General features: G+C 65.7%; 50 protein-coding genes, 1 tRNA gene, 1 CRISPR repeat array and 2 riboswitches (1 of these 54 only partly in view). Of the genes, 16 read left to right on the top strand and 35 right to left on the bottom strand.

Going from position 1 to position 56,669, the window contains the following annotated elements; translation table 11 throughout:
* Nucleotides 1-37: 37 nt before the first annotated feature.
* Entirely contained in the window at nt 38-1,729 is a 1,692-nt protein-coding gene (locus tag RRU_RS15825; protein ID WP_011390812.1) for an acyl-CoA dehydrogenase family protein, read from the bottom strand.
* Nucleotides 1,730-1,826: 97 nt separating this feature from the next.
* Nucleotides 1,827-3,110 (bottom strand): crotonyl-CoA carboxylase/reductase, encoded by a 1,284-nt coding sequence (gene ccrA / locus RRU_RS15820; RefSeq protein ID WP_011390811.1) that lies wholly within the window; start codon nt 3,108-3,110, stop codon nt 1,827-1,829.
* Between the two features lie 218 nt (nt 3,111-3,328).
* Here ccrA and RRU_RS15815 point away from each other — a divergent pair, with 218 nt between their 5' ends.
* Complete coding sequence (locus RRU_RS15815) at nt 3,329-5,344, top strand: protein meaA (RefSeq protein ID WP_011390810.1); 2,016 nt, start codon at nt 3,329-3,331, stop codon at nt 5,342-5,344.
* A gap of 101 nt (nt 5,345-5,445) precedes the next feature.
* Nucleotides 5,446-6,366 (top strand): hypothetical protein, encoded by a 921-nt coding sequence (locus RRU_RS15810; protein WP_011390809.1) that lies wholly within the window; start codon nt 5,446-5,448, stop codon nt 6,364-6,366.
* A gap of 79 nt (nt 6,367-6,445) precedes the next feature.
* A CRISPR array of direct repeats spans nt 6,446-7,321; the repeat unit is 37 nt; unit sequence GTTTCAGTCCCCTCGATAGCGGGGCAAGGGCTGCGAG.
* A gap of 371 nt (nt 7,322-7,692) precedes the next feature.
* Here RRU_RS15810 and RRU_RS15805 read toward each other — a convergent pair.
* Nucleotides 7,693-7,908 (bottom strand): hypothetical protein, encoded by a 216-nt coding sequence (locus RRU_RS15805; protein WP_011390808.1) that lies wholly within the window; start codon nt 7,906-7,908, stop codon nt 7,693-7,695.
* Nucleotides 7,909-8,064: 156 nt separating this feature from the next.
* Nucleotides 8,065-8,643, bottom strand: coding sequence for a YqgE/AlgH family protein (locus tag RRU_RS15800; protein ID WP_042440210.1), 579 nt, complete (start codon nt 8,641-8,643; stop codon nt 8,065-8,067).
* A gap of 152 nt (nt 8,644-8,795) precedes the next feature.
* On the opposite strand from RRU_RS15800, the gene RRU_RS15795 reads away from it, so the two are divergent.
* From RRU_RS15795 to yddG, 4 genes are all read left to right on the top strand, one after another.
* On the top strand, nt 8,796-10,943 hold the full coding sequence (locus tag RRU_RS15795) for a protein-disulfide reductase DsbD family protein (protein ID WP_011390806.1): 2,148 nt from the start codon (nt 8,796-8,798) through the stop codon (nt 10,941-10,943).
* A gap of 68 nt (nt 10,944-11,011) precedes the next feature.
* Nucleotides 11,012-11,491, top strand: coding sequence for a peroxiredoxin (locus tag RRU_RS15790; RefSeq protein ID WP_011390805.1), 480 nt, complete (start codon nt 11,012-11,014; stop codon nt 11,489-11,491).
* A 70-nt stretch (nt 11,492-11,561) separates the two neighbouring features.
* Entirely contained in the window at nt 11,562-13,022 is a 1,461-nt protein-coding gene (locus RRU_RS15785; RefSeq protein ID WP_011390804.1) for an MFS transporter, read from the top strand.
* A 97-nt stretch (nt 13,023-13,119) separates the two neighbouring features.
* Complete coding sequence (gene yddG / locus RRU_RS15780; RefSeq protein ID WP_011390803.1) at nt 13,120-14,025, top strand: aromatic amino acid DMT transporter YddG; 906 nt, start codon at nt 13,120-13,122, stop codon at nt 14,023-14,025.
* Between the two features lie 10 nt (nt 14,026-14,035).
* Here yddG and rnhA read toward each other — a convergent pair whose 3' ends face one another.
* Both rnhA and RRU_RS15770 read right to left on the bottom strand, forming a co-directional pair.
* The gene (gene rnhA / locus RRU_RS15775) at nt 14,036-14,536 is read right to left on the bottom strand and encodes a ribonuclease HI (RefSeq protein WP_011390802.1); all 501 of its coding nucleotides are present in this window, start codon (nt 14,534-14,536) and stop codon (nt 14,036-14,038) included.
* The gene (locus tag RRU_RS15770; protein ID WP_011390801.1) at nt 14,533-15,498 is read right to left on the bottom strand and encodes a homoserine kinase; all 966 of its coding nucleotides are present in this window, start codon (nt 15,496-15,498) and stop codon (nt 14,533-14,535) included. Before RRU_RS15770 ends, rnhA begins: the two co-directional genes overlap by 4 nt.
* Nucleotides 15,499-15,665: 167 nt before the next feature.
* Between RRU_RS15770 and RRU_RS15765 the strand changes: the two genes are divergently transcribed.
* From RRU_RS15765 to gcvPB, 5 genes are all read left to right on the top strand, one after another.
* On the top strand, nt 15,666-16,217 hold the full coding sequence (locus RRU_RS15765; protein WP_014626503.1) for a hypothetical protein: 552 nt from the start codon (nt 15,666-15,668) through the stop codon (nt 16,215-16,217).
* Nucleotides 16,218-16,305: 88 nt separating this feature from the next.
* Nucleotides 16,306-16,417: riboswitch (glycine riboswitch) on the top strand.
* Between the two features lie 4 nt (nt 16,418-16,421).
* Nucleotides 16,422-16,527: riboswitch (glycine riboswitch) on the top strand.
* Nucleotides 16,528-16,595: 68 nt separating this feature from the next.
* A complete protein-coding gene (gene gcvT, locus RRU_RS15760) occupies nt 16,596-17,711 on the top strand; it encodes a glycine cleavage system aminomethyltransferase GcvT (RefSeq protein WP_014626502.1) in 1,116 nt (371 codons plus the stop codon).
* Between the two features lie 78 nt (nt 17,712-17,789).
* Nucleotides 17,790-18,170, top strand: a complete 381-nt coding sequence (gene gcvH, locus RRU_RS15755) for a glycine cleavage system protein GcvH (protein ID WP_011390798.1) — start codon at nt 17,790-17,792, stop codon at nt 18,168-18,170.
* 56 nt (nt 18,171-18,226) lie between these two features.
* Complete coding sequence (gene gcvPA / locus RRU_RS15750; protein WP_011390797.1) at nt 18,227-19,573, top strand: aminomethyl-transferring glycine dehydrogenase subunit GcvPA; 1,347 nt, start codon at nt 18,227-18,229, stop codon at nt 19,571-19,573.
* On the top strand, nt 19,574-21,088 hold the full coding sequence (gcvPB, locus tag RRU_RS15745; protein WP_011390796.1) for an aminomethyl-transferring glycine dehydrogenase subunit GcvPB: 1,515 nt from the start codon (nt 19,574-19,576) through the stop codon (nt 21,086-21,088).
* Between the two features lie 47 nt (nt 21,089-21,135).
* Here the strand turns inward: gcvPB and RRU_RS15740 are convergent, their stop codons facing one another.
* Nucleotides 21,136-21,573 (bottom strand): hypothetical protein, encoded by a 438-nt coding sequence (locus RRU_RS15740; RefSeq protein WP_011390795.1) that lies wholly within the window; start codon nt 21,571-21,573, stop codon nt 21,136-21,138.
* Between the two features lie 132 nt (nt 21,574-21,705).
* Here RRU_RS15740 and RRU_RS15735 point away from each other — a divergent pair, with 132 nt between their 5' ends.
* On the top strand, nt 21,706-22,587 hold the full coding sequence (locus RRU_RS15735; protein WP_011390794.1) for a radical SAM protein: 882 nt from the start codon (nt 21,706-21,708) through the stop codon (nt 22,585-22,587).
* Nucleotides 22,588-22,686: 99 nt separating this feature from the next.
* On the opposite strand, the gene RRU_RS15730 is transcribed toward RRU_RS15735, so the two are convergent.
* The 5 genes from RRU_RS15730 to RRU_RS15710 all read right to left on the bottom strand — a co-directional run bounded on the left by RRU_RS15730 (nt 22,687) and on the right by RRU_RS15710 (nt 26,905).
* Nucleotides 22,687-23,274, bottom strand: coding sequence for a DUF1989 domain-containing protein (locus RRU_RS15730; protein WP_011390793.1), 588 nt, complete (start codon nt 23,272-23,274; stop codon nt 22,687-22,689).
* Nucleotides 23,271-24,011 (bottom strand): guanitoxin biosynthesis heme-dependent pre-guanitoxin N-hydroxylase GntA, encoded by a 741-nt coding sequence (gene gntA, locus RRU_RS15725; protein ID WP_011390792.1) that lies wholly within the window; start codon nt 24,009-24,011, stop codon nt 23,271-23,273. Before gntA ends, RRU_RS15730 begins: the two co-directional genes overlap by 4 nt.
* A 77-nt stretch (nt 24,012-24,088) precedes the next feature.
* Nucleotides 24,089-24,436 carry a Pepco domain-containing protein gene (locus RRU_RS15720; protein WP_011390791.1) on the bottom strand — a complete coding sequence of 116 codons (348 nt, stop codon included), beginning with the start codon at nt 24,434-24,436 and terminating at the stop codon, nt 24,089-24,091.
* A gap of 11 nt (nt 24,437-24,447) precedes the next feature.
* Nucleotides 24,448-25,404, bottom strand: coding sequence for a hypothetical protein (locus tag RRU_RS15715; protein ID WP_011390790.1), 957 nt, complete (start codon nt 25,402-25,404; stop codon nt 24,448-24,450).
* 115 nt (nt 25,405-25,519) lie between these two features.
* Complete coding sequence (locus RRU_RS15710; RefSeq protein WP_237703781.1) at nt 25,520-26,905, bottom strand: PLP-dependent aminotransferase family protein; 1,386 nt, start codon at nt 26,903-26,905, stop codon at nt 25,520-25,522.
* 185 nt (nt 26,906-27,090) lie between these two features.
* Between RRU_RS15710 and RRU_RS15705 the strand changes: the two genes are divergently transcribed.
* Entirely contained in the window at nt 27,091-28,194 is a 1,104-nt protein-coding gene (locus RRU_RS15705) for an aminotransferase class V-fold PLP-dependent enzyme (RefSeq protein ID WP_237703780.1), read from the top strand.
* Between the two features lie 543 nt (nt 28,195-28,737).
* Here the strand turns inward: RRU_RS15705 and RRU_RS15700 are convergent.
* From RRU_RS15700 to gph, 10 genes are all read right to left on the bottom strand, one after another.
* Complete coding sequence (locus RRU_RS15700) at nt 28,738-31,848, bottom strand: hybrid sensor histidine kinase/response regulator (RefSeq protein ID WP_162470628.1); 3,111 nt, start codon at nt 31,846-31,848, stop codon at nt 28,738-28,740.
* A 186-nt stretch (nt 31,849-32,034) separates the two neighbouring features.
* Complete coding sequence (locus RRU_RS15695; RefSeq protein ID WP_011390786.1) at nt 32,035-32,433, bottom strand: tellurite resistance TerB family protein; 399 nt, start codon at nt 32,431-32,433, stop codon at nt 32,035-32,037.
* Nucleotides 32,434-32,630: 197 nt separating this feature from the next.
* Nucleotides 32,631-34,337, bottom strand: a complete 1,707-nt coding sequence (locus RRU_RS15690) for a methyl-accepting chemotaxis protein (protein ID WP_011390785.1) — start codon at nt 34,335-34,337, stop codon at nt 32,631-32,633.
* A gap of 163 nt (nt 34,338-34,500) precedes the next feature.
* Nucleotides 34,501-37,284 (bottom strand): ATP-dependent DNA helicase, encoded by a 2,784-nt coding sequence (locus RRU_RS15685; RefSeq protein WP_011390784.1) that lies wholly within the window; start codon nt 37,282-37,284, stop codon nt 34,501-34,503.
* 48 nt (nt 37,285-37,332) lie between these two features.
* Nucleotides 37,333-37,764 carry a thermonuclease family protein gene (locus RRU_RS15680; protein ID WP_011390783.1) on the bottom strand — a complete coding sequence of 144 codons (432 nt, stop codon included), beginning with the start codon at nt 37,762-37,764 and terminating at the stop codon, nt 37,333-37,335.
* A gap of 210 nt (nt 37,765-37,974) precedes the next feature.
* Nucleotides 37,975-38,847, bottom strand: coding sequence for a DMT family transporter (locus RRU_RS15675; RefSeq protein ID WP_014626499.1), 873 nt, complete (start codon nt 38,845-38,847; stop codon nt 37,975-37,977).
* Nucleotides 38,848-39,132: 285 nt separating this feature from the next.
* Nucleotides 39,133-39,684, bottom strand: coding sequence for an ATP-binding protein (locus tag RRU_RS15670; RefSeq protein WP_011390781.1), 552 nt, complete (start codon nt 39,682-39,684; stop codon nt 39,133-39,135).
* A 53-nt stretch (nt 39,685-39,737) separates the two neighbouring features.
* Nucleotides 39,738-40,103, bottom strand: a complete 366-nt coding sequence (locus RRU_RS15665) for an MmcQ/YjbR family DNA-binding protein (RefSeq protein WP_011390780.1) — start codon at nt 40,101-40,103, stop codon at nt 39,738-39,740.
* Nucleotides 40,104-40,510: 407 nt separating this feature from the next.
* Nucleotides 40,511-40,585, bottom strand: a tRNA-Val gene (locus RRU_RS15660).
* An 84-nt stretch (nt 40,586-40,669) separates the two neighbouring features.
* Entirely contained in the window at nt 40,670-41,440 is a 771-nt protein-coding gene (gene gph, locus RRU_RS15655; RefSeq protein WP_011390779.1) for a phosphoglycolate phosphatase, read from the bottom strand.
* 213 nt (nt 41,441-41,653) lie between these two features.
* On the opposite strand from gph, the gene glmU reads away from it, so the two are divergent.
* Both glmU and glmS read left to right on the top strand, forming a co-directional pair.
* On the top strand, nt 41,654-42,994 hold the full coding sequence (gene glmU, locus RRU_RS15650; RefSeq protein WP_014626497.1) for a bifunctional UDP-N-acetylglucosamine diphosphorylase/glucosamine-1-phosphate N-acetyltransferase GlmU: 1,341 nt from the start codon (nt 41,654-41,656) through the stop codon (nt 42,992-42,994).
* 53 nt (nt 42,995-43,047) lie between these two features.
* Complete coding sequence (gene glmS / locus RRU_RS15645) at nt 43,048-44,871, top strand: glutamine--fructose-6-phosphate transaminase (isomerizing) (protein ID WP_011390777.1); 1,824 nt, start codon at nt 43,048-43,050, stop codon at nt 44,869-44,871.
* A 37-nt stretch (nt 44,872-44,908) separates the two neighbouring features.
* On the opposite strand, the gene RRU_RS15640 is transcribed toward glmS, so the two are convergent.
* From RRU_RS15640 to RRU_RS15605, 8 genes are all read right to left on the bottom strand, one after another.
* Complete coding sequence (locus tag RRU_RS15640; protein WP_011390776.1) at nt 44,909-46,687, bottom strand: asparagine synthase-related protein; 1,779 nt, start codon at nt 46,685-46,687, stop codon at nt 44,909-44,911.
* Between the two features lie 71 nt (nt 46,688-46,758).
* The gene (locus RRU_RS15635) at nt 46,759-46,911 is read right to left on the bottom strand and encodes a hypothetical protein (protein ID WP_014626496.1); all 153 of its coding nucleotides are present in this window, start codon (nt 46,909-46,911) and stop codon (nt 46,759-46,761) included.
* A 162-nt stretch (nt 46,912-47,073) separates the two neighbouring features.
* Nucleotides 47,074-47,940, bottom strand: a complete 867-nt coding sequence (locus RRU_RS15630) for a sulfotransferase domain-containing protein (RefSeq protein WP_011390775.1) — start codon at nt 47,938-47,940, stop codon at nt 47,074-47,076.
* Entirely contained in the window at nt 47,933-48,892 is a 960-nt protein-coding gene (locus RRU_RS15625; RefSeq protein WP_014626495.1) for an HPr kinase, read from the bottom strand. Before RRU_RS15625 ends, RRU_RS15630 begins: the two co-directional genes overlap by 8 nt.
* Before the next feature lie 133 nt (nt 48,893-49,025).
* Nucleotides 49,026-49,340, bottom strand: coding sequence for a PqqD family protein (locus RRU_RS15620; protein ID WP_011390773.1), 315 nt, complete (start codon nt 49,338-49,340; stop codon nt 49,026-49,028).
* 66 nt (nt 49,341-49,406) lie between these two features.
* Nucleotides 49,407-49,982 (bottom strand): 2OG-Fe(II) oxygenase, encoded by a 576-nt coding sequence (locus RRU_RS15615; RefSeq protein ID WP_237703779.1) that lies wholly within the window; start codon nt 49,980-49,982, stop codon nt 49,407-49,409.
* Between the two features lie 47 nt (nt 49,983-50,029).
* Nucleotides 50,030-50,488, bottom strand: coding sequence for a lasso peptide biosynthesis B2 protein (locus RRU_RS15610; protein WP_011390771.1), 459 nt, complete (start codon nt 50,486-50,488; stop codon nt 50,030-50,032).
* Nucleotides 50,485-51,258: a hypothetical protein gene (locus RRU_RS15605; protein ID WP_011390770.1), complete on the bottom strand. Its 774-nt coding sequence runs from the start codon at nt 51,256-51,258 to the stop codon at nt 50,485-50,487. Before RRU_RS15605 ends, RRU_RS15610 begins: the two co-directional genes overlap by 4 nt.
* 929 nt (nt 51,259-52,187) lie before the next feature.
* On the opposite strand from RRU_RS15605, the gene RRU_RS15600 reads away from it, so the two are divergent.
* Nucleotides 52,188-54,200 (top strand): NERD domain-containing protein, encoded by a 2,013-nt coding sequence (locus tag RRU_RS15600; protein WP_162470627.1) that lies wholly within the window; start codon nt 52,188-52,190, stop codon nt 54,198-54,200.
* Nucleotides 54,201-54,482: 282 nt separating this feature from the next.
* On the opposite strand, the gene RRU_RS20240 is transcribed toward RRU_RS15600, so the two are convergent.
* The 5 genes from RRU_RS20240 to fabG form a co-directional block, all read right to left on the bottom strand.
* Nucleotides 54,483-54,749: a lasso peptide biosynthesis protein gene (locus tag RRU_RS20240; RefSeq protein WP_158308125.1), complete on the bottom strand. Its 267-nt coding sequence runs from the start codon at nt 54,747-54,749 to the stop codon at nt 54,483-54,485.
* Between the two features lie 66 nt (nt 54,750-54,815).
* Complete coding sequence (locus RRU_RS15590; protein WP_014626493.1) at nt 54,816-55,160, bottom strand: Spy/CpxP family protein refolding chaperone; 345 nt, start codon at nt 55,158-55,160, stop codon at nt 54,816-54,818.
* A gap of 175 nt (nt 55,161-55,335) precedes the next feature.
* Nucleotides 55,336-55,599: a KGG domain-containing protein gene (locus RRU_RS15585; protein WP_011390767.1), complete on the bottom strand. Its 264-nt coding sequence runs from the start codon at nt 55,597-55,599 to the stop codon at nt 55,336-55,338.
* Nucleotides 55,600-55,885: 286 nt separating this feature from the next.
* Complete coding sequence (locus RRU_RS15580) at nt 55,886-56,236, bottom strand: general stress protein (protein WP_011390766.1); 351 nt, start codon at nt 56,234-56,236, stop codon at nt 55,886-55,888.
* 348 nt (nt 56,237-56,584) lie between these two features.
* A protein-coding gene (gene fabG / locus RRU_RS15575; RefSeq protein WP_011390765.1) for a 3-oxoacyl-ACP reductase FabG crosses the window boundary here: on the bottom strand, nt 56,585-56,669 show its end. The gene runs 707 nt beyond the window's last position; only the last 85 of its 792 coding nucleotides appear in the window; its start codon lies beyond the right edge, outside the window; it ends in the stop codon at nt 56,585-56,587.

The following is a 56,669-nucleotide window of genomic DNA, read 5'->3' as shown; positions in this document are numbered from 1 at the left end:
TCGCGTTGGGGAACGCGATGCTCTGTGATCGCCCCGCTCAGCGGCTCAAAAGCCCCCTGGCGATCACATGGGCCTGGATCTCGGCGGCGCCCTCGAAGATGTTGAGGATGCGGGCGTCGCACAGAATGCGGCTGATCGGATATTCCTCGGCATAGCCATTGCCGCCATGCACCTGCAGGGCGTTGTCGGCATTCGACCAGGCGACGCGGGCGGCCAGCAGCTTGGCCATGCCCGCTTCGATATCGCAGCGCCGGCCGCTGTCCTTTTCGCGGCCCGCCCGATAGGTCAATTGGCGGGCGACCATGGTTTCCACCGCCATCCAGGCCAGCTTGCCGTGAACGCGCGGGAAGGCGTAGAGCGGTTTGCCGAACTGCACGCGGTCCTGGGCGTAGCGCAGCCCGACCTCCATGGCGTTCTGGGCGACGCCGACGGCGCGGGCCGCCGTTTGGATGCGGGCGCTTTCAAAGGTCGCCATCAGCTGCTTGAAGCCCTGGCCCTCCTCGCTGCCCAGCAGATTGGCCGCGGGAACCTCGAAGCCATCGAAGCTCAGCTCGTATTCCTTCATGCCGCGATAGCCGAGAACCTTGATCTCGCCGCCGGCCATGCCCTTGGCCGGGAAGGGATCTTCATCGCTGCCGCGCGGCTTTTCCGCCAACAGCATCGACAACCCCTTATAGCCGCCCTCCTGGGGATTGGTCCGCACCAGCAAGGTCATCAGGTCCGAGCGCGCGGCATGGGTGATCCAGGTCTTGGCCCCGGTGACGCGATAGGTATCGCCGTCGCGTTCGGCCCGGCTGCGCAGCGAGGCGAGGTCCGAGCCCGTATTGGGTTCGGTGAAAACGGCGGTGGGCAGGATCTCGCCGCTGGCCAACCGGGGCAGCCACTGGCGTTTTTGCTCCTCGGTGCCGCCCAGGCTGATCAGTTCGGCGGCGATTTCCGAGCGCGTGCCCAGCGAGCCGACGCCGATATAGGCGCGCGACAACTCCTCGGTCACCACGCACATCGCCGTCTTGCCCATACCCAAGCCGCCGTACTCCTCGGCCACCGTCAGGCCGAAGACGCCCATCTCGGCCATCTGGGCGATGACGTCGAGCGGGATCAGGGTGTCGCTCAGGTGCCATTCGTGGCAATGGGGCACGACCTTGTCTTCGGCGAAGCGGCGGAACTGCTCGCGCACCAGGGTCAGGGTCTCGTCTTCCAGGCCGGGGTCGCCGAAATGGCCATCGGCGATCAGGGCGGCGATGCGCGCCTTGACCGGGGCGCTGAAGCCATGCTCGCGCAGCAAGGTGGTATAGGGGGTTTGCAGCAGACCGCGCTCGCGCACCTCGATGCCGAAATCGGCGAGGCGGGCGAATTCCCCCTGGCTCATCGGCAGGCCGCCGAAGATCTGGTGGAGGTATTCGGAATAGGCGCCCTGAAGGATCAGGCTTTCCAACTCGCCCAATCCGCCCTTGGCCTCCAGCCGGTGGGCCCAGTCCAGCAAGGCGCCGAGCGCCTCGACATAGGTGGCGAACCACGCCAGCCCATGGGCGGCGTGTTGGTGGATCTCCAGCAGACCGCCGTCGATCTTGTCCTCCACCGAGACCAGCGCCGCCACATTGCTGCGGATCTGGGTCAAGGCCTGGGCGGCGGTGTTATAGGCGCGGTCGCAGGTATACAGCAGGTCGGGCAGAATCAGGCTTCGCTGGGAAGCCTCGGCCTTGGCCGCTGCCTTGGGCAGTGCGTTCATCGGACTCATTCCCTCGTCTGGGCCCTTGCGCGGGGCGGGGAGGAAGCGGGAGGGCGGATCATGATCGGCAGGGGGGGGAACGCCCCCCTGGCCGGCTTCACCCTTCCTCTCGGCAATCCTCCAAGGTGCGGCGGCCCGGGCGATGGGCCTGGACCAGCACCGCCATATTCCCCGGCTTATGCTGATTCTTCCACATCTTGGTGTGGGCCTTGGGAATATCGTCCCAGGAAAACACTTCGCTCATGCACGGATCGATCCGCCGCTCGATGACCAACTGGTTGGCTTGCGAGGCCTGGAGCAGATTGGCGAAGTGGCTGCCCTGAATGCGCTTCTGGCGCATCCACACAAAGCGGGCGTCGAAGGTCAGGTTGAAGCCGGTGGTGCCGGCGCAAAACACCACCATGCCACCGCGCTTGACCACATTGCACGAGACCGGGAAGGTCTGCTCGCCCGGATGTTCGAACACGAAATCAACGTCGTTGCCCTTGCCGGTGATGTCCCAGATCGCCTTGCCGAACTTGCGCACCTCTTTCATATAGGCGTCGAAGCCCTCGCCATTGACCGTGGGCAATTGGCCCCAGCAATTGAAATCCTTGCGGTTGATCACGCCCTTGGCGCCCAGGCTCATGACGAAATCGCGCTTGGTCTCATCGGAGATGACGCCGATGGCATTGGCGCCCGCCGTGGCGCACAGCTGGATCGCCATCGATCCCAGGCCGCCCGAGGCGCCCCAGATCAGCACGTTGTGACCCGGGCGCAGCACATGGGGGCGGTGGCCGAACAGCATGCGATAGGCGGTGGCCAGAACCAGCACGTAGCTGGCACTTTCCTCCCAGGTCAGATGGCGCGGACGGGCCATCACCTGCTGGGACTGCACGCGGGTGAACTGGGCGAAGGAGCCATCGGGGGTCTCATAGCCCCAGATGCGCTGGGTCGGCGAGAACATCGGATCGCCACCATTGCATTCCTCGTCGTCGCCGTCGGTCTGATTGCAGTGGACGACCACCTCGTCGCCGACCTTCCAGCGCTTGACCTTGGCGCCGACGGCCCAGACGATGCCCGCCGCATCCGAACCGGCGATGTGATAAGCGGCCTTATGCGAGTCGAAAACGCTGATCGGCTGGCCCAATCCGGCCCAGATCCCGTTGTAGTTGACGCCGGCCGCCATCACCATCACCAAGACGTCGTGGCTGTCAAGAGTTGGCGTTTCAACGACTTCAACCTGGAAAGACTTCTCGGGTTCGCCATGGCGATCCCGGCGGATGACCCAGGCGTACATAGACTTGGGAACGTGGCCGAGCGGCGGAATTTCACCGAGTTCGTAAAGATCCTTCCGGCCAGTGCCGGGATTGAGTTCTATGACTTCCGCCGACGTGGTCATGGTCTATCCTCCGCGTTGAAACCTCTAGGCCGCTTTCGAGTTCTTTTGTCTCGTATCGGCCTTGCCCTGAAGACTCAGATAGCGAATAGCCTCTTTCACTGCAATGCACAAAATGATAAATAGTTTCGTATGAACTAGGTGATGAACAACATAGTTGCGCGGAATCCCCGTTTTTGTCCGAATTTTCCGGGAAACTCCGCCTCTTCAGGGAGATCGACATGTCTGGTGATGCCGCCTCCACGCCCAAGCCCAAGCTGCAAACTCGGGATAAGCCCTGGCTTTTCCGAACCTATTCGGGGCATTCCTCGGCCCGGGCGTCGAACGCCCTCTATCGAACGAATCTTGCGCGGGGTCAGACCGGGCTGTCCGTCGCCTTCGATCTTCCGACTCAGACCGGCTATGACAGCGACCATGTTCTGGCGCGCGGCGAGGTCGGCAAGGTCGGCGTGCCGATCAGCCATCTGGGCGACATGCAAACCCTGTTCGAGGGGATTCCCCTTGAAAAGATGAACACCTCGATGACGATCAACGCTCCGGCGCCGTGGCTGCTGGCGCTTTATGTCGCCACCGCCGAGCGCCAGGGCGCCGATCGCGCCGCCCTTCAGGGCACGGTGCAGAACGATCTGATCAAGGAATACCTGAGCCGGGGCACTTATATCTTCCCGCCCGAGCCCTCGCTGCGGCTGATCGGCGATGTCATCGCCTTCACCTATCGCGAGATTCCCAAATGGAATCCGACCAACGTCTGCTCCTATCACCTACAGGAAGCCGGGGCGACGCCCGAGCAGGAGCTGGCCTTCGCCCTGGCCACGGCGATCGCCGTGCTTGATACGGTGAAGGCCGGCGGTCAGGTACCCGAAGCCGATTTCCCCGAGGTGGTCGGGCGCATCAGCTTTTTCGTCAACGCCGGCATCCGCTTCATCACCGAGATGTGCAAGATGCGGGCGTTCTGCGACCTGTGGGATGAAATCTGCCTGACGCGCTATGGCGTCACCGACGAGAAGTTCCGCCGCTTCCGCTATGGGGTGCAGGTCAATTCCCTGGGGTTGACCGAACAGCAGCCCGAAAACAACGTCTATCGCATCTTGCTTGAGATGCTGGCGGTGGTCTTGTCAAAGAACGCCCGGGCGCGCGCCGTGCAGCTTCCCGCCTGGAACGAGGCGCTGGGCCTGCCCCGGCCCTGGGATCAGCAATGGTCGCTGCGCCTTCAGCAGATCGTCGCCTTCGAGACCGATCTGCTCGATTACGGCGATATCTTCGACGGCTCGCGCGAAATCGCCGCCAAGGTTGAAGAGCTTAAAACCGCCGCCCGCGACGAATTGGCGCGCATCGCCGCCATGGGCGGGGCCGAGGCGGCGGTTGAAGCCGGCTACATGAAGCAGAAGCTGGTCGAGAGCAACAGCCGGCGCATCGGCGGCATCGAAAGCGGCGAGCAGATCGTCGTCGGCGTCAATAAATACACCGAAGGCGCCGATAGCCCGCTGGTCGGCGGCGACGGGGCGATCATGACCGTCGATCCCGCCGTCGAGGCCGAGCAGATCGCCGCCCTTACGGCCTGGAAGGCGGCGCGCGACGCCAAGGACGTGGGGGCGGCCCTGGATGGTTTACGCCGGGCGGCGGCGGAAGGCACCAATATCATGGAGCCGACCATCGCCTGCGCCCATGCCGGGGTGACCACCGGCGAATGGTCGCAGACCCTGCGCGAGGTGTTTGGCGAATACCGGGCGCCGACCGGAGTCGGGCGGGCGGCGGCCCAGCCCGAAGCCGGCGGCCGGCTGGCCGAGGTGCGCCTTCGGGTGGATGATCTGTCGACCCGGCTGGGGCGGCGGCTGAAGATCCTGGTCGGCAAGCCCGGGCTGGATGGCCATTCCAACGGCGCCGAGCAGATCGCCGTGCGGGCGCGGGATTCGGGGATGGAGGTGGTCTATGAGGGCATCCGCCTGACCCCGGCGCAGATCGTCAATGCCGCCCTTGAGGAAAGCGTTCACGTCGTTGGGCTGTCGATCCTGTCGGGGTCGCATGTGCCGCTGGTCAGCGATGTGCTTGACCGCATGCGGGCCGAGGGGCTGGCCGATATTCCGGTGATCGTCGGCGGCATCATTCCGCCCGAGGACGAAAAGATCCTGCTGGCCGCCGGCGTCGCCCGCGTCTACACGCCCAAGGATTACGATATCACCGCGATCATGGCCGATATCGTCGGCATCGTCGATCTGACCACCCGTCAGGCGGCGTAAGTCTTCTCGAGAGGGCGGCCGGCGGCGCGGGGCCGGCCGTTTCCCATTCGCCAAGGGCTGTGGTATTCGTTCATACCCCGTCCTTTTGGTGGTTTTCGTCCATGGCTTTTCCCGCGATCCTTCCCTACCGTCTGCGGCGCCGACTGGCCGAGGCCCGCTACCGCCGCGCCGTTGGCCGGATTTTTCTGACCCCGCCGATCGGCGATCCCCAAGCCGGGGTGATTTTCGTCAGCATGCTCTGCCATGCCGATGTGGCGGCCTATCTGGTCGCCATCAAATCGATCTGCGCCCGGGTCGGCTTCGGCCGCCATGTGGTGATCGATGACGGCTCGCTGACCGCCAAGGATCAGGTGCTGCTGACCCATCATTTGCGCGGGCTGCGGATCGTGCCGATCGCCTCGGTCGATACCGGGCCCTGTCCGCGCGGCGGCACCTGGGAGCGGTTGCTGACCATCCTTGATCTGTCGCAAGAGGCCTATGTGATCCAGGTCGACGCCGATCTGCTGGCCCTCGGCCCGATGACCGAGGTGGTCGACGCCATCGCCGCCAATCGCGCCTTCACCCTGTCGGGCGACGAGGACTGCGTTGGGCTGGTGTCGATGGCCGAGATCGCCGCCCTGTCACGGGCCAATCGCACCGACCACGTTCAAACCCACGCCCAGATCGCCATGGGGGACTGCCCCGAGCTGGCCGACCATCGCTATGGCCGGGGCTGCTCGGGGTTCGCCGGATTTCCCCGCAACACGGCGGGGCGCGCCCTGGCCGAACGGCTTTCGGCGTTGATGGAGGCGAGGCTGGGGGCGAAATGGCGCGACTGGGGAAGCGAGCAGGTCTGCTCGAACTTCGTCATCGCCAATTTTCCCGAGGCGCTGATGCTGCCCTATGGGCGCTATATCTCGTACCTCGGCAGACAAGCCCCCGGAGAGGTCGCCCTGGTGCATTTCCTGGGGTCCTTCCGCTATCACGGTGGCCATTACACCAAGCTGAGCGCCCGCTTCGCCGAGAGCCTGCCCCGGCGGTAGATCACGCCGCGTTAAAGGGAACCCCTTTAACGCAGAACTTTTGATCGAGACTCTCTGTATCGGACGGCCTCACAGGCTGGTTTCAGTCCCCTTGATGGCGGGGCATGGGCTGCGAGCAATCGCGCCGGCTTCCTGATCACCAACGCGGTCTGATGTTTCAGTCCCCTCGGTGGCGGGGCATGGGCTGCGAGGCCACCCGTAAAATCGTGGCGGCTCGGTCCGGGTATGACAAGTTTCAGTCCCCTCGATAGCGGGGCAAGGGCTGCGAGTACAATGCCGAGAGCGGCCGCGTTAAGCTGGGGTTCGGGGTTTCAGTCCCCTCGATAGCGGGGCAAGGGCTGCGAGTCGAGCTTCTTGGCACCTGGGATCCCTCACCCGAAGAATGTTTCAGTCCCCTCGATAGCGGGGCAAGGGCTGCGAGTTGATGGCTTCGACGAAGACCCCGAGGAGCCCGAGGAAGGTTTCAGTCCCCTCGATAGCGGGGCAAGGGCTGCGAGTTGGTCAAACACTTGCGCGAGCTTTCGCCGTTGACTTGGTTTCAGTCCCCTCGATAGCGGGGCAAGGGCTGCGAGTCGACACCCTGACTCGAGAAGAGTTTTATGCCTCCTACAGGTTTCAGTCCCCTCGATAGCGGGGCAAGGGCTGCGAGCGGGCGGGTTTCTCGCCCCACTCAATCCAAGGATAGAAGTTTCAGTCCCCTCGATAGCGGGGCAAGGGCTGCGAGTTGGACGCCGAGACGAACGGCCTGCACGGCCCCGCGTTGTTTCAGTCCCCTCGATAGCGGGGCAAGGGCTGCGAGGTGGTCTGCGAGCACATCTTGGGGCGCTTGATCGTGGTCGTTTCAGTCCCCTCGATAGCGGGGCAAGGGCTGCGAGGTGTCCGGGATATCCCGGTCGAGGATGACGAAGGTGATTTCGAGTTTCAGTCCCCTCGATAGCGGGGCAAGGGCTGCGAGAGCCGGTTCTAAACGGCCTTATTATTCAAAGGGTTACAGGGTGGTTTGTCGTAACCTCGGCGGGTGGGGTATTTTTTAGGGGCGAAAAGACCCTTCTTAAGCAGAAGGTTTTCACATTTTATCAACGATTTCAAACAGTTGGCCTGAGTCGTAACCTAAGGGGGTTTTGGGCGGTTTTTGAGGTTACGACTCACGCTATAAGGGCAGTTTAAACGAGGATCCTCGGTTCGGGAACCGGCTTTTCAACGCGTTCGCTCAGGTTGGCGCGGTGGGCATGGATGGACTTCAGGGAACGCATCGTATCCGTATAAGAGGTGTCATCAGAGGAGAGCGGCGACACCGCGGAAAACCGGTATTCCCTGCTCGGCGCTTTAGCGCGGCGAGGGGGTGCGGGCGATGGCCCGGCCCATCCACCACGACAGCAACCCCATGGCGACGACGGCGAAAGCGCCCAGGCTGCCCAGGGTCACCCGGTCGGCGGTGGCGAGCACGGTGCCGGGGGTGGGCAAGACGAAAACTTCGATGGCAACCCAGATGGCGACGGGCAGAAGCATAAAGGCGACCATGATCAAAGGAAGAAAGCGCATTCAGATCCGCTCCAAATAGCCGGATAAAAAATCCGGTTAAACACCGAGGCCAAGCGTAAGTGCCCGGCTGGTTCGGATTTGGGGGAGGGGGGGGAGGATTTCAACTATGCCCTAAGCGGCGCTTCCCGGCTTTCCGCTATGCCGAAAGGGTAAGAATCAGGCGTGGCCGGCGTTTTCCGAAAGCAGGCGGGGGTCGATGCCCAGGCGGCCCATGGCGGTGGTGTATTTGTCCTTCACCGCGGTTTCGAAGACCAACTGGCGGTCGGCGGGAACGGTCAGCCAGACGTTGCCCTTCAACTCGCCATCCAATTGCCCCGCCCCCCAGCCGGCATAGCCCAAGGCCATGATCACCCGCATCGGCCCGTCGCCCGAGGCGATGGCGCGCAGCACATCGAGGGTGGCGGTCAGGGCCATCGAGTCGTCGACCGAGAGCGTTCCCTCGTTCTGGTAATCGCTGGTGTGGAGAACGAAGCCGCGCCCGGTTTCGACGGGGCCGCCGAATTGCACGCGGACATCGTCGCAAAACGGCGTGGGCTGGATGCCCAATTGGCCGACGATATCGGGGAAGCTGATTTCTTCGAGTTCGCGGTTGATGACGATGCCCATGGCGCCTTCGGCCGTATGGGCGCACAGGTAGATCACCGTGCCTTCGAATCGCGGATCACCCATACCCGGCATCGCCACGAGACAATGGCCGGTCAGATATCCTTCGTGCTTTTGCAATAGAGTTGGCATAGCTGCTACATAGTCAGGGGCCGGGTCCTCGGCAAGCGATGGCAATGCTATCACGTCGCCGCCGTGGCCACAGCGCCTCATCGCGCCGCTTTCCCACCCCTGCGGAAGCGGGCTTCTTCGCGTTCTGCACACCCGAATGACCTGGGGGTCCGATGTCGCGTTTCCTTCTTGCCCTCTGCCTGTTTCTTGGCTTGTGCCTGCCGGCCCAGGCCCAGGGAAACGACCCCGGCGCCTCGGCCTGGGTTGAGAAAAGCCATTCGCGGATGCGGCTGATTTCGGCCGTCAGCGCCGCGGGCAAGGCCGAAGAGATCGCTTTGGGCCTGCAGGTCGAGCTTGCCCCCCATTGGAAGATCTATTGGCGCAGCCCGGGGGATGCGGGCTATCCGCCGTCGTTTGACTGGACCGGCTCGCTCAATTTGGCCGGGGCCACGCCGCGATGGCCGGTGCCGACACGCTTTTCGGTTCTGGGGATCGAGACCGTCGGCTATGAGCATCAGGTGATCTTGCCCTTGATGGCCCGCCTTGAGCGCCCCGGCGATCCGCTGATCCTGCGCCTCGCCGTCGATTATCTGATCTGCGCCGAGGTCTGCGTGCCCGATCGCGGGGATTTCACCCTGATCGTGCCCCCCGGACCGTCGGGGGCCAGCCCGCAGGCCCAAGCCCTGGCCCGCTTCCTGGCCCAGGTGCCCGGCCCCAGCCCCTCGCATGGCATCACGGTTGACGAAGCGGTGATCGAGACCGGCGGCGTGGTGCGGGTGGCGGTGCGCGCCGATCCGCCACTGGCCGCCCCCGATCTGTTCGTCGAGGCCCCGGCGGGCATGGCCTTCGCCCGGCCCCAGGTTACGGTGGAGGAGGGCGGGGGGCGCGCCGTTTTGCGGGCCGGAGTGGTCGGCGGCGACGCGTTGATCGGCCAGAGCCTGCCGGTGCTGGTCGCCGATGGTGTGCGCGGCGTGGAGGCCGGGGTTGATACGAGGCGGGCGCTGGCGCCGCCGGCCGGGGCGGGCGATCCCCGGCCGACCGCCCTTGGCGGAGAGAGCGGCGGAGAGACCGGCGCCCCGGGCGCGCCAACGGGGCCGCTCGCTTTCCTGGCGATGGTCAGCGTCGCCCTGCTTGGCGGCCTGATCCTTAATTTGATGCCCTGCGTGCTGCCGGTGCTGTCGCTGAAGATCCTTGGACTGGTCGGCCATGGGGGCGGGGCGCCGCGCGCCGCCCGGCTGTCGTTTCTGGCGACCAGCGCCGGAATCATCGCCAGTTTCCTGGTTCTGGCCCTTGCCGCCATCGGCCTGAAAACCGCCGGCATGGCGGTGGGCTGGGGCATTCAGTTCCAGCAGCCGCTGTTCTTGTCGGGCATGGTCGTGCTGCTGGCGCTGTTCGCCGCCAATCTGTGGGGATTGTTCGAGATCGGGCTGCCCGGCGCGGTTTCGGGGCTGGGCGGCCAAGGTCGTGCGGGCTCGTCGTTGAGCGGGGCCTTCGCCACCGGGGCCTTCGCCACCGTGCTGGCCACGCCGTGCTCGGCGCCCTTCCTGGGAACCGCCGTCGGCTTCGCCCTGGCGCGCGGGCCCTTTGAAATTCTGGCGATCTTCCTGGCGCTTGGCCTGGGCATGGCCTTGCCCTATCTGCTGGTGGCCCTGCGCCCGCAGATCGCCACCCGTCTGCCCCGGCCGGGGCGCTGGATGCTGCGGTTGAAGGCGGTTCTGGGGGCGGTTCTGTGCCTGACCGCCCTGTGGCTGCTCAGCGTTCTCGCCGTGCAGATCGGCGCGGTTTGGGCGGCGGTGATCGGCGGCTTGCTGGCCGTGGCGCTGGGGGTGCGGGCCTTGCGGCCGATCTCGCGGCTGTCGGGCGGGGTGGCGGCGCTGCTGGGGATCGCTGCCCTCGCCCTACCGGCCTTGCCCTTGCCCGCCCTGTCGCTGCCGATGGCGGCACCCTCTCAGGCCCTTGAGGAAACCGCCTGGGGCCGCTGGTCGCCCGAGGCGGTGGCGCGGCTGGTGGCCGAGGGCAAGACGGTGCTCGTCGATGTGACCGCCCAATGGTGCGTGACCTGCAAGGTCAATAAGGCCACGGTTCTTGACGCCGCGCCAACGCGGGCCTTGCTCGACTCGGGGCGGCTGAGCGGTTTGCGGGCCGATTGGACCCGTCCTGATCCGGCGATCGCCGCCTATCTGGCCTCCTTCGGCCGCTTCGGCATCCCCTTCAACGCGGTTTATGGCCCGGGCGCCCCCCAGGGCATAGCCCTGCCCGAGCTTCTGAGCGAAAACGCCTTGCTGGAGGCCGTGGCCCGGGCGGCGGGGCCTTCGTCCTGAAAAGGGGGGGTGTCGGTCCCCCCGGGCGCTCCCATATGAGCGTCACCTTTGGCTTATGGAGAGAGTTCATGATCGCCGTTGGAGACGCTTTGCCTTCGGGCACCCTGCACCACAAGACCGCGGCCGGTATCGAGGCCGTCGATCCCGCCGAATTCCTCGGCGCGGGCAAGGCGGTGCTGTTCGCCGTGCCCGGGGCCTTCACCCCCACCTGTTCGGACAGCCATGTGCCGGGCTATATCGCCCAGGCCCAGGCCCTGCGCGACAAGGGGGTGACCAAGGTCGCCTGCGTCGCCGTCAATGACGCTTTTGTTCTCGCCGCCTGGAGCAAGGCGCTTGGCGCCGAAGGCACGGTCGAGATGCTGGCCGATGGCAATGGCGATTACGCCCGTGCCCTTGGCCTGGAGCTTGATCTGACCGCCAAGGGCCTGGGTAAGCGCTTCCAGCGCTGCGCCCTGGTTCTGGACAACGGCAAGGTCACGCATCTTGCCGTCGATGAAGGCGGCGCGCTGGATGTCTCGTCGGCCGAGGCGGTTCTCGCCCTGCTATAAGGTTTTGCTCATCGTCACCGGCCGCGTCCTTGGAGAAGGGGGCGGCCGGGTTCATGGATCGTGTCCCCCGATGTCCGCCGTTCCCCCCGCCGTTCCCCCGTCTTCGCCTTCTCCCGTGCCGTCTTCCGCCCCCCGATCCGCGCCGACCTCGGCCGCCTTGTCCTATCTGGTGGCCGGCGCCTTTTTCATGGAAGCCCTGGACGGCACGGTGGTCATCACCGCCCTGCCGCAGATGGCGGCATCCTTCGGCGCCGCGCCGGTCGATCTCAATATCGGCGTTTCGGCCTATATCCTGACCGTCGCCATCCTGATCCCGGCCAGCGGCTGGGCGGCCGAGCGCTTTGGGGCGCGGACGGTCTTCGCCCTGGCGATCACCGTCTTCACCCTGGCCTCGATCCTTTGCGGTCTCAGCCAGGACCTGTGGTCGTTCGTCGCCGCGCGCATCTTGCAAGGGGTGGGCGGGGCGATGATGGTGCCGGTCGGCCGGCTGGTCGTGCTGCGCGATACCCAAAAATCCGGGCTGATGCGGGCGATCGCCATCATCACCTGGCCCGGTCTGGTCGCCCCGGTGCTGGGGCCGCCGATCGGCGGCTTCCTGGCCACCCATGCGTCCTGGCACTGGATCTTCTTTCTGAATGTGCCGCTGGGGATCCTGGCGCTGATCCTGACCCTGGTTCTGGTGCCGCGCGGCCGCCGTGATAGCCCCGGCCCCTTCGATGGCCTGGGCTTTGTTCTCAGCGGTACGGCCTGTTTCTGCCTGATCTACGGCCTGGATCTGATCAGCCGGGGCGAGGTCTGGACCTCGGGGGCGCTTTGTTTGGTCGGATTGCTTGGCGGTTTTCTCGCCTTGCGCCATTCCCGCCACCACGAGCGGCCGCTGATCGACCTGTGGGCGATGCGCCAGCGAAGCTTCGCCGTGACCATTTTCGGCGGCACGCTGTTTCGCCTGACGCTGAGCGCCACGCCGTTCTTGCTGGCGCTGCTGTTTCAGTTGTCCTTCGGCATGGACGCCTTCGCCTCGGGCCTGCTGGTTCTGGCGATTTTCGTCGGCAATCTGGCGATGAAGCTGCTGACCTCGCCGATTCTGCGCCGCTTCAGCTTTCGCGCCACCTTGCTGGTCAATGGCGGGCTGAACGCCCTGACCATCTTCGCCTGCGCCCTGCTTGACGCCGCAACGCCGACGGCGGTGATCCTGGGCCTGCTGTTCGTCAGCGGGCTGACGCGCTCGCTGCAGTTCACCGCGCTCAACACCTTGGCCTTCGCCGATGTGCCCCAGGAGCGGATGACCGGCGCCAATACCCTGGCCAATGTCGCCCAACGCATGAGCGGGGCGCTGGGCGTGGCCTGTGGCGCCGTGGCCCTGCGGCTGGCCGGGGCGATCGGCGAGGGCGCCGCCACGCCCCTTGAGCTGGCCGATTTCCGCTTCGCCTTCGTGCTGATCGGGGTGATTTCCCTGCTCGGGCTGCTTGATGTCATCGGTTTGCGTCGCGATGCCGGCGACGAGGTGCGCGGCGTCATCGCCGCGCGCTGACGGGGGGGGCGCTGACGGGGGCGGTGACGGCCAAGAACGGGCGGTATAAGGTGCCGCTCCGCCGCGTTCCCACCGTTCCGTCTCGAGGTTCCCCATCTTGACCGTCGCGCCCTGTGCCGCCGCTTCGCCGATGAAACCGCCGCTGGCGACCCTGTCGGGGGTGGCGGCGATCGTCTTGTGGAGCGCCGCCGTCGCCCTAACCCGCAGCCTGTCGGAGACCTTGGGGATCTATGGGGCCGGGGCGGCGATCTATGCCACCTCGGGCTGCCTTGTTTGGCTGGCCTTTGGCCGGCCACGGGTTCGCGGGCAAAGCGCCTTGTATCTGTGGGGATGCGGCGGGCTGTTCGTTGTTTACGGGGTGTCGCTGGCCCTGGCCCTGGGCTTGGCCGCCGATCGCCGCCAAGCGCTTGATCTGGGGCTGATCAACTACCTGTGGCCCAGTCTGACCCTGGCCCTGGCCGTGCCGATCCACCGCTTGCGCGTGGGTTGGTGGCTGTGGCCCGGCGTCATCGTCGCCTTTGGCGGCGTGGCCTGGGCGACGGGCGGCGGCTTGAGCCTGGACGGACTGGCCGCCAATATCGCCGGCAATCCGCTGGCCTACGCCCTGGCGCTGACGGCGGCGGTGGCCTGGGCGCTTTATTCCAATCTTGTGCGCTTGGCCGATCCCAAAGAGGGGGCCTTGGCGCTGTTCCTTTTGGCCAGCGCCCTGGTCATGGCGCCGATGGCCCTGCTGGAACCGGCGCCAGCGGTGGTTTCCCCGGCGACGCTGGGCGAACTGGCGGTGATGGGCGCCTCGACGGCCCTGGCCTATATGGGCTGGGACGTGGCGATGAAGCGCGGCGACGCCACCTTGGTCGCCGTCTTGTCCTATTTCACGCCGCTGCTTTCGGTGCTGATCTCGGCCCTGTGGCTCGACACCACCCCCACCCCCTCGTTTTGGATGGGCACGGGGTTGGTGGTGGCGGGGTCGTTGCTGTGCTGGACGGCGAGCCGGCGGGCTTAAAGAAGCCGGGCTAAAGGATGGTCGAAGACTGGCCGTCGACCTTGCCCTGGCGGGCTTCGCTGGTGCCGCGACGGGCCAATTCGTCGGCGCGTTCGTTTTCCACATGTCCCGAATGGCCGCGCACCCATTGCCAACTGATGTCATGGGTGCCCAAAGCCGCGTCCAGGCGGCGCCACAGGTCTTCGTTCTTCACCGGCTTCTTGGCCGCCGTCTTCCAGCCGTTGCGCTTCCAGCCGTGGATCCAGCCGGTGATACCGTCGTGGACATAGCGGCTGTCGGTGTGGATGGTCACCGTGACCGGCCGGCGCAGGGCCTCCAGGCCGCGAATCACCGCCATCAATTCCATGCGGTTGTTGGTGGTCGGCGTTTCGCCGCCCCACAACTCCTTTTCGGTGTCGCCCCAGCGCAAGATGGTGCCCCAGCCGCCCGGGCCCGGATTGCCCGAACAGGCGCCATCGGTGAACATATCGACGCGCACGCGCTTGATCTCGTCGCCGGCCGCCGCGCTCATCGGCTCAATCCATAGGCGCCCGGGCCGGAGACGGCGCGGTGGAAGGCCAGCTTGTGATAATATTCCATCGGATCCTTTGGCCGGACCATGGCGCCCGGCGGGGTGTTCAGCCAATCATAGAGCCGGGTGAGCAAGAAGCGCATCGCCGCGCCGCGCGCCAACAGCGGCAGGGCGGCGAATTCGGCATCGCTCAAGGGCCGGACCTTTTCATAGCGGGTTAGCATGTGACGGGCCTTGGTGACGTTGAATTCCCGCTCGCCCTCGAAGCACCAAGCGTTGAGGCAGACGGCAAGGTCATAGGCCAGGAAATCGTCGCAGGCGAAATAGAAATCGATCAGCCCCGACAGGGTGTCGTCAACGAAGAAGACGTTATCGGGGAACAGATCGGCATGGATGATGCCAGTGGGCAGGTCGTGGGGCCACAGGGCCTCCAGGGCGTCGAGTTCGGTTTCCAGTTCGGCGCGCAACCCGGGTTTGACGCTGTCGGCGCGTTCGGCGGCGGCATCGAACAACGGCCGCCAGCCATCGACCGACAGGCTGTTGCGCCGGGTCGGCGCGTAATCGCCGCCCGCCAGATGCAGCCGGGCCAGGGCCTCGCCAAGCTGGGCGCAATGGCGGACCTCGGGGCGCTTGGGCCAGACGCCATCGAGAAAGGTGACGATGGCCGCCGGGCGGTCGCACAGGGTGTGAAGCACGGCGCCGTCGCGGCCGGCGACCGGCTGCGGGCAGGGAATGTCGCGCGCCGCCAGATGGCGCAAAAGCCCCAGGAAGAACGGCAGATCGTCGGGGTTCACCCGCTTTTCATAGAGCGTCAGGATATGGGGGCCGCGGTCGGTGACCAGCAGGAAGTTGGAATTCTCCACCCCTTCGGCGATCCCCTTGCAGGCGCGCAGGCGGCCGATGTCATAGCCTTCCAGGAAGGTGGTTAGATCATCATCGGAAACATCGGTATAGACGGCCATCGGCAACAATCCGGTTCGGGCGGGGAGGGCGCGCCATCTAACAGCTTTGTAAGCCCCTTGAAAAGCCGAACCGCGCGAAGACCCGCGCCCTTGGCGGGCGGGGCGCGATGGGGTATCACACGGGAACCGTCCTCCCCGTCACGTTTCCTCCAAGGCAGGCCAAGCCCATGATCGCCCCTTTCGCGTCCCGCCGCGTCCTTTCCGCCCTGGCCGTTCTCGCCGTTCTGGCCGCTTCGGGGTGCTCGGCCTTCCAGAAGCCCGAGAAGCGTGGGTGCCCCGAAGTGCGCATCGACGCCGCCACCGCCGACCTCACGCGCTTTCGCGCCGGACCGGGCCGCGATGTCACCGATATCACCCTGACGGGCGAGGTCGCCGGCTTCGAGGGCACCTGTTCCTATGACAAGACGGGGGTGACGGTCGAAATGTTCCTGTCCTTCGCCCTGGAACTGGGACCGGCCGCCAGCGGCCGCGCCGCCGATTTCGAGTATTTCGTCGCCCTGCCGTCGTTCTTTCCCAGCCCGGCGGCCAAGAAGACCTATACCGCCAGCGTCGTCTTCCCCGACAACGTCAACCGCGTGCGCTTCCGCGACGAAAAGGTCGTCATCCGCCTGCCGCTCAAGGAAGACGAAAACGCCGCCGGCGAACAGGTCTATGCCGGCTTCCAACTGACCCGCGACGAACTGCGCTACAACCAGGAGCACAACACCGGGGCGCGCTGACTTTGGTCGCCCCTGCCTATTTCGCAGCCACCGCGCCAGGGGTTGCACCGGCTGGGGCAAAAGGCTAAGCTTGGCTTAAGACATCCCGCGAACCGTTACGGGAGAGATCGGTCGCCCGTGCCATCAGGCGCGGGGCAGAGCCGGCGCCGAAGGAGCAACCGCCCCCGGAAACTCTCAGGCAAATGGACCGTAACGGCATGGGTTCTCTGGAAAGCAGAACAGGCGGCGGGATGACGTCCCCGGGCCGTTCTCACCGAAGATGGAAGCCGGCGGTCCGACCCCGGTGACTCTTTCAGGTTTCGAGACAGAGGGGGGCGTTCGATAGTCGGGGACCGCCAGGGCTCCGAACGTACGCCACCCCAGGTCATGGAGCCGCATTTGTCGGACCCCACCGTTTCCCTGCTGACCACGCCGCTCCACGCCCTCCATCTGGAGCGAGGCGCCCGCATGGTGCCCTTCGCCGGCTATGACATGCCCGTTCAATACCCGATGGGCGTTCTGGCCGAGCATCTGCACACCCGCGCAAGCGCCGGGCTGTTCGATGTCTCGCACATGGGCCAAGCCCGTTTGGTCGGGCCGCAGCGCATCGCCGCCCTGGAAGCCCTGGTTCCGGGCGATCTCGAAATCCTCAAGGAAGGCCGTCAGCGCTATACGGTGCTGACCAATGACCAGGGCGGCATTCTTGACGACCTGATGGTCACCAAGCGCGCCGATGACCTGTTCCTGGTGGTCAACGCCGCCTGCAAGGACGCCGATCTCGACCATATCGAGGCCCATCTGGCCGGCTTCGACGCCCGGCTCGAACGCCTGCCCGACACTGCGCTGCTCGCCCTGCAAGGGCCGCTGGCGGTTTCGGTGCTGGCCGGTTTGGATGCCAGGGCCGCCGAGATGGGCTTCATGTCGGGGCGCTGGCTGAGCCTGTGCGGGGTCGATTGCTTCGTTACCCGCTCGGGCTATACCGGCGAGGACGGTTTTGAAATCAGCGTGCCCGCCGAAGCCGCCCTTGATCTGGCGCAAACCTTGATCGCCAATGAGGCGGTGGCCTTGATCGGCCTGGGGGCGCGCGACAGCCTGCGCCTGGAGGCCGGGTTGTGCCTCTATGGCAGCGATATCGACACCACCACCACCCCGGTCGAAGCCGGTCTGTCGTGGATCATCGGCAAGCGTCGGCGGGCCGAGGGCGGCTTTCCCGGGGCTTCGGCGATCCAACAAGATCTGGCCCAGGGGCCCAAGCGCTGCCGCGTTGGTCTGCGTCCCGAGGGCAAAGCGCCGGTGCGCGCCCATTCCGCCATCCTGGGGCCCCAGGGGGAGGTGGTTGGCGAAGTGACCTCGGGCGGCTTCTCGCCCAGCCTGTCGGCGCCGATCGCCATGGGCATGGTTCCAGCCGAACTGGCCGCGCCCGGCACGGCGGTTTCGCTGGTGGTGCGCGGCAAGGCCTTGCCCGCCCATGTGGTCGAGATGCCCTTCGTCGCCCATCGCTATCACAAGGCATAGCGTCCGGCGCGACGCGTCCCACTTATTCCTTTTGTCATCGCTTTTGTCGTCAACCGTTACCAGGCGAGGGTTCTGGTCATGAGCAAACTCTATTTCACCGAAGATCACGAATGGGTCAGCGTCGATGACGATGGCATCGGCACCATCGGCATCACCGATTACGCCCAGAAGCAGCTTGGCGACGTGGTTTTCGTCGAACTGCCCGAAATCGGCCGCGAGATCGAGCGCGGCGGCGACGCCGCCGTCGTCGAATCGGTCAAGGCGGCCAGCGAGGTCTATTCGCCGGTCAGCGGCGAGGTGGTCGAAGCCAATGACAGCCTGCCCGAGGCGCCGGGACAGGTGAACACCGACGCCCTGGGCGACGGCTGGTTCTTCAAGGTGCGGCTGAGCGAGCCGGCCGAGCTTGACGAGCTGATGGATCAAGAAGCCTACGACGCCTTCGTCGGCGAGCTCGATTAACCAAGCGGCGCCGCCACCGGCCCGTCCGGGCATTTTTTCGAGGCTGAAGGACTCCCATGCGTTACCTCCCCCATTCCGAGGCCGACCGCGCCGCCATGCTCGCCACCATCGGCGCGGCTTCGGTCGAAGATCTGTTTCGTGACGTCCCGCGCGAGGCCCTGGATCAGGCCGCCTTCGACGCCTTGCCCGATCACGGCGGCGAGATGGAGGTCGAGCGCGCGCTTTCGGCCCTGGCGGCGCGCAATCTGACCGCCGGATCGGTGCCCTGCTTCCTGGGCGCGGGATCCTATCGCCACCATGTGCCCGCCGCCGTCGACGCCCTGATCCAGCGCGGCGAATTCCTGACCTCCTATACCCCCTATCAGGCCGAGGTCAGCCAGGGCACGCTTCAGTATCTGTTCGAGTTCCAGACCCAGGTGGCGCTGATCACCGGCATGGAGGTGGCCAACGCCTCGATGTACGATGGCGCCACCGCCTGCGCCGAGGCGGCGGCCATGGCCGTGCGCATCACCCGCCGGCGCAAGGTGCTGATGGCCGGCGGGCTGCATCCCCATTACACCGCGACCACCCAGACCCTGCTGGCCTGCCTGGGCCATGAGGGCGAGGGGCTGCCCCCCGATCCGCTGGCCCTGGGCGATCTGATCGGGCGCGTCGGCTCCGACACCGCCTGCGTTATCGTTCAGAACCCGGATTTCTTTGGCCGTTTGCGCGATCTGTCGCCGCTGGCCGAGGCCTGCCACGCCGCCGGCGCCCTGCTGGTGGTGGCGGTATGCGAGCCGGTGTCGCTGGGTCTGGTCGCCCCGCCGGGCGCCATGGGCGCCGATATCGTGGTGGCCGAGGGTCATGCCCTGGGCTCGCCGACCGGTTTTGGCGGTCCCGGCGTCGGGCTGTTCGCCACCCGCGAGAAATACCTGCGCCAGATGCCCGGCCGGCTGGCCGGCGAGACGCTCGATGAAAGCGGCAAGCGCGGTTATGTGCTGACGCTGTCAACCCGCGAGCAGCATATCCGCCGCGAGAAGGCGACCTCGAACATCTGCACCAATTCGGGGCTGATCGCCCTGGCCTTCACCATCCATATGACCTTGCTGGGCGAGGCGGGCTTTACCCGGCTGGCGTGGATCAACCACGCCAATGCCGTCGCCTTGGCCGAGAAGCTGGCGCGGGTGAAGGGGGTGAAGGTTCTGCCCGAGACCTTCTTCAACGAGTTCACCCTGCGCCTGCCCAAGCCCGCCGCCGAAGTCGTCGAGGCTTTGGCCGCACGGTCGATCCTGGCGGGCGTGCCGGTCTCGCGCTTCCTGCCGACCTATCCCGAGCTGGCCAATCTGCTGCTGGTCAACGCCACGGAATTGACCACGCCCGAGGATGCCGACGCCCTGGTGGCCGCCCTGAAAGAGGTGCTTTAAATGACCGCGACCTTCACCGGCAACCGCGGGCTTCAGCTTGAAGAGCCCCTGATTTTCGAACTCGACACCCCCGGCTCGACGGCGGTCGATCTGACGCCGCCCGCCCCCTTCACCGACCGCCTGGGCGGTTTGACGCGCCAGGGGCCGATCGGCCTGCCCGGACTGTCCGAGCCCCAGGTGGTGCGCCACTACACCCGCCTGTCGCAAAAGAACTACAGCATCGATGCCGGCTTCTATCCGCTGGGCTCGTGCACCATGAAGTATAACCCGCGGCTGAACGAGCGCATGGCCCGGCTGCCCGGCTTCGCCGATATCCACCCCTTCCAGCCGGTCTCCACCGTTCAGGGCGCCCTGGCCTTGATGGACCATTTGGCGCGCTGGTTGAAGGAATTGACTGGCATGCCCGCCGTCGCCCTGTCGCCGGCGGCCGGGGCGCATGGCGAGTTGTGCGGGATGATGGCGATCCGCGCCGCCCTGCAGGCGCGCGGCGATGAGCGCAAGGTGGTGCTGGTTCCCGAAAGCGCCCATGGCACCAATCCGGCGACGGCGGCGGCCTGCGGCTTCAAGGTCGAGACCATCCCCGCCGACGCCCGGGGCCGGGTCGACAGCGCCGTGCTGACCGCCCGCCTGGGGCCCGATGTGGCGGCGGTGATGCTGACCAACCCCAATACCTGCGGCCTGTTCGAAGGCGACATCATCACCCTGTCCAAGGCCGTTCACGCGGCGGGTGCCTTTTTCTATATGGATGGCGCCAATTTCAATGCCATCGTCGGCCGGGTGCGGGTTGGCGATCTGGGCGCCGACGCCATGCATATCAATCTGCACAAGACCTTCTCGACGCCGCACGGCGGCGGCGGCCCCGGCGCCGGCCCCACGGTGCTGTCAGAAGCCCTCGCTCCCTTCGCGCCGCTGCCCTATGTGGTTCATGACACGGAGGGCTTCCGCCTGATCGAGACCGATCTTGACGCCCAGGCCGACGGCACCGCGCCCTTTGGCCGGCTCAAGGGCTTCCATGGCCAGTTCGGCGTGTTCGTGCGCGCGCTCTGCTACATGATGAGCATGGGCAAGGACGGCTTGCGTCAGGCCAGCGGCGATGCGGTGCTCAATGCCAATTACCTGCTAGCCAGCCTCAAGGACACACTGTCGGCGTCGTTCGAGGGGCCCTGCATGCACGAGGCGCTGTTTGACGATCGCTTCCTCAAGGATACCGGGGTCAGCACCCTTGATTTCGCCAAGGCGCTGATCGACGAGGGCTATCACCCGATGACCATGTATTTCCCGCTGGTCGTCCATGGGGCGCTGTTGATCGAGCCGACGGAAACCGAAAGCCGCCAGACCCTTGATCTGTTCATCGCGACGCTGAAGGATCTGGCCCGGCGCGCCCGCGAAAACGGCGCCGAAGCCTTCAAGGCGGCGCCGCAGCTGACGCCGCGCCGTCGCCTTGATGAAACCCTGGCCGCCCGCAAGCCGGTGCTGCGCTGGACGCCGCCGGCCCTCAAGGACGCCGCCGAATAAGAGCGCCGATCCCCCCGACCGCGCGCGTTGTGCGGCCGGGGGGCGTTTTAGCCGGGCGGCAGCACGGGCACCGGTTCGGCCGCGGCCAGTTTGGCCGCCGACAGGCCAAGCCTGTCATCAAGGGCCGCGTCTTCCAGGGCGAAGGGCAGGGTCGCGCGCAGATGGGCGACCACGCCATCGCGCAGATCGGCGCGGATCGGCGACCACGAGAACAGCAAGCCATGGCGCGACTCGAGGCTGATGACCTCGGGATGGCTGGCGACGATTTCGACGGCGCCCTCCAGATCCTCGGCATGGGCGCAATAGATCCAATGCCCATGGGGGCTCTGGCTCCACAGGATGAACACGCCGCTTTTGTCGGCCAGCACCTGGGGCCGGCGCGAAATCTGCAGAAGGCGGTAGTATTTCAAGTCGGGATTGCGTTGCCAGTAGGGATCCTGGGGCGGATCGGTGGTGTCTCCGAACAGGGTCGATAGCAAGGACATGGGGATCTTCCCGGGTTGGATCGACGGAGAAAGGGCGCGGGCCCTGGATCGGGCCCTCGGCTCTTGCTATAAGCGGTTAAACCTCGGCCGAGGCAAGAAGACGTCACAAGACGGACGACGGGAAAACGCGCCTTGACCCTTTCCTATCATATGCCGCTTTACCGGCCTCCCTCGGAGGCCGACAATCTGATTATTCAGGCGACCCTTGGTTGTGGCCATAATCAGTGTGCCTTTTGCTCGATGTACCGCTCCAAAACCTATGAGGAACGGCCGATCGAGGAGGTGCGCGCTGAGATCAGGGACGCCGCCCGCCTGTGGCCCGAGGCCCATCGGGTTTTTCTGGGCGATGGCGACGCCTTGCGCCTGCCCACCGACCATCTGCTGACCCTGCTTGGCGATCTTGCCGGCGTTTTGCCCGCCCTCGCCCGGGTCAGTTGCTATGCCACCCCGGCCGATATCCTGCACAAGGAGCCGGCCGAACTGGCGGCGTTGCGCGCGGCCAAATTGTCCCTGCTGTATATGGGGGTGGAGACCGGCGACGCCGATACCCTGCGCCGCATGGTCAAGGGCGCCTCGACCGAAGCGGTTGGCCGGGCGATCGAGCGGGCGCGGGCGGCGGGCATGAAGGTGTCGGCCACGGTGATCCTTGGGCTGGCCGGGCGCGGGCGCTGGCGCGAGCATGCCCAGGCGACGGCGGCCCTGATCAACCGAACGCCGCCGACCTATCTGTCGACCCTGCAGCTTCATCTGACCGACGAGCGCAAGGAGTCGTTCCTGGAGCGTTTCCAGGGGAGTTTTTCCTTCCAGGACGATGGCGGCATGTTGGACGAGTTGGAGGAATTGCTCGATCATCTGGCGCCGCGCCGCCCGGTGATCTTCCGTTCCAACCACGCCTCCAACGCCCTCGCCCTGGCCGGCACCCTGCCGCGTGACCGCGATCGCCTGCTTGGCCAGTTGCGCCACGCCCGCGCCCATGGCGCCCTGTTGCGCCCGCTGTGGGCGCGCGGGATTTAGGGCAAATCCCGAGCACTCTGAAACAGAGTGCGACGACGATTTGCTTGACTATCAAGACCTTAGAGTGGTGAGCGTGAACCCGATTTCACGCTCACCGCTCTAAGGCGGCAGGATCTCGTAGTGGATCGGCTTGTAGCGGAAATTATTGGACTGGCCGGCTGAACAGGCGGTCAGGCCGATGATCAGGTCGATCTCGGCCTGAATCGTCAGGTGATCGCCCGGCCGGCTGAGGGGCGGCAGAACCTTGATGCGGCCGGTTTCGCCATCGACGGGCACGTTCATGAACACATTGAAGGCGCAGGGCAGGGCGTCGGCGGCGATGCCAAAGGGGGCCAGGGCCTGGGCCAGATTGCCAAAGCAGCCGTGATGGGGATGGGCATCGCCATAAAGGATGCGAAAGGTATCGGCCGAGCAGGGGGTGAGCAGGAAATCATGGCGGCCCACCGTGTCTTCGGTGATGCGCGCCAGGATGGTGGAGCGGTTGGAATAGAGCGGGTCGCCGCTGGTCAGATAGATGCGCTCCAGGTAATCGAAGGTACGGCCGTTCGAGAGCGCCTCGGCCACGTCTTCGGCATTGAAGGCCAGCAGATCGGCGACCTGTTCGCCCTCGGGATCGATCACCCGCAGGCTTTCGCCCTTGGCCAGACGGAAGGCGGTTCCCGAGCGCGGCGGAATTTCAACGATCATCGGTGGATCTCCCGGGCGGTCGTCTCGGCATGGAAGGGGCACCGCCAGCCTTCGGGAACAACCCGGCCGCTGTATTGGCGGGCTTCGCTGCGCTCGCCGAAGGCCGCCAGCATCGGATTGATCGAGCCGGCCAGCTTGCGGTCGCGCTCAAGGATGGTGGCGCGCATCTTGTCGTAACGCCCCTCGGCGCGCAGGCGTTCGAATTGGTCGTGCATGTTGAAAACCAGGGTCGGGCGCACGAAGCGCCGTGCCGGCCGCGAGGCGCCGGGGTGCAGGCCGACAACGAAAAAGCCGGCGCCGGCGAAGCTCATGCCGAAATGGGGATCGGCGGGATCGGGGCTGACGGCCGCCGACCAGCCGAAATGCCGACGGTCGATGCGGTGAAGGCTGTTGAGGCGGGCCCACAGATGGCGTTCAAAAGCCGGTTCGCCGATGCGCCGGGGGGATTCGAAGATCACCGCCAGCGAACGGAACATCGCCTTGTCGTGCTGATAGCTGCGGACCATGCGCACCAGGGCGGCGTGAATGCGCCGGTCCTCGCCCGCCAAGCGGATGTCGCCGGCGACGACGATCGCCAGCCGGTCGCGGCTCAAGGCGGCCTTGGCGCCAACGCAGGGAAAACGGCCATCCTCGATGAACCCGCGGAAGCGCCGGACCAGGGGCGCGGCCAAAGAAGACGGTGACGGCGCGGCGCCGGGGCGCCTGGCCGTTTGGGAAGTCTGGGAAGTCGCCAACATGCCCGATCTGGCCCTTGTCCGAAAAAGAATGGGCCGGCGAAACGTTCCCCCACCGGGGATGGTTGCCCTATCGGCTCTCAGGCGGTCTTGCGGGTTAGTTTGAAGGTGATGCTGGCCTCGGCCCCGGCTTCGGCGATGAACAGCAGTTCCCCCTTGGCGCTCAAGGTCAGCCCAACGTCGATTTCCGAGATCTGCCAGTCCGTCGCCCGGTCACTGACCGTGGTTCCCAGCGTCAGCAAGGTCTCGATCGTGTCGGTCCATTGCTGCTGAAGCCCCCGCCCGCTGACCCGCGAGATCCGCCCGGCGGGAGAGAGACATTCCAGAAGGGAATGGTCATCGGTGCTGGGATCGGGTGGGGAATGGGCGGGTGGGACCGAGTCGGGGATAAAAACCGAGATCGTCCAGTCGTCGGCGGGATCGGGCATGGGCTTGGTCCTTACAGGTGGGGGGTGATGTCGAGCGCCAGGGTCGCCTGCTCGAAATTCAGAACCCGTCCCGCCGGCTGGTTGGGGGTGCGCGGTGACAGGGCGCTGCCGAGATAAAGGCCCACGGCCTCGCCGCCGGCCGCGCGCACCAGGGCCCCCGAATCCCCGGCGGCGCAGGGTTTGTCGGTGAACATCAGAACGGCGAAGCTGCGGGTATTGACGATGCCCAGCGCATCCATCGCCTCGATGACCGTGCGGGACTGGGCGCCGCTTTGGGCTTCGATGGTGACGGCTTGGCCGGCGGCGGGAAAACGGCGGATCGCCAGAGGAGGCGGCGGGATCGTCGGGGCGTTGGTGCGGACGAAGGCGGCATCGATGGGGGGATGAAAGCTGCGAACAAGACGTCCCTGCCCACCGCCGGCCAAAGGCACGGCGCGGCCGGGACGTGTGCCGCCGATGGCATGTCCCGCCGTCAGCACGCCCCACAAGCCCGTATTGGCGCACTGCGCCCAGCAGGCGCTGGTGGCGCCCTGGGGATGGGGTGGCGCATGGTCCTCCATTGCCGTCTGGCGCAGGGCCAAAGGCAGACTGACCCCCAGGCGGAGAAACGTCACGCCGCTGACCACCCGAAAGTCCGGCAGTTCGGAAGACGGCAGGCGCAGGCATAGGCCAAAGCCGGGCCGCTCGGTGTCGGGGTCATAAAGGCCGATGGTCAAAGGCGCCCCCGGGGCGGTCACGCCCAGGCCGGCCAGCCAGTCATCGACCGCGCTCAGATGAATTTGAGACAGGGCGATTTCTTGGAACAGGGCATAGGTCCAGCGCGTGGCCCGCGCCGCGTCGTCGGTGTCACCGGCGCCGGGCGGTCCGCTCCAGGCCAGAACCTCTTCCGCGACCTCGGGCGGAACCGCGCCGGCGGGGGGCTCGCCGGGCGGCAGAAACTCACGAAGATAGCGGGCGGAATAGTCCATCTCTCGGCCCTTCGCATCGCCGACGATGGATCAGAACTGGTCATGACCGCCGCGTGTTTCAACGCAGGCGACGGGGTTTGGAACGGCGGCGTTTCCAGCGGCGCGACCGCCCCTGTTATAGAAAGACCCCCAGGCGTTCGGGGCTTTCGCCCAGCAGGGCGTGAACCTCGGTCAGGGCGGTTTCCAGACGCTCGAGCGACGGCGGCCCCAGGCACAGGCGGACGGCCTGGGGGGCATGGGCGGTATCGACGGTGAAGGCCTCGCCCGGGGTCACCATCACGCCGCGCCGATGCAGGGCATGGGCGAAATCGTCGCCCCGCCAGCCCGCCGGCAGGGCCAGCCACAGGAACGAGGCAGCGGGCGGCGGTGGGCGGCAGGTCAGGCGATCGCCAAGCAGGCGGTCGGCGAGGGCGCGGCGTTCGCTGACGGCAAGGCGCTGGGCCGCGATCAGGCGGGTCACCGTGCCATCGTCCATCCAGCGCGCGGCGACGGCGGCCAGCGGCGGCGGCGCCATCCAGCACGACACGCGTAGGGCGGCCAACACCGCCTCGCGCCGGCGGGTGGGCGGCACCACCATGCCGCAGCGCAGGCCCGGCAGGCCGATCTTCGATAGGCTGGTGACATGGGTCACCCTGTCGGGCATCAGCGCCTTGAGCGAGGGGGGGCCGTTTTCGATCAGCGGCGCATAGACCGCATCCTCGATGATCGTCAGATCGAAGCGCTCGGCCAGGGCGGTTAGCGACAGGCGGCGCTCGGCCGACAGGGTCGCCCCGGTCGGGTTGTGCAGGGCGGGCACGCAGAGCAGCAGTTTGGCCGAGGGATCGCGCTCTAGGGCGGCTTCCAGGGCCTCGGGGCGCAGCCCCTCGCCATCGCTGGCGACGGCGCGCAGGCGCAGGCCAAGCAGGGCGGCCATGCCCTTGAAGGCCGGCGAGGTCAGGGCCTCGGTCAGAACCGTATCGCCGGGACGGGCCAGGGCCATCAGCGCCGCCAGAACCCCGTTCAGGGCGCCGGTCGACAGCAGCACCGACTCGGCGCCGGCCGGCACGCCCTGGGCGGTCAGCCAGCGCGCCGCCGCGTCGCGGTGGTCGGGGGCGGCGGTGTCGGGCTGATAGGCGAAGATGCCGGTTCCCGCCTCGACCAGGGCGCGGGCGCAGGCGGCGACCTCGCCCGGACCGGCCACCGGCGCCGGGTGGGTATTGGCCAGATCGATGGCGCCGTTCTCGCCGGCTCCGGCCTGGGGCGGCCAGGGGGCGAGGCCGGCCGAGGTGGTTTCACCCAGCACGAAGGTGCCGCGCCCGACCTCGCCGCCGATCAATCCGCGCTCGCGGGCCAGGGCATAGGCGCGGCCGACGGTGGCCAGGGTCACCTTCAGGCGCCAAGCCAGATCGCGCTGGGGCGGCAGGCGGGTGCCCGGCGGCAGCCGCCCGGCGGCGATATCGGCTTCCAGAACTTCGGCGATCGCCCGATGCAAGGGACGGCGGCCCTCGGGCAAAACGGGCATCCAGGGCGAGGGATCCATCGGCGGCGCGGCTTTCCGGCTAAATTGTTACCGTGACAATCTACCGATTGCACCGGGGCAATACCAGGGCAATCGTGGGGAATGCCTTTGGGCGTCCCCCCTCTCCTGTCTTGCGAGCGTGACCGATGCTTTCGTGCCAGCGTGACCTCTTTGAGATCCCCCAGGATGTGGCTTACCTGAACGCCGCCTTCATGGGCCCCTTGATGACCGAGGTGGTCGCCGCCGGCCATGCCGGGGTGGCGGCCAAGGCCCGGCCCTGGGAAGTGGCGATCGACGCCTTCTTCGATCCGGTCGAAAAGGCGCGCGGCCTGTATGCCGGGCTGACCGGCGCCGATGTCGAGGGCATCGCCGTCGTTCCCTCAGTGTCCTATGGCATCGCCGTGGCGGCGGCCAATCTGCCGCTGGCGGCGGGGAAGCGGGTGCTGGTTCTGGAAGAGCAGTTCCCTTCCAATCTTTATTCGTGGCGTCGTCTGGCGACCGAGAACAACGCCGTCGTCCAGGTTGTCGCCCGCCCGGCCAACGGCAATTGGACCGAGGCCCTGCTCGGCGCCATCAAGCCGGGGGTCGCCATCGTCGCCTGTCCCCAGGCCCATTGGTCGGATGGCTGCAAGATCGATCTGGTCGCCATTGGTGCCGCCTGCCGTGCGGTCGGGGCGGCCCTGGTCATCGACGGCACCCAGTCCTTTGGCGCCATGCCCTTCGACACGGCGGCGGTCGATCCGGATTTCGCCGTCGCCGCCACCTATAAGTGGCTGCTTGGCCCCTATTCGCTGGGGTTCCTCTATGTGGCGCCGCGCCATCGCAACGGTCAGCCGCTGGAAGAGGGCTGGATCTGCCGCGAAGGTAGCCGGGATTTTTCGCGGCTGGTCGATTACACCGAGAGCATGGACGCCGGGGCGCGGCGTTTCGATGTGGGCGAACGCTCGAACTTCGCCCTGATGCCGATGGCGATCGCCGCCATGGAGCGCCTGACCGCCTGGACGCCCGCCGCCGTATCGGCCTATGCCGGGCGGCTGACCGACCGGGTGGTCGCCGAAACGGCGGCCTGGGGCTGCACCGCCGCCCCCGCTAGCGCCCGCTCGCCCCATTTGCTGGGGTTGGGTTTGCCGGAAGGGGTTGACGCCAAGGCCTTGGCGACCCGGCTGGCCGCCGCCCAGGTCAGCGTCAGCGTGCGCGGCAGCCGCCTGCGCATCTCGCCCCACGTCTATAACACCGACGCCGATGTCGACCGCCTGCTTGGCGTTCTTGAAGACGCGCTGGCAAAGGCCTGAGCCTTTCCCAAAAAAGCGGGCAAGACAGCTTGTGGGGTGTTTTGACGCCAGACAGACGAAAAGACCCGGAGCGCGGCTTGGCGGTCTCTCTCCGGGTCGAACGTCGTCTGTAGGATAAAGGGAGGGTCGGGAAACCGGCTCTCCCGCTCCAGGGATTGAAGTGGGCGGTTGTTGTGCCGGACTCAAGTCCGGGCCCCTTGAATGGAGGCTCGGGCCGCAGGGTTTCTCGTCGCTGATAACGGCGGGAAAGACACCTTAAGGTTATTCTGGTACCATAAATCTCGCGGAAAGAAAGCAGAGCCCGTCCACGCCAAGCCGGACGGCACCGGGGGCGCTAGGCTTCCCCGGCTTCGGCAGAAAGCCTCTGCCCGCACTGGAGGACGAGGGATGCCCCGCATCATCGTCACCCTGCAGATACGAAAAGACCCGGAGCACGGCTTGGCGGTCATTCTCCGGGTCGAACTTCGTCTGTAGGATAAAGGGAGGGTCGGGAAACCGGCTCTCCCACTCCAGGGAATAAAATAGGCGGTTTTTATGCCCGACTCAAGCCCGGGGGGCGGTCGATCGCTCCAGGGGGTGGCCAAGGGCGCCGGTCAGCGCCGCTTCAAGCTGGCTGTCGAGATAGGGTTTTCCCAGAAACCGCAGGCGTGGATCGTCGCCGAAGCGGGCGTCGATTTCCGAACGGTCATAGCCCGAGGCGATGACGATCGGCAGACCGGGAAGGCGCTGGCGCAGGGTTTGGGCCAGATCGTCGCCGCGTCCATCGGGCAAGCCGATATCGATCACCGCGACATCGGGGGTGGCGGCGCTGGCCTGGGCCAGGGCGTCGGCCACGCTGTAAGCTTGATCGACCGCGCAGCCCAGCGACAGCAGCAGATCGGCGGCGGCGAGGCTGACCAAGGGATCGTCTTCGACCAACAACACGGTTACGGGGCCTTGCGGGGCGGACGATTGGGGGGCGGGGCGGGGCGGAAGCACCTCGTGAACCTTGAGCGCCAGGGCGGTGAAGGAAAACGGCTTGGTCAGCAGCGCCATCCGGGGGGCGAGGGGAACATTGCCGTTCAGGGCGTCGCGGGCGTAGCCGGTGGTCAGCACCACGGCGAGATCGGGGCGGTTCCGCCGCGCCAGCTCGGCCAATTGGCGACCGTCCATTCCTCCGGGCAGACCGATATCGGTGAACATCAAGGCAACATCGGGATGGGCGGCCAAGTGCCCAAGCGCCTCGGCGCCATTCCCGGCTTCGATCACCTGATAGCCCAGTTCGCGCAAGGACGCGGTGGAATGGGCCCGCACCGACGGGTCATCCTCGACCACCAGCAGCAGGATCGACGGATCGCCCGGCGGGGGCGTGATCTCAAGTCCGCCCAGGGCGGCGGGCGTCTCGTCGCGGTCACTCTCCTCGGGAAGCGGCAGGGCCCCCTCAAGACGGGGCAGCAAGATGGTCACGGTGGTCCCCTGGCCCGGTTCGCTTTCTATGCCGATATGGCCGCCGGATTGCTTGATGAAGCCATAGGCCTGCGACAGGCCGAGGCCGGTGCCCTGGCCGACATCCTTGGTGGTGAAAAAGGGATCGAAAACCCGGGCCAGAACCCCGGCCTCCATGCCCTTTCCCGTATCGGTGACGCGCAGGGCCGCATAGGTTCCCGGCGGAGCGCCGGCGGGATTGCCCTTTGCCGGGCGTTTTTCGGCGGTCGGAGCCTCGATCACCAGATCGGCGGTGGTTTCAAGGATCAACCGTCCGCCCGTGGGCATGGCGTCGCGGGCGTTGAGCGCCAGATTGAGCACGACGCTTTCAAGCTGGTTGGCATCGGCGAGCACGCCGACCGGCACCATCGACAGCCGGGTGTCGAGGGCGATTTTTTCGCCGATCGTCCGGTGCAAAAGGTCGATCAGCCCCAAGGTCAGCCGGTTGAGATCAAGGGGGCGCGGATCAAGGGGCTGGCGTCGGGAAAAGGCGAGAAGGCGCTGGGTGAGGGCGGCGGCCCGCTCGGCGCCCAGGGTCGCCCGCTCGACCAGGGTTCTTACCCGCGCCGGGTCGGGGGGCGACGCTCCGTCGATGTGGCGGATCAGGGTTTCCAGATTGCCCAGGATGATGGTCAGCAGGTTATTGAAGTCATGGGCGACGCCGCCGGTGAGCTGACCGATGACCTCCATCTTCTGGGCTTGGCGCAGGGCCTCCTCGGCCCTTTCGCGCTCGGCGGTCTGGGCGATCAACTGGCGATGGGCCTCGGCCAATGCGTCGCGGGCCTGTTTCTCCTCGGTCACGTCGCGGCCGACCATATAGAACAGGGCGCCGTGGGCAACGATCGTCCAGGCGATCCAATGATAGGTCCCGTCCGAATCGCGCAGACGGTTTTCGAAGCGCAAGGGGGGGCCTTGGGGTTCCATGGCCCGCAAGGCGGCGGTGCTCGGCTCGCGGTCGTCGGGATGGACCAGCAGGCTCATCGGCGCGCCGACCAGCAGCCTTTCGTCATGGCCAAGCAGGGTTTCCCAGGCCGGGTTGACGGCCTTGATATGGCTGTCGGCGGTTCCGACCGCCATCAACTCGCCCGAGACCCGCCACAGCCGGTCGCGTTCGCCGGTTCGCTCCTCCACCATCTTTTCCAGGGTGTCGGTCAGATGGAGGAATTGGGCTTCGATGGCTTGGCGGTCGGCGATCTCGCGTTGCGCCTCGCGGTAAAGCCGGGCGTTATCGGCGGCGACGCGGGTCAGATCGTCGGCGCGCTCGCGCTCGCGTTCAAGAATGGCCGCCGTGGTCAGGGCGCTGGAAATCTGCCCGGCCGCCAGATCGATGACCTTGCGGTATTCGGCATCGGCGGCGACCAGCGGGCAGACCGACACCACCAGAACCCCCATGGGCCCCTGCTCGGCGGTAAGCGGCACGCCTAACAGCCGTTGGGGGCCGCCATCGCCGCCCCCTTCCCACAGCACGGGACGCCCTTCGCGGCGAACCCGTTCCAGGATCTCGGCAAAAGGCGATCCCTCGGTCGTCCCCGTCGCCTGGGGTCTTGTCCGGGGGGCGGGGTCGGTGGTCGCCACCAGAACAGGCTTGCCGTGGCTGCCATGGCGGTAGATGGCGGCGCGGGAAACGTCTTGGGCCAAATGGCCGGCGATGGCCGCCAAGGCGGCCTTGGGCAGCGCCTCGCCAAGCGACAGGGGGCCATCGCTGCGCGCCAGGGTGGTCGACAGGGCGATGGATAATTCGCGCAAGGCGGCCAGTCGGCGCTCGGCGAAGACACGGGCGGTCGTTTCGGTGACCGTGCAGAACACCCCGGCGACCTCGCCGTCCGCGCCCGGAACCGGATCATAGGAAATGTCGAAATAAACCTGCTCGAGAAAGCCGTGGCGGTTTATCTGGAAGGGGTAGTTGTCCGCGCCAAAAGCCCGGGCCGTAAGCCGCACTTGGCCGAGCATCGGACCCAGGGTATCCCAAAGCTCTCCCCAGTTTTCCCGGGCCGGACGGCCCAGGGCCCGGGGATGCTTGCCGCCGATGGTCGGGGCATAGGCGTCGTTGTAAAGCGCCACCAGGTGCGGACCCCAGAACAGCACGATTTGGGCTTTGGAGCGCAACAGCATGCCGACGACGGTGCGCAGGGGGCTTGGCCAGCCACTGACCGGCCCCAGCGGCGAGGAGTCCCAAGGAAAGGCCGCCATCAATCGGCCCATGTCTCCGCCTTGCGAAAACAGGTCCCCCCAGGGCGTTTCGGATGTCGGCGCGGTCGCGATGTCTGCCTCCTTCTGCCCCACGAGATGGTCTCCTCTTTCTGCCTGCGTGTTTCCTGGAGACCGGGGGACGGGGGGCGGCGGGCGCCCCCCCCCTCTGCTTATCCGATCGCCGGTTCAGGCGACGGTGAAACGGGCCCGGGTGCCGCGCTCGATGGCGGCGGCGGTCAAACGGTCGATCTTCAGCCCGTGGCGCATCAATTCGAGAAGACGCAATTCCTCTTGTCCCAGCGGGCCGTCGGCGGCGGCGACATCGCAGGCGATGGCATAGGCCGTTTCCTTGAGACGCGGCGACAGACTGGCGTCGATCAGGGCGATCGCCTTGTCCAGGCCCTCGTCAAGAAGTTCGACGCAGGCGCTGGCGACTTTCGGCAGATCGTCGATGTTGAAATCGCGAAAAACGGGAAGCGTTCTAACAATATCGCCGATGACGCGCAATTCATTGTCGGTCATGTCCTTATCGGCGGCAGAGGTGAGTACCATTCCATAGATCAGCGCCGCGTGAGTATTAAGCATGAGGTCCATTCCTGGTCGGGAAGCCGGAGGCGTTTGGGGCTGGCGGGGAAAACCCGCTAGAAGGGGAAAAACAGTATAACCGCCGTCCGGGCATCCGGTTGCGTTATCTGACAAGCTTTCCCGCCTGTCGGCCTGGAAGGTCAAGGGAGACCCGGGTCCCGGACGGGGGAGGTCGGCCCCCCCGAGGGAGCGAAGCGCTAGCGGCGAACGGCCGTCAGGAAGCTTTCGACGGAGTGCGAGAGCAGGTCCATCTGGGCCGAGAGCCGCGCCGTCGCCTCGTTCAAGGCGCGCGAGGCCCGGCTGGTCGCATCAGAGCTGTCGCGGACCGCTCCGATCTGTTCGGAGACCACGCCGGTCGCCGCCGAGGCCTGCTCGGCATTCCGGGCGATGCCGCCCGAGGCGGCGCCCTGCTGTTCGACGGCGGCGGCGATCGAGGCGGCCATCGCCTCCATGGTATCGACGCTGCGGGCGATCGATCCGATGGCGGCCACCGACTGGCGGGTGACGTCGTGCATGGCGTCGACCTGTCCATGGATCTGCTCGGTCGCCTTCTGGGTCTGGCTGGCGAGGGTCTTCACTTCACCCGCCACCACGGCGAAGCCCTTGCCGGCATCGCCGGCGCGCGCCGCCTCGATCGTGGCGTTGAGCGCCAGCAGATTGGTTTGGGCGGCGATGGCGGTGATCAGCGCCATCACCTCGCTGATGGCGTCGGTTGCCGTTTGCAGGCCGCCGATCAGCTTGTTGGCGCCCTCGGCCTCGCGGGCGGCCAAGCCGGCGGCTTCCGACGACCGGGCGGCCTGGGCCGAGATTTCGCGGACCGAGGCCGAAAGCTCCTCGATCGACGCCGCCACGCTTTCCACGTTGGACGCGGCCTCGGCGGTCTTGGCCGAAACGCCGCTGGTCAACTGGTCCACGGTGCTGGCTTCGTGCTCAAGGTCGGCGACCGCGCCATGGAGAACCTCGACGACGTCGCGCAACGAGGCCATGACCTCGCCGATTGAGCGGTCAAAGCCGATGATCGCCCCTTCGAGATGGGTGCGTTGGCGGGCCTCGTCCTCGGCCTTGAGCTGCAGCGAGGCGCGCAGTCGGGCGGCTTCGTCAACGCCATCGCGCAGGGTGACCAGCGCCCGGCCCATGACGCCGATCTCGTCGGTCGAGGTGGTATGGGGAACCGGGGCGGCGTGGTCGCCGGCGGTGATCTGGCCCATCGTCGTCGACAGATCGGTGATCCGCCGCGAAACCGAGCGGCCAATGACCACGGCAAGGGATAAGGAAACGGCCAGCGCGATCAAGGCCGTCGCCGACATCAGCCACAGCGAGCTTGTTTTGGTCTGCTCGATCTTCTCGACCTGCTCGTCAATCTGGGTATGGACAAGCTCTTCGATGGAATCGGTGAGGGTGGCGAAGCTCTCGAAGGCGGCGTCGAAGGCGACGTCGAGATCGGTTCCGGCCACCGTCTGCCCCCGTCCCTGGTCGCCAAAAGCCTTGTAGCGGCCTTCCGCCGTGACGCGAAAGGCGGCCAGCACCTCGCGCGCCTCTCCAAGCCGGACGCGGACGGCCGGATTGTCGGTCTTCACGAAGGTTTCCTTGGCTTTCGCGCCGCCATTGAGCATGGCCAGCAAATACCAGTCGGCGTCGTCGAGCAGCGACCAGACCTCGGAGATCGACTCGGTCTCATCCCCGGCCATAATCTCTTCGAAGACGAGGTGGGCGCGGGTGGCGGAAATCTTGGTCTCCATCGCCGCATCGGCGAGGGGGGCGAGACCGGTCATCGCCTCATGGGCCAGATCGCCCTCGCGCGAGACCAGGATGATCCCCAGGCTGCTGGAGATGAGGACACCAAGGGTCGCCGCCAGGAAAGCCGCGAACAGCTTCCCCCGAATCGATCGGGTTATCACGCTCATACCAATTCCCCTTGGCCGGACCTGCCGAGCCCGGCGTTCTGCGCACATCCCCCGCAGGAAATGGGGACGATCGGCGCGATCGCCAGGGGAGCAGGCGCAAAAGCGCGGCAAGGATCTTGGGAAATTTTCCTTCTGGCGGCGCCTTGGCCCTACTCCGCCCTGGTTACCGCCCCCGGGGGGAGCCGACGCTTTGGGCAACGATGGCGACGGCGCTGGCGAGGCCGACCCGTTCGATCACCACGCCTTCGGGGAAGGCGCCGCCCAGGCGCGAGGGCAGGCGTGAATCGAGCATGACGAAGACGCCGCGATCGCCGGCCCGGCGGACCAGCCGGCCGAAGGCCTGCTTCAGGCGCAGCCGGGCGATGCGGTCGTCATAAAGGCTTCCGCCCATCGCCTTGCGCCGCGCCTTGTGCAAGATGTCGGGGCGCGGCCAGGGCACGCGGTCAAAGACGATCAGGCGCAGCGAGCGTCCGGGCACGTCCACCCCGTCCCTGACCGCGTCGGTGCCGAGCAGGCAGGCGTCCTCCTCGGCGCGGAAGATCTCGATCAGGGTGCTGATATCCATGGCGTCGACATGCTGGGCGAGCAGGGGCAGGCCCAGGGCGTCCAGGGCCGGGGCGATGCGGGCATGGACGGCGCGCAGGCGGCCGATGGCGGTGAACAACCCCAGCCCGCCGCCGCCGGCCGCGCGGAACAGCTCGCGATAGGCGGCGGAGACCTGATCGAGGTCGTCGCGCTTGACATCGGTGATCACCAGAACCCGCGTGGTGGCGGGGTAATCGAAGGGCGAGGGAACGCTGGCGCGGATGGCCGGGGTGCCCAGATGGGGGGCGCCGGCCCGGGCCTCGGCGCTCAGCCAATCGGCCTCGCCATCGCCGCTGCCGTCGCGCAGCGTCGCCGAGGTCACCACCAGACCATGGGCGCGGGCGGCCAAAGTGGCGGCGAAGGGGCGGGTGGGGTCGATCCAATGGCGGTGCATGCCGATATCGACCTCGCGGCCCTCGCTGCGTTCAAGTTCGAGCCAATCGACGAAATCGGCGGGCGGGTCCTCGGCGATCGAGGCGGCCATATCGCGCCAGACCTGGGCCGGTCCCAGGGCGCGGCGTTCGATCGAGCGGGCGACGCTTTCGATGCGGGCGCGCGTCGGGGTGTCAAGCTCGTCCGCCTCCTCGTCAAGGCGTTTGACCAGGGCACGGACGAAAGCCTTCAGCGGCACGACAAGATCGGTTAGGGCGGCGACGACGGCGCGGGCGTCGTCGAGCAATTCGGGCAGCGGCGGCCGCAGGTCGGTTTCCAGGCCATGGGCGCTTTCGCTTGCCGGGGCGCGGGCCAGCACCTGGGTGCGCGCCGTTGCCAGGAAGCGTTCGATGGCGCCGCGCCCGGTGCCGCCGGCCAGCCTTTGCGCCCAGCCCGGCCCGGGCAAGGCACGGGCGCCATCCAGGGCCTCCTCCAGATCGGCGGCCAGCGGACCGGCTTGATCATAAAGCCCGTCCACCCGACGCCGCAGGCCGCGCGCCCGCGAGCGGTGACCCTCTTCGGCGCCGAGCAGCCAGCGCCGCAATTCGGCGCCCTCGAAGCCCGAAAGATGGGCGGAAAAGGCGCTGTCGGCGGCATCGAACACATGATGCCCCTCGTCAAGGATATAGCGGGTGGGGCGGCTGTCGTCATCGATGCCGCCCAGGGCGGCCTGGATCAGCACCAGGGCGTGGTTGGCGACCACCAGCCGGGCACGCCGGGCCCGGCGCACGGCGCGTTCGATGAAGCAGCGGTCGTAGTGGTCGCACGACGAGAACACGCATTCCCCCCGGCGATCGGCCAGGGCCAGCGAGCGCTCGCGGCCCAGGATATCGACCATCCAGCCGGGGAAATCGCCGCCGACCATATCGCCGTCGCGGGTGGCCTTGATCCAGCGCGCCATCAGGCCAAGGGCCACCGCCTCTTGGGGGGTGGCGCCCAGCCGCCCCACCGCCTCTTCGTAATTGAGCAGGCACAGATAGTTTTCGCGGCCCTTGCGGATCACCACCTTACGCATCTTCTCGGCCGGATCGGGATAAAGCCGATCGAGTTCGCCGTCCAACTGGCGCTGCAGATTGCGGGTATAGGTGCTGATCCACACCGTGCCTTCGTTGCGCTCGGCCCACAGGCTGGCCGGGGCGATATAGCCCAGCGTCTTGCCCACGCCGGTGCCGGCCTCGGCCAGAACCAGGGTCGGCCAATCGGGGGTGGCGCGCGGCTGGAAGGCGACGCACAGCGCGCTGGCGTAATCGGCCTGCTGGGGGCGGGCCTCGGCCCCTTGGCCAAGCAGGGCGGCAAGCTTGGCCCGGGCCTCGGCCGGTTCGACCGGGATATTGCCGGGCGGCGGCTCGGGGGCGTGTTCTGAGACTTCGGGCAGGTCTTTCCACACGGCCAGGGCGCGTGGCGCCCCCGCCGCTCCGCCGCCGTCGCCGGGATCGAGCAGGGCGAGCACGCCGCGCCCCCAGGGCCAGCCGCCGCGCGCCATGACTAGGGCGATGGCATGGGCCTCGCGCTTGGCCTTGTCGGGAAGGCGGCTCAGGTCATCAAGCAGCACCATGGCGGCATGGACCAGGGTACGCGCCTCGTCCTCGGGCGAGGTCGGCAGCGGCAATCCCAGGGCGCGGGCCAGACCGCGCGGCGTGGGGGCGCAGAAGCGGGCCGGGCGGACGAAGGCGTGGAGGTCGAGAAGGTCGTAGCCGGGAAACCACGTCGCCTGCAGGCGCTGGGCGGCGGCGGGCAGGTGGCAGACCATCGGGCAGGCCAGCCGCAGACGCTCGGCGGCGGCGGCCCCGGGCACCAGGGTTTCGATCTCGCCATCGGGCGACAGCATCACCCCGCCCCGCGCTCCGGTCACCAGGGCGGGAACGGGGGGCGGCGCCGGCAGCGGTCGGGCTGGCGGCGCCGGCGGAAGGGGAGGGGGGGGCAGGCTCATGCCCCAGTATAGCGGGGGGCGAGGCGCCCTGTCATCGGCGGTCGGGGGTTATCCGCACCAGCTTGCGCGCGCGCCGCCGCTATAGCTGCGGGCGAAGCCGGCGCGGACCATTTCCGTGGCGATATCCTTGCCGCCCACCCGCACCGTGGCATCGACCCGGCCGCCGTATTTGTCCCAGGCGACCTCGCAGAACTCGGGCTGGCCTTGCGACAACAGATGTTCCAGGTAATCGCGGGCGGCGGTGGCCTGATAGCGTTCCTCGTCGCATTTCGCCCGGATCTCGGCGGTATCGATGCCGCGAATGCGCACGCTGATCGCCGCCAGTTCGGCCGGCGCGCCGGGCAGGGTGGTGTAAAGCGTATCGCCATCATAAACCACCCGCCCCTGATGCTCGCGCAGCGGCCACTGGTAACACTCGGCCCGCGCCAGCGGCGCATGGAGAACGGCAAAACCCAAGGCTAAGGCAACGAACGACTTCATAAGGAAAAAGGCACCTGGTTGGGGACAAACACTCCGGGCGCGACGCGGCGGACCCCATGATCCCGACCCGCGCCAGCCTTGGCGGGCGCCTACTTTAAAGGAGGAGGATGGCCCCGGGCAACCCTTGGGAAAATGCGTCTACCCGTTAGAAGGGAGTGATCCCTGTAGGTAATCTTTTTGAGAAGGGGCGATGCCGGAACGGGGGGCCGATCACGCGCCGCCCAGGGCGACGACCCCGCACAGAAGAACGGCGCATCCCCCGAACCGCCACGCCCCGACCCGCTCCTTGAGCAGAACCATGCCGAGCAAGGCGCCGACCATCATCGACATCTCGCGCAAGGGGGCGGCGATGCTGAGCGGCGCGCCGATATCAAGGGCGGCCAGCACCAGAATATAGGACAGCGGCGAGAGCAGGCCGACGCCGATCGCCAGCGGCCATTTGCCGGCCATGGCCTCACGCGCCCGCCGGGGATTGGCGGCGATGAGCGGCGCGAGAAGCACGACGCGCGCGCCATTGGCAAACCAATCGAGCACGACCGGGGCGATGCCAAGCGTCATCACCCCATAAGCGTCGACAACCGTATAGGAGGCGATCAGGCCCCCCGTCGCCAGTCCCCAGAGAACGCCGCTGGAACCGCCGGGTTTGCGGAACGCCGCCAGCCTGCCCTGGGTCGAAATCAGGGCGATCCCCCCGACCACGGCGATTAGCCCGAAAACGCCCCGGAGGCTTGGTTGCTCGCCAAGAAACACGATGGCGGCGAGGACCGCGAGCAGCGGACCGGTGCCGCGCGCCACCGGATAGACAACCGACAGGTCGGCGACCTGATAGCCGCGCTGAAGGCAGAGGCTATAGCCAAGATGGACAATCCCGCTGATCAGCAGGCAACCGACGACGCTGGCGCTCCAGGCGACCGCCCCTTGGGCGATCAACCAGAGGGCCCAGGGCGCATAGGCCAGGCAGGCGGTGAAGGTGTAGGCGAAGACAAAGGTCGGCCCGGCCGAAGCGGCGCGCTTGGACAGCAGATTCCAACTGGCATGAATGACCGCGGCAAGGACGACGAGAACGAGAGCGAAGCACGACACGAGACCTCCTTTGCCCCGCTGGGGCAACCGGTTGTCTCGACCTCTCCTCCTCTGGGCTTTTCCCCCTCGGGTGCAGCCGTGGCGACTCCCACGGTTTCCGCAACGCTTGGACCAGCGACGACGACCTTCGCCCGGAACCCTAGTTGCCACTCAGTCGATCAAAGCGATCTTATGCCGGGCCTTCGGCCGATGGCAAAACAGAAAGGCGCCGCGACCCGCAATTTTTCTTGAGCAGAGGATAAAAAAGGGGTCGGATCCCTTTACCCCCCTTTTCCCTCCGCCGTGTTAAAGGCGAGGCAGCGCTTCCGCCACGCATTGCGCCAGATCCCCGGTGGGGCGTTCGCCTTGAAGACGAAGGACCGGGGCGGTTTGAGCGCTCAGCCAAAGCTCGTGTTGCTCAAGCGTGCGTCCGGTGAAGGAAGGATCGTCATAACGCGATGCCCAGGCGCGGAACGCCAGATGCGCCTTGTGCATGTCCCCGCCGGGCAGGATGCGCTCGCCATACCGGGTGGCCTCGCGGTGGTCGAGGCGCTGAAGCCGGATGGCGGGGGGCGTGTAAAGAAACACGATCAGATCGACGGTCTCGATCAGGGCGTCCCCCCAGCCGAGGAAGGAGCCCGTCAAGATCCACCCCTCGCTGTCCCTTTGCCGCTTGCCGATCAAGCGGACCCGATCTTCCGGGGGCCGCTTGGTGCTGAACGGGGGATCGGTCGGCATCCAGTAGAAATCATCCACATCCAGGTGCGGAAGGTTCAATCGTTGGGACAGCGCGGCGCCAAGGGTGGAAACACCCGAGCAGGACGCCCCTGTCAGATAGAGGCGGGAGCGATTCGTCACGCGATCTCCTTTCGCGGAAGGCGTGGCTTGCAAAGCGGGGGCTGACCGCCTTTTCAGCAGAGGACTTCAAGGCCCAGTTCACGCCGCTTTTTCTTCGACAAGCCCTGGGCGACGATGGTGTGCGACCGGCGGATGTAGGCTCGCAAATCGTCGTCCGACAAGCCGGGCTGGGCGTAATGCTGGATCCATTTCAACCCTCGGGAGGCCAGATAGGGCGCCGGACGCAGGCCCGGTTGCTCCTTCAGCATCTCGTAGGCGACTTCGCCGGCTTTGAAGACGAAGCTCGGTTCGCCGGTCTCCCATCCGCCGATGGCGAACACCTTGCCGCCAACCTTCCAGACATCGGCGCCGCCCCATTGAACCACATGGGTGGTCGCCGGAAGCGCGCGGCAGAACGCGTTGAAGTCCTCGTAAGTCATGGAATAGTCCGTTGGTGGCGTTATCGGCGATGGATCGCCCTCTCATGAAGGCGCACCGCGATATAGGCGCCGATCACCACGACGGCAGGCATCACTACATAGGCGACAATCATGAGTCCGGTCATGGCAAGCCTCCGAGACGGCGTCGGGCCAGAAGATGAAGCGTGACCGCGGCTGATAGCCAGATAAAACCGCCAGTCGCGAGGGTCTTTCCGCACCCTAAGGCAGTCTCTCCGAGATCGCAGGGGCACGCAGCCATCGGTCCCACTGTCTCATATTAAGCTAAGCGCTTGAAGCCCGGTCCAGGGGGATACGAGGGGCCCTATGCCGCTGGTAGGGCCGCGAGTCCGTCGGTGACCCGGAAAAACGAAAAGCCCCCGAAACGGGGGCCTTGGTCTTGGGTTTTATGGTGGGCGCGACAGGGATTGAACCTGTGACCCCTGCCGTGTGAAGGCAGTGCTCTCCCGCTGAGCTACGCGCCCGCCAGGGGCCCATCGGGCCCGCTGCGAAGCCGGCGGATCGTGCCGGCGCAGGGGGTGGCTTTTAGGGCAGGCGGACCCGGGCTGTCAAGCCGGATTCTCGCTCAAAGCCGGAGTTGCCCCCAGTCGATCGCCCCCAGGCTGGGGAAATCCCAGCCAATCACCCAGGCTGGCGAAATCATCGAAGACGGCGAGGGCGCCCAGGCTGGCCACCGGCTCGCGGCTATAGCCATAGGACATCACCACCACCGGCACGCCCGCCGCCTTGGCGGTGGCGACATCGGTGGGGCTGTCACCGACCATCAGCGCCTGATCGGCCTCCACGCCCAGGCTGTCGAGCAGGGCGCGCAGCGGCGCCGGGTCGGGTTTGCGCTGGGCCAAGGTGTCGCCGCCGACCACATCCATGATCGGATCGGCGAGGCCCAGGCCTTCCAGCAGGGCGCGGGCCGGGCCTTCGGGCTTGTTGGTGCAAACCCCCAGGCGGATGCCGCGCGCCGCCAGGGCGCCGAGCAGGGCCAAGGCGCCAGGATAGACGCTGGCGCCGGCCAGCGGGTCGGGGGCGTAATGGGCGAGAAAGCGCGCGAGCCGGGCTTGCGTTGCCGTGTCATCGGCATCGTCGGCCCGGCCAAGGCCATAGGCGGCGAAGGCGCGCGCCACCAACAATCCGGCCCCTTCGCCGACCATGCGTTTGACCGCCGCTTCGTCCAGCGGCGCCAGATCATCCTCGGCCAGGGTCTTGTTCAGGGCGTCGGTCAGCCCGGGCAGGCTGTGGACCAGGGTGCCGTCGAGATCGAAGATCACGGCCTTGGGCAAGGGGAAGGGCCGGGGCGGCGGGGGGGGATGGACGGAGGCGGACATCGGGGACTCCCTGAAGACGGCCCTGTAACGGACCGTAATAAAGTTTGATTTTGTGCGCTGCCGAAGCCTGTGGCACCTTGCGGCCACGAAGGATGGGGCGCCTCCGGGCCGGGAGGGGGTCTGGTGATCGCCGCCGTTCCCCCGCCCATCGTCGCCGCGCCTGCGCTTCCTGCCGCAGACCCGGATCCCGCAACAATAACCGCTGGTTTTCCGATGACCAAGACCGCAGCCGTCATTCTCGCCGCCGGACAGGGCACGCGGATGAAATCCGCGCTTCCCAAGGTTCTCCACCCGCTGGCCGGCCGGCCGATGGTCGCCCATCTGATCCACGCCCTGGGAGCGGTGGCGCCCAGCCGCACGGTGGTGGTTATCGGCCCGGGGATGGAAAGCGTGGCCGATCGCGTCGCCCCGCTGCCCACCGTGCTGCAGGCCGAGCGCCTGGGCACCGCCCATGCGGTGGCCCAGGCCGGGGAAGCCTTGGCCGGTTTTGACGGCACCGTGCTGATCCTGTATGGCGATACGCCGCTGATCACCCCGGAAACCCTGACCCGCATGGTCGAGGCCCGGCTGGCCGCCGAGGATCCGGCGGTGGTGGTCCTAGGCTTCCGTCCGGCCGATCCCTTGCAGTATGGCCGGCTGATCACCAGCCCGGCCGGCTTGGAGGCGATCGTTGAATACAAGGACGCCACGGCCGAGCAGCGGGCGATCGGCCTGTGCAATTCCGGGGTGATGGCGGTCGATGGCCGGGTGTTGTTCGCCCTGCTCGCGGCGGTGGGCAACGACAACGCCAAGGGTGAATACTACCTGACCGATATCGTCGCCCTCGCCCGGGGGATGGGCCGCGCCTGCGCCGTGGTCGAAGGTGCGGCCGAGGAACTGCTGGGCGTCAACAGCCGGTCGGAGCTGGCCGCCGCCGAGGCGGTGATCCAGGGCCGGCTGCGCGAGAAGGCGATGGAGGGCGGGGCGACCCTGACCGCGCCCGAAACCGTGTTCTTCAGCGCCGATACCCGCCTGGGCCGCGATGTCAGCATCGGCCCCTTCGTCACCTTCGGCCCGGGCGTCGAGATCGGCGATGGCGTCGAGATCAAGGGCTTTTGCCATATCGAAGGGGCACGGGTGGCGGCAAAGGCGACGCTGGGCCCCTATGCCCGCCTGCGGCCCGGCGCGACGATCGCCGAGGGCGCCCATGTCGGCAATTTCGTTGAGATCAAGAACAGCGCCGTCGAACAGGGCGCCAAGGTCAATCACCTGACCTATATCGGCGATGCCCGGGTGGGGGCGCGGGCCAATATCGGCGCCGGCACCATCACCTGCAATTACGACGGCTTTGGCAAATACCATACCGACATCGGCGAAGGCGCCTTCATCGGTTCGAACACCGCCCTGGTGGCGCCGGTGAGCATCGGCGCCGGGGCGATCATCGGCGCCGGATCGACCATCGCCCGCGATGTCGAGGCCGACGCCCTGGCCCTGACCCGGGGCCCCCACGAGGTCCGTCCCGGCTGGGCGGCCAAGTTCCGCGCGCATATGCGCCGGCTGACCGGCAAAAATTAGCTCGCGGGGGTTCCCCGGCGGTATTTCGTGTTTTCTAAGGAGTGGCTCCACCCATGTGCGGCATCATCGGCATTATCGGCGTCAAGGACGTGGTTCCCTCGTTGATGGAAGGCCTGAGGCGGCTGGAATACCGGGGCTATGATTCCACCGGCATCGCCACCCTGGTCGATGGCGTCATCGATCGCCGCCGGGCGCAGGGCAAGCTGGGCAATCTGGAAAAGCGCCTAGTCGAGGCGCCGCTGGCCGGCATCATCGGCATCGGCCATACGCGCTGGGCCACCCATGGCGTGCCCAATGAGGTCAACGCCCATCCCCACGCCAGCGCCAAGGTGGCGGTGGTTCATAACGGCATCATCGAGAACTTCGTTGCCCTGCGCGATCGCCTGCTGGCCAAGGGCCATGTCTTCGCCACCGCCACCGATACCGAGGCGGTCGTCCATCTGATCACCGAGTACCTCGATGAGGGTCTGAGCCCGGAAGAGGCGGTGGGCAAGGCGATCGGCGAGCTGGAAGGCGCCTTCGCCCTGGTCATCCTGATCGCCGGCGAGGAAAACCTGCTGTTCGCCGCGCGCAAGGGCAGCCCGCTGGCCGTGGGCTATGGCGACGGCGAGATGTTCCTTGGCTCGGACGCCCTGACCCTGGCGCCGCTCACCCGGCGCATCGCCTATCTGGAAGATGGCGATTGGGTGCGGGTGACCCGCGAGGGCGCGGTGTTCCGCGATGTCAGCGGCGCCATCGTCGAGCGCAAGATCCATCTGTCGTCGGTTTCGGGGGCGATGATCGGCAAGGGCGGCCATCGCCACTACATGCTCAAGGAAATCTACGAGCAGCCGCAGGTGATCGGCGACACCCTGAACGCCATGTTCAATCCGGTCGAACGCACGATCACCCTGCCGCCGCTGCCCTTCGCCCTCGATGATGTGGAGCGGGTGACGCTGATCGCTTGCGGCACCTCGTCCTATGCGGCGATGGTCGCGCGCTATTGGATCGAATCCATCGCCCGCGTGCCCGTCGATCTCGATGTCGGCAGTGAATTCCGCTACCGCGATCCGCCGCTGCAAGCCGGCGGGCTGGCGCTGTTCATCAGCCAGTCGGGCGAGACCGCCGATACCTTGGCCGCGCTCCGCCACTGCAAGGCCAAGGGCCTGCGCTGCCTGTCGATCGTCAATGTGGCCGAAAGCACCATGGCCCGCGAATCCGACGCCGTGCTGACCACCCTGGCCGGTCCCGAGATCGGCGTCGCCTCGACCAAGGCCTTCACCACCCAATTGGTGGTTCTCGCCTGCCTGACCATTGCCCTGGCCCGGGCCAAGGGTCAACTTGATGCCGATGGCGAGGCGCGGCTCTCCAAGGGGTTGACCGAGGTGCCGGCGCGCGCCGCCGAGATCTTGAAATACGACGAGGACCTGCGCGCCATCGCCCAGACCGTGGCCGAGGCCCGCGACGTGCTCTATCTGGGGCGCGGCACCGCCTTCCCCATCGCCCTGGAAGGCGCGCTGAAGCTCAAGGAAATCAGCTATATCCACGCCGAGGGCTATGCGGCGGGCGAAATGAAGCACGGCCCCATCGCCCTGATCGACGAAACCGTGCCGGTGATCGTCATCGCCCCATCGGATGGCTTGTTCGACAAGACCGCCTCGAACGTCCAGGAGGTCGTCGCCCGCGGCGGCAAGGTGATTTTCCTGTCCGATAGCGAGGGCAATCGCCGTCTGGGCGTCACCCCGGCCTTTTCAGTGGTGCTGCCCGCCGTCGATCCCTTCGTCGCCCCGATCCTCTATGCGATCCCGGTCCAGCTTCTGGCCTATCACGTCGCCGTCATCAAAGGCACCGACGTGGACCAGCCGCGCAATCTGGCCAAGAGCGTGACGGTCGAATAGGGCGCGTCGCCGGGGCGGGGGTGGTGGCGGGGAGGGGTCAGTTGGTCCCCTCGACCCAGGCGATGTAGGCGCCGACATTCAGCGCCTCTTGCATCATCACCTGCAAGCCGACGCGCTCGGCCTCGGCGGCGGCGGTGGTCTCTGGCCAGTCGGCGATCCGGCGTTTCAGGCGCTCGACGTCGATCAGGCGGCTGGCGGTCGGCGAGCGCTCCAGGCGGTCCACCTGCTCGGCCAGGGAGGGGCGGGCCCGGCTTAGGTGGGCGAACCATTCGGGATGCTGGTAGCCGCGCCGGCGATTGTCCGTGACCATCGCCGGAACGCCCGCCGCCCGCAGCAGGCGGCGCGACAGCCAGCGGGTGGTGCCGTCGCGCAGATACTGATCTTCCGGAATGGCGAGACAAAACTCGACCAGCCGCAGATCGGCCAGGGGGGCGCTGTTGTCGATGCCCTGGAAGCCGCGCAGGCTGTTCATCCCGTCGGGGCGGCGCGCCCGGTTGCGGCAGAGGGCGGCGATGCGGAAGCGGCGGCTGTCGGGCGACAGGATGAAGGACGGGTCGTTCCCCCGCTGCCGCAGCCGCTCGGCCATGTCGAACCGCCGCAGCGTCGCCGGGGTAAGGCCGCAGGCGGCCAGCAGATCCCCTTCGTCGAACCGGCGCCCGACCAGGGGCTGGAGCAGGGAACGCCAGGTCAGGCCGGCCAGCCGGCGCGGATGGCCGCGCGAGGTCAGCAGCAATTCGCGGGTCAGGCGCAGCCAGCGTCCCCGCTTGAACAGGCAGGGCAGGCCGCGCAAGCCGTCCCAAGTCAGGCCGAGGTTGCCGACCGCTCCGGTCAGGTAGCTGGTCGCCCCCAGCGCCGCCGCTCGGCGGGCCGCTTCATTCAGCCACAGGACGTTGCCGGCCATGCGATAGGGCGCGGCGCCGGCGACGGTTAGCGACCAGTGTTCCGGCGCCCAATCGGTCGTCGGGGAGGGGGACAGGAATTCCGGGCGCAGGCCGGGGAAGGCCGCCGCCAGGGCCTCGACATAAGGCCGTTCATCGACATGGCCCGCCGTCGGCGCCGTCGGCACTCCCGGTTCGGGGACGGCCGTCAGGAAGGGAACGCTCGGCGCATGGCGCAGGGCCGCCACCGCCAGACAGGCGCTGTCCAGGCCGCCGCTGCCCATGATGGCGATCTTTTCCTGCCGCATCCGGTCGGCCACCGCCCGATCGAGCAGGTCACGGGCATGGTCGACATAATCCCCGTCCTTGGCCAAACGGATGCGGCGTTCCGGGTCGAAGCGATGGAACCGGTGATGGTCAATGCCGCGCGCGCTCAGCAGCACGCGGGCGCCGGGGCGGACCTTGCGGATGTCGCGATAAAAGGTCGCCTCGTCATCTCCGTAATTCAGGGCGAGATGGTCGGCGACGAACACTTCGTCGATTGCGCGCGGCACGCCCGGCATGGCCAGCAGATCGCGCAGGCCGGTGGCGAACACCACGCGGTCCGGGCCGCGCCAATAATAGACGGTGCGCATGCCCATAGCGTCGCCGGCCAGCATCAACCGGCGTTCATCGCCAAACCAGGCGGCCAGCGCGAAATCGCCCAACAGATGGGCGGCGGCATCCATGCCCCAGCGCTCCACCGCTCGCGCCGCCAGATCGATATCGGCGAGGTCGCGGCCCGCCGGCAGGTCGAGGGCGGCAGCGCTGGTGTGGCGGTCGTCCAGCCGGCCGGCAAGGGCCACCCGCCACCGCCCCTCGCGGATCGGTAGGAAGCCGCAAAGCCCAGCGCCGCCATCCTGGCGATCGAATACGACATGGCCCGCGAAGCCGTTCATCGGGCCTCCGTCAGGGCGGGGCGAGAAGCCGTCCCCCTCACCCGAACCCGCCGCTCAGCGATAGCGGCCGCTCAGCTTGTCGAGCCATTGCCGTCGGCGTGAGGCCCCGACGTCGTGACCGTGCCCGATTCCACGTCGAGGATGGCGAAGGTCGGCCGGTGCCAAACGGGAAGCTTGGTTTCGTCTTCCAGCTCGACGGGATCGGAAGTCTTTTGCTCGTTCATGAGGATCTCCGTCTACGATCGTCGGATTGATTGCGTGCGGCAGGGAGGAAAGCCGATATCCCCGCCGTCCGCCAACAGGGCGCGCAAGCGCGCCGGCCCAGGGGGGCGCGGGGCCCATGGTAGCATTGTCCCGGGCGGCGGGCGCTGGAAATTCAGCCTGTGTCACCGGCCGCCGGTTTCGCGGTCATAGCCGAATCGGCCCATTACCGGGCCGTGATCGGCGAGGATGCGCGCGGCCTGCGCCGGTGCCAAGTCGCGGCGCCAGCCGCCGGCCACGCCTTGGCGGAAAAATGGCGCGGTGGAACCGACCTGCCGTTCCTTGAAACCCCGCGCCATCTCCTGCGCCCGCAAGGTCTCGAACCGCGTGGCGTCGATGGCGGCCTTGATGGTCCGGGGGGCATGGGCGATCCCCAGATGGTCGGCCACCGCCCGCAGCCCCCGCGCCGGATCGGTCAACAGGTCTTCATAGCGCAGCGGCAGAACGGGGATGTCCGGCTGGTCCAGCCAGGACAGGACATGGCCCGACCAGTCGCCCAGGGGCTGCGCCAGTTGCCGCCGGTGACGGTTGCCGGGCGCCGATAGGATCGCCGCCGGATCGGCCAGGGTGGCGATGGCCTCGTCCAGGGTCGAGCCGCGATGATGGGCGAAGGAGAGGGCGACGTCGCGGGGGTCGCGCACCAGATAGACGGCGCCCCGGCTGACCGGAGCCGGGAAGACCGCATCGCCGGACGGCGTATGCCAATACCGGTCGTGAACCTTGCGCAGCTTGAGGCCCGGTCCCGTTTCAACGGCGATGGCCCTGTTCAGCGCCGGGCGGACCGCCATCCGCTCCTCGGGGAACAACTCGCTGGAGTCCACCCCCAGCAGTTCGTCGAACTCGACATGGCTGGCCGTGCCGGCCTCGTTGCCGATGGCGTTGATATCAATGGCCTGACCGCCGCGCATCAGGCTGAGCAGCATCAGGCGCAGCCAAGTGTTGCCCGATTTCGGATAGGAGACGATCCAGGCGATCGCCGCCCCGTCAGTCATCGGCCGCGTCCCGCCCCTTGGCGACGACGGTCGAGGCGATAAGATCGGCCAGCAGCGACGGATCGACGGGGCCGTCGGGACGACTCATCTGATAAAGGGGAACCAGCGCCGCCAGCCGCACCAGATCCTGGAACAGCCCCACCCGGCGGTCCAGGCGTCGGCCGAGGCGGGCGCGGTAGACCAGATCCTCGATCGGCGTGATGGCGGCATGTCCGGTCAGGCGGCTAAGGACGGGCGCTTCCAGCCGGTTGTCGATGCCGATGCGGACCACGGCCCCCAGGGGCTTGGGCGTCCCCTCCGCCCCCCGGGCGGCCAGCACCCGCTTGGGATGATCGGGACGCCCCGTTTGCAAATCCCCTGGCGACAGCCCGAGCAGGTCCGCCGCGTCGGGCCAAAGCCGGAGGCGGGGCGGGCCGGGGACGACCAGGGCCTTGGTCTCGTGGAAGACGACCGGGCAGACATCGTCGGTGACGACCTCATGCCCGCGCATCGACAAAAGGCCGGCCAGCGTGGATTTCCCCCGTCCCGACACGCCGGCCATGGCGACGGCGACATCGCCGATCATGACGCAACTCGCATGCAGCGGCAGCACGCCGCGCTGATGCAAGACGGCGCCGGCGCCCACGCTGAACAAGAAGGTCTCGATGACGCCGGTTGCGGCGTCGCTGTCTTGGTCCAGGGTCACATGGCGGCCGTCCCGAATCAGGAAGGCCAGGATACCGGGAATGCGGATGAGGACGGCGCCGTCGGCGGCGATCTCGACGAAAGGGCTGGCCCAGACGGCGTCGGGCAGCCGGTCGGGCACCCAGCCGCGCCGCAGCGTCAGGTCTGGCGCGCCGTTCTCGGCCAGGATCGGCAGCGAGGGCAGGGGAACCTCCGTCCGCAGCCGATAGCCATAGAACAGCCGATCCTCGTCCCGCCCGGGCGCAGGGGGGGTGGGCAAGGTCGACATCGGGGCTGGCCTTGCCCGCCGGGAGAGGCGACCAGAAAGGGGGGTACCGGTTTTCCGCGTCATCGCCGCCCTAATCTTAGGGGATCTCGCTCAAAGTCGCCGCGTTAAAAGTCCTGCTTTAACGGGGTGTGCTTTACGGGTCGCTCAGCGGCGCGGCATCGAGCACCTCGATCAGGTCCAGGGCGCGCAGGTCCTCCAGGAAGGCCACGACGTCGGCGCTCATCGTGGCCGGATCGCCCTGATACCGCCGCCCCAGGTCATCGCAGAGCTGGCGGACCGTTCGCGGTTGTTCCAGAAGCGTCCACAGCACCGACCCGATATCGTCCAGCCCCACATACTGACCCCGGATCAATCCCATGACGATCACCTCGCCATCGACCGCCGCGGTAACCTGTTCAGGGTGCCAGCCGACAAGGGAGCCAGGCGTCAAGGGCTCGGGGGTCGTCATGGACAAGGGTTTCGCTTTCCTGGTTGGAGCCGAGGGGGGCCTGTCATCGCGGCCTTTTATCAACGCTTAGCGGTGGATCCAGATGTTTACGGCGAAGCGCCGGTCGGCGAAGGCGCCCCCCGGACATGTCAGGCGTTGCACCGAATGCGGGGCGAACGACGGGAAGGCGGCGAGCAGGTTGTGATCGGGCGCTATGTCGCGGATCGCCGCGCCCCCCAGGGCGTGGAGACGCAGGGCGCCGCCGGCGAACCGCCGGGGCCGGCGGTGTAGATACAGCACCAGCGTCAGGATACGGGGGTTGGGGCGCTTGTTCACCACCACGAAGGTATCGATATGCTGTTGGAAATGGGCCCCGTCGCCATGGGCGGCCAGTTCGATCTCGACTCGGCTGGCGGTGAAGGCCGGTATGCCAAACAGGGTCTCGAGCAGGGGCTTGGCGGCCAGGGCGGCTTCCGTCACCCTCTCCTGGAAGGGCCCCAGATGCTCCAGCACCGAAACTTGCCGGATGGTCTCATCGACCGTGAGCCTGCCGCTTTGCATGATCGAGCCCGGCTGAAAACGGGCCTCGTTGGCGATGGCATGGTCGAGCAAGGCGTCGGCAAGGTCCGGCGGCAGCCAGTCCGCCTGCGTATGGTAAGGCAAGAGCAGACCGCTTGCGGCCGGCGGCTCGGCTGTCGGGAGGGCCGAGGTCACGTGACGAACACGGAGATCGGTTGGTACTGCGACATCTGTTGCTCCCCGGTCACGACCTCCCCCTGGCATCGTGTCCAGGCATGGGCGATGATATTTCCGTCCTGATCGCGTGTCACGCCGAAATGGACCTGGGCGGCATGGCCACGACGGCGCAGCATGAGGGCGGCGGCGACGGCCTGCTGCAGGCAGACGGCGCGGAACGGGGCGATCGCGGCGGCGCGGCGTACCGCGGCGCCGACAAGAAGAACGCTGGGCGTCGCCGGGGTTTCCTCGGCCTCGCCCCCCATCCTCCCGGTCCCGCGGTCCAGCCGCAATCCCAGCCAGCGCATGGCGATGCGGAAGGGCAACAGGGCCAGAACGGCCCGGCTGACCGCCAGCATGGCCAGCCCTTCGACGGCCAGCCAGCGCTCGGCCGCGGGCAAAGACAAGCCGCGACGCAGTCTGCGCGCGGTCATGGCGTCCCGTCGTCTGGCGTCACGGTCGCGGCGTAGCGAACGACGGCCGGATAAAGCCGACGCCCCCCGGTGAAATCCAGATAGCTGTCGTCTCCCAGGCGATAGGCCTCCCTGATCCAATGGGCCAGGGTTTGCTGCACCCGGATACGGGTGGCGGGCGGCGAAGGCTCTAGGCGGATGCGGCTGAACAGCGCCGCCTCCAGCTCGGCTTGGTCAGGCTGGACCGTGAAGCGGTCGGACGGGCCGCAATGGACCTCGTACTCCGTGCAGCCGCGCTTGATGAAGACCGTGACGGCATCCCCCAGTTTGGGATGGCGGTCCACCGCCTGGCGAACGGCCCGGTGGGCGGCGCGGGCGGCCTCCAACCCGTGCACATAGAAATAGCCGCCATAGAGGCCCGAGGTATAGGCCGAGGCGGCGTCCAATCCACACTTGTAGGTATAGGGCAGGGCATGGCTGACGGTGTGCAGGGCGATCAGTTCGCGCAGGCTGCGCGGCACGACCTTCACCTTGAAGCAGGTCGCGCAGCCCGCCGGCACCTGCCGCTTCCGATAGACATGGTTGAACATGACGCCCATGTGGAAACGGCAGTTCCGGCTGGCGTCCCGCTGTTCCCGGATCCAGTTCGATGGGGTGGCGTCGGTAGGCGGGCGCAGCCAGACGCCATCCTCCCCCGGGCGCAGGGTCCCGGCGGCGACAGCCTCGGCAAGGCTGTCGGCGACGCTGCGGTCGGCGACGATGCGGGTTAGCACATCCCGGGGATCAGTCATGGGCGGGCCGCCCCCGTCCCGGGGCGGCGTGTCGCCCGCATGATGGGCACCCCGCACATCGTCTCTGGCCGCTTCCCAGGCATCATCCACCAAAACGGCTAAGCTAAACGGCTAGGCCAAACGGCTAAGATTGTCCGTATCCCCGCCATCGTACGGTGGGCGGCGGATCAGTGGCAAGCCGCTCGCTGTAATGCCGAGAGGCTCCGCCTCTCGGCGCTCTCCGCGAAGGGCCAATGGCCCTTCGGACCCGGATTAAGGTCGCGGATGGCCTGATCCCGGGCGACACCGCCCATTCGGCCGTTGGCGTCATGGCCGAGGTTATGATGGCGCACGGCCCGAACGACTGCGGCATAGAGCCTGAAGGGGGGGGGCTTCAAACACGTAGGTCGAGGGCCTGTGGTCCTCCGTAGGTTTATGGCCCCTGCTCTTGAATCCGAGGCCATACGATGCCTCACTCCTCGTGGTCCTGATCCCCGGTCATCCGGGCGGTTCTCCTCCCCGCGCGAATGCTATTAGGCATTGTTGTTTTGATTGAGATGGTTAGATCGGTTGTCACGATTCTCTTAGTCGTGGTTGCTGTTGCGGCCCATGGCTGCTTTCCCTCATACTCATGCAGAGGTTGCAGACAAAGGGTCGCATCACGCCGGTTGACTGTCTCGAAGTTTGTCCGGGGGCAGGTCGGAGGGAATTCGCACAAGGGGGAGTTGGGAGCTTCGCACGCGTAGCCGAGCTTCCTTCGGCAGAGCGCTGACCGTACTCGGCCCCGGAGCGTCGGCCGTGGAGCCGCGCATGTTGACTCCAATATAGGATCATGGGTGTAGCACCTCATGGAGTGCGGTACTTCATCTGGGAAACATTCCAATGCAGGTCAATCTAGGTGATCTGTCATACAAGGCTTGGTAATTCTAAATTTTAATAAGGATATGTTTATGAGTGGCGGCACCAATAAAAGGTATCAGAGTTTTTTAGACGCAATAAAGCATTACGATATTTCTAAAGCTGTCGCAAATTTAGAGTTTCTAAGTACAGAAGACATTAAAAAAGCGATTGATATTCAGTTAAGCCGCCCAGGGGCCTTTCAAATTCTCGGAGATCGCAGCAAGAGAGACGATTTTTATAAAAAATTATTGACTGCGCCTGCGCTTATTTACCGTCATGCTGACGCGCAAGCATTCGCCTTGGGCCTTCACAGTAAGATTATGAAGATCGAGCGATGCTTTGATCAAATTCGGGCATCCTTGCCGGAATGCGATATCTCTAAATACCCGGAAGATGTCCAATTCTGGAGCCATATCGAACGCGCAACGCAGGAGCTCCAATATTTGCAGAAAAAATTAGATTCTATAGGCGAGGAATTTTTTAAATCCCGGGCGCCTGTCCTGATTCCACAGGTGATTATAATCGAGGGGCCATCGGGCGAAAAGATCGATGCCGATTCTGCGTTTCACTGTGTCATCGAAAATTTAAGTCTGTCTTTAAAAATGCTTTCCTATGAGTATAATTTATACGTGAATGAAAAGGTGGTCGGCCCTCAGAAGCCAGAGATAACAGATGAGCACATTTATAAATCTGGACCTATTCAATTGTTAGCCAGTTCATGGAGTGCGCTTGAGGATATTGCTAACCGTACATTATTGTTTGGTGGTGAAATCTCAAGCTTTGACGATATTGGAATTTCTCCAGAGAGAAGCCATGAAGCTTTTTTTAAAAAGTTCAAAGATGGAAGTGTTTTTAATCGCGGGGTTACAGAAAGAGAGGTATTCGATCTCATTGCCAATCGCCGGCTTCACGCGTTCCTGCTTCAGTCTGCTTTTTTTTCATCTAGAGATAATCTATGCGGTATCGTCATGGCTGAAGGCGAGAAAGTACCCAATCTTTTAGTTAGGCGTTTTATTTCGATAGATGAAGCACTCGCTCTGGAAGCTCTTCAGGAAATCCTCTCTTACGACATTGTTGAAGACAACGAGCGATACCATGGCCTAACCATGCGAGAGTGGGTGCGAGGTTATTCGTCACTCAAGTTTATGGCGATGTCTAAGCCAGATGATTCTTGTTGGTTAACGTTTGAGAAGCCGGAACTGGAGCAGCATTTTAGAGAATTCGAACTTCCGAAATCTTGCATCCCAGCCTTGATTGGCCATCTGACCTTTGGCAAGGATAGTCGCGATCTCTGGGATTCTCCGCTGATTCGGTCGCAAGGTGACAAGTTCACGATCCTCGTACAGGCATTGAAGGAGAGCAATCTTCCAAACGTAATTCTTTCGAGGTTGGCTTCTCTGACCACTCGATTCAACAGGAAAGGAAAGAGCTTTGAGAATAAAATCATATCATTTTTCAGAAATAAGGGTTATCAATGCGAATCAAAAAAATTTAACATTGACGGTAGTCAATATGAATATGATGCCTTGCTGATAATTGACGATACCATATTTCTGATTGAATGTAAAAACAGGACTATTTCTGGGAATCATGCTGTTCAGGCTTTCCGCTACGCGGAGTTCATCACGGAGACAGTAAAGCAAGTTCAGCGTCTCGAAAAGGGACTTAGGGAGCGGCCTGATATTGTAAAATCAGTTTTCAATAAAGATCTTTCTGAGCTGAAATTAGTGCCGCTTATCATAAATTCATTGACATATTCGAGGCCCCCTATTGAGGGGGTTTACATTTCTGACTTCTCTGCAATAAGAAAATTCTTCGACAAGGAAATCTCGCGGTGGGTGAAGAAAGATGACGTATTTGTTAAAGGGGAGGTCATGCACCAGATGTGGGTTGGTGAGCACCCAACTGCCAAAGAATTTCTGGAATATTTATTGTCTCCTCCTCAGATAAATTTTTTCATGAAAAATTTGACATACAAAGCCTATCCGCACCCTACTTCCGAAGAGGCGGTGTTCGTCTCTGGTTTTCTGGATATCGACGAAACTGCTGTTGTAGAGAGCTAAGAAAAAGGTTGCCGAAGCCAGTTGATTGGTAATTACCCCGCATGCGCCTGATTGAACTGGGCGGGATGAAGGTTGCTCGTCCACCTTGGCCGGCTTCGGTTGGCCTCGCATTTAGTGTGATACTTTTAGTGTGATACTTTCGCGTCACGTATGGCTTCCGATGCAGTCGGTCTATTGGCACTAGTATGAAACATTAGGTGTATGGTCCCTAGCTGCACCATCGAATCTTCCCTACGACGAAAAATAAAGTGGTTGGACGTGGTGCCGTATGACGCTATCGCGTCACTGCATAGGCGGAAGTGAACCCGTTTGCGATCGGCGATTCGGGTGTCGGGGGTATTGATGAGGGCGAGCTTCCGTGACGAAGAAGGGGATCGGTCGGTATCGCGCGATACCTTGTCCCCCGGTTATCCCTTTTCCCTGGCATCGCGTCCATGCATGGGCGGTCATAGGTCCGTCCTCATCGCCTGTCACGCCAAAAGGAACCTGGGCCTTATGACCGTGGCGACGTGGCGCGCCGCGTCGCTCCCGCTCCGGCTTGCCTAGCATCAGCCCTTTGGCGGGCAGCTCTCTCACCCCCATCGTACGGCGGAGCGGTGGCAAGCCGCCAGACCGTTAGCGGGCCGGGCCGTTGGTCAAAGGCAGGGCGGGGGCCTTCTGGTTGAGGATGGTGATTTGGGCGGGCGACAGCACGCCGACCAGCCCGTCGCGGGCTTTTTGCAGATCGGTCCGCAGGTCGACGGTGGCATCCCAGTGGGCGCTGCGCATATCCATCCGCTCGGCCTTGGTCATCGCCAGATCCTGGGTGGAGGCCTGCATGTCGGCCTGGGTGTCGATCAGGGCGGTGAAGGCCTTTTCATAGGTCGCCCATTGGGGTTCCTGGGCGGCGGTGATCCCCAGATCGGTTTTGAGGGTTGGCAGGTTCACGGCGGCCAGGATCCGTCCGGGCCCCATCATCATGGCGTTTCCCTGTCCCCCCGGTCCCATGCCCTGCGCCGAGGCGCCGGCGAGGGGAAGAAGGCAAAGGGCAAGAGTTGAGAAGATTTTAAGAGACGGTCTCATAAGGGTCGCTCCTTCCAAAGGAAGTAAGACGACAAAGAGTATTCTTTCCTATCTTTATCAGAAATGACAATTCTTAATCGACATTCTTGATGCTGGAGCTTTTTCCTCCTTTGCGTCCGGCCTGAACGGCCAGATCGCGATCTTTGGAAAAGCTGCGTTTTTCATCGGGGACATTTTGTCCGCCTTTGCGGCCGGCGCTGGCGGCCAAGGCGTGATCGCGGGAGAAACTGCGCTTCTCATTGGGAACACTTTGACCGCCCTTACGGGCGATATGGCGCTGCTTGTCTTCATCCATCGAGGCGAAGCCTCGAGCGGCCGTCTTGTGGAGGGTATCCATCGGACGTCTCCGTGATGATCCTGAAAGTCCGGGTGGCGCGGCGCGCCTTTTCCCGGCAAGATTGCTAACGGATAATCCGCTGCTTTGTTCCCAGAAGAGAGGGAAGACCGTGTTTATTCCAATCCCCGGCAAGTTTTCAGCGGGCTTCTAATGAGAGGAGCGGGCGATCAACGAACGCGCGGTTTAGAACGGCGTGCCTGAAATTTTACTCAGGCCCGCCGCCCTAATATAGGGAGAGCGAAGCAAATCGCCCTCGCGCCATCGTCCGAAACGCTCGGGAGTCGCTCTAGCGATGGTCCGACGACGACTGCCCGCTTGACGAGCCATGAGAAGCCTCGCCGCCCTTGCGGCCCGCTTCGGCCGCCCGTTCCGGATCATTGGCGAAATTGCCGCCCGAGTTCTGGCCACCCTTTTGACCGGCCTGGGACGCCAACTCGTGATCCTTGGAGAAGCTGCGCTTTTCGTCGGGAACGTTCTGTCCCCCCTTGCGGCCGGCTTCCGCCGCCAATTCGTGGTCTTTGGAGAAGCTGCGCTTCTCATTGGGAACGCTCTGCCCACCCTTGCTGGCGATGTCGCGCTGCTTGTCTTCGTCCATCGAAGCGAAGCCACGGCCGGAGGTGTTACGGTTGTCGCTCATCAGAGTTCTCCGTTGATTTTTTAAAGATGCTGGATAAGCGCCTAGGCGCTGCATCTTTCAGCATGGGGGTCAAACGAAAAACGAGACGGGCCGTTCCAAAAATAGGATAAGTTATTTATAGGCGGTCTCTGTTTAGTTAAAGCTTCGCTTGTCGAAAGGTTTCGTTGATCTAAAGTTGAGGTATTATTGTGTTTTGTAGTTTTCTGAACTAATTTTGTTATTTTATTTATTTTACCGATCCGAAAAACAGACTCTCTTCAAGGTGCTGATAAGGGTTGGGGGCGGCCTCGCGTAAAAACGGCTATCGGGCTCGATAGTCCGCCGCCCCCGTCATTTTCCCTCGTGTTTTTAGGGATGGGCCGACATCTCTTCCAGCGCGGCCAGGGATTCGGGCAGGATCTGGCCGCCGTCGATCACCATGCCCTGGCCGGTG

Origin of the sequence: Rhodospirillum rubrum ATCC 11170 (assembly GCF_000013085.1) — a bacterium.
Taxonomy (GTDB): domain Bacteria; phylum Pseudomonadota; class Alphaproteobacteria; order Rhodospirillales; family Rhodospirillaceae; genus Rhodospirillum; species Rhodospirillum rubrum.
The sequence above is the reverse complement of the archived record's forward strand: the minus strand, read 5'-3'. Positions and strand labels throughout refer to the sequence as shown.

Bases quoted from the DNA above. Each gene is read 5' to 3' on its own strand.
- RRU_RS15825 (WP_011390812.1), bottom strand. From the start codon at position 1,729: ATGAACGCACTGCCCAAGGCAGCGGCCAAGGCCGAGGCTTCCCAGCGA.
- ccrA (WP_011390811.1), bottom strand. From the start codon at position 3,110: ATGACCACGTCGGCGGAAGTCATAGAACTCAATCCCGGCACTGGCCGG.
- RRU_RS15815 (WP_011390810.1), top strand. From the start codon at position 3,329: ATGTCTGGTGATGCCGCCTCCACGCCCAAGCCCAAGCTGCAAACTCGG.
- RRU_RS15810 (WP_011390809.1), top strand. From the start codon at position 5,446: ATGGCTTTTCCCGCGATCCTTCCCTACCGTCTGCGGCGCCGACTGGCC.
- RRU_RS15805 (WP_011390808.1), bottom strand. From the start codon at position 7,908: ATGCGCTTTCTTCCTTTGATCATGGTCGCCTTTATGCTTCTGCCCGTC.
- RRU_RS15800 (WP_042440210.1), bottom strand. From the start codon at position 8,643: ATGCCAACTCTATTGCAAAAGCACGAAGGATATCTGACCGGCCATTGT.
- RRU_RS15795 (WP_011390806.1), top strand. From the start codon at position 8,796: ATGTCGCGTTTCCTTCTTGCCCTCTGCCTGTTTCTTGGCTTGTGCCTG.
- RRU_RS15790 (WP_011390805.1), top strand. From the start codon at position 11,012: ATGATCGCCGTTGGAGACGCTTTGCCTTCGGGCACCCTGCACCACAAG.
- RRU_RS15785 (WP_011390804.1), top strand. From the start codon at position 11,562: ATGTCCGCCGTTCCCCCCGCCGTTCCCCCGTCTTCGCCTTCTCCCGTG.
- rnhA (WP_011390802.1), bottom strand. From the start codon at position 14,536: ATGAGCGCGGCGGCCGGCGACGAGATCAAGCGCGTGCGCGTCGATATG.
- RRU_RS15770 (WP_011390801.1), bottom strand. From the start codon at position 15,498: ATGGCCGTCTATACCGATGTTTCCGATGATGATCTAACCACCTTCCTG.
- RRU_RS15765 (WP_014626503.1), top strand. From the start codon at position 15,666: ATGATCGCCCCTTTCGCGTCCCGCCGCGTCCTTTCCGCCCTGGCCGTT.
- gcvH (WP_011390798.1), top strand. From the start codon at position 17,790: ATGAGCAAACTCTATTTCACCGAAGATCACGAATGGGTCAGCGTCGAT.
- gcvPA (WP_011390797.1), top strand. From the start codon at position 18,227: ATGCGTTACCTCCCCCATTCCGAGGCCGACCGCGCCGCCATGCTCGCC.
- gcvPB (WP_011390796.1), top strand. From the start codon at position 19,574: ATGACCGCGACCTTCACCGGCAACCGCGGGCTTCAGCTTGAAGAGCCC.
- RRU_RS15740 (WP_011390795.1), bottom strand. From the start codon at position 21,573: ATGTCCTTGCTATCGACCCTGTTCGGAGACACCACCGATCCGCCCCAG.
- RRU_RS15730 (WP_011390793.1), bottom strand. From the start codon at position 23,274: ATGATCGTTGAAATTCCGCCGCGCTCGGGAACCGCCTTCCGTCTGGCC.
- gntA (WP_011390792.1), bottom strand. From the start codon at position 24,011: ATGTTGGCGACTTCCCAGACTTCCCAAACGGCCAGGCGCCCCGGCGCC.
- RRU_RS15720 (WP_011390791.1), bottom strand. From the start codon at position 24,436: ATGCCCGATCCCGCCGACGACTGGACGATCTCGGTTTTTATCCCCGAC.
- RRU_RS15715 (WP_011390790.1), bottom strand. From the start codon at position 25,404: ATGGACTATTCCGCCCGCTATCTTCGTGAGTTTCTGCCGCCCGGCGAG.
- RRU_RS15710 (WP_237703781.1), bottom strand. From the start codon at position 26,905: ATGCCCGTTTTGCCCGAGGGCCGCCGTCCCTTGCATCGGGCGATCGCC.
- RRU_RS15700 (WP_162470628.1), bottom strand. From the start codon at position 31,848: ATGGCGGCCTTTCCTTGGGACTCCTCGCCGCTGGGGCCGGTCAGTGGC.
- RRU_RS15695 (WP_011390786.1), bottom strand. From the start codon at position 32,433: ATGCTTAATACTCACGCGGCGCTGATCTATGGAATGGTACTCACCTCT.
- RRU_RS15690 (WP_011390785.1), bottom strand. From the start codon at position 34,337: ATGAGCGTGATAACCCGATCGATTCGGGGGAAGCTGTTCGCGGCTTTC.
- RRU_RS15685 (WP_011390784.1), bottom strand. From the start codon at position 37,284: ATGAGCCTGCCCCCCCCTCCCCTTCCGCCGGCGCCGCCAGCCCGACCG.
- RRU_RS15680 (WP_011390783.1), bottom strand. From the start codon at position 37,764: ATGAAGTCGTTCGTTGCCTTAGCCTTGGGTTTTGCCGTTCTCCATGCG.
- RRU_RS15665 (WP_011390780.1), bottom strand. From the start codon at position 40,103: ATGACTTACGAGGACTTCAACGCGTTCTGCCGCGCGCTTCCGGCGACC.
- gph (WP_011390779.1), bottom strand. From the start codon at position 41,440: ATGTCCGCCTCCGTCCATCCCCCCCCGCCGCCCCGGCCCTTCCCCTTG.
- glmU (WP_014626497.1), top strand. From the start codon at position 41,654: ATGACCAAGACCGCAGCCGTCATTCTCGCCGCCGGACAGGGCACGCGG.
- glmS (WP_011390777.1), top strand. From the start codon at position 43,048: ATGTGCGGCATCATCGGCATTATCGGCGTCAAGGACGTGGTTCCCTCG.
- RRU_RS15640 (WP_011390776.1), bottom strand. From the start codon at position 46,687: ATGAACGGCTTCGCGGGCCATGTCGTATTCGATCGCCAGGATGGCGGC.
- RRU_RS15635 (WP_014626496.1), bottom strand. From the start codon at position 46,911: ATGAACGAGCAAAAGACTTCCGATCCCGTCGAGCTGGAAGACGAAACC.
- RRU_RS15630 (WP_011390775.1), bottom strand. From the start codon at position 47,940: ATGACTGACGGGGCGGCGATCGCCTGGATCGTCTCCTATCCGAAATCG.
- RRU_RS15625 (WP_014626495.1), bottom strand. From the start codon at position 48,892: ATGTCGACCTTGCCCACCCCCCCTGCGCCCGGGCGGGACGAGGATCGG.
- RRU_RS15620 (WP_011390773.1), bottom strand. From the start codon at position 49,340: ATGACGACCCCCGAGCCCTTGACGCCTGGCTCCCTTGTCGGCTGGCAC.
- RRU_RS15610 (WP_011390771.1), bottom strand. From the start codon at position 50,488: ATGACCGCGCGCAGACTGCGTCGCGGCTTGTCTTTGCCCGCGGCCGAG.
- RRU_RS15605 (WP_011390770.1), bottom strand. From the start codon at position 51,258: ATGACTGATCCCCGGGATGTGCTAACCCGCATCGTCGCCGACCGCAGC.
- RRU_RS15600 (WP_162470627.1), top strand. From the start codon at position 52,188: ATGAGTGGCGGCACCAATAAAAGGTATCAGAGTTTTTTAGACGCAATA.
- RRU_RS20240 (WP_158308125.1), bottom strand. From the start codon at position 54,749: ATGCTAGGCAAGCCGGAGCGGGAGCGACGCGGCGCGCCACGTCGCCAC.
- RRU_RS15590 (WP_014626493.1), bottom strand. From the start codon at position 55,160: ATGATGATGGGGCCCGGACGGATCCTGGCCGCCGTGAACCTGCCAACC.
- RRU_RS15585 (WP_011390767.1), bottom strand. From the start codon at position 55,599: ATGGATACCCTCCACAAGACGGCCGCTCGAGGCTTCGCCTCGATGGAT.
- RRU_RS15580 (WP_011390766.1), bottom strand. From the start codon at position 56,236: ATGAGCGACAACCGTAACACCTCCGGCCGTGGCTTCGCTTCGATGGAC.